Origin of the sequence: Mycobacterium yunnanensis (genome assembly GCF_025823185.1) — a bacterium.
GTDB lineage: Bacteria > Actinomycetota > Actinomycetes > Mycobacteriales > Mycobacteriaceae > Mycobacterium > Mycobacterium yunnanensis.
This window is the reverse complement of the sequence record NZ_JACKVK010000008.1, coordinates 514,612-572,282: the sequence shown is the minus strand read 5'-3', so window position 1 is coordinate 572,282 and position 57,671 is coordinate 514,612. Positions and strand designations below refer to the sequence as shown.

General features: G+C 61.8%; 27 protein-coding genes (2 of these 27 only partly in view). 16 read left to right on the top strand and 11 right to left on the bottom strand.

The genetic code is table 11. From position 1 onward, the window contains the following. Both H7K45_RS12755 and H7K45_RS12750 read right to left on the bottom strand, forming a co-directional pair. On the bottom strand, positions 1-1,358 hold the 5' portion of the coding sequence (locus H7K45_RS12755) for an NERD domain-containing protein (protein ID WP_263996175.1). Its footprint begins 304 nt before the window's first position; the window shows 1,358 of its 1,662 coding nt (coding positions 1-1,358); its start codon is at positions 1,356-1,358; the stop codon falls past the left edge of the window. Beyond that, positions 1,355-2,266: an EcsC family protein gene (locus H7K45_RS12750; RefSeq protein ID WP_263996174.1), complete on the bottom strand. Its 912-nt coding sequence runs from the start codon at positions 2,264-2,266 to the stop codon at positions 1,355-1,357. The genes H7K45_RS12755 and H7K45_RS12750 overlap by 4 nt, the downstream gene beginning before the upstream one ends. A 425-nt stretch (positions 2,267-2,691) precedes the next feature. Here H7K45_RS12750 and H7K45_RS12745 point away from each other — a divergent pair, with 425 nt between their 5' ends. Together H7K45_RS12745 and H7K45_RS12740 are read left to right on the top strand one after the other, a co-directional pair. Beyond that, entirely contained in the window at positions 2,692-2,937 is a 246-nt protein-coding gene (locus tag H7K45_RS12745) for a hypothetical protein (protein ID WP_263996173.1), read from the top strand. A gap of 60 nt (positions 2,938-2,997) precedes the next feature. Further along, positions 2,998-3,660, top strand: coding sequence for a DUF6308 family protein (locus H7K45_RS12740; protein ID WP_263996172.1), 663 nt, complete (start codon positions 2,998-3,000; stop codon positions 3,658-3,660). Here the strand turns inward: H7K45_RS12740 and H7K45_RS12735 are convergent. The 3 genes from H7K45_RS12735 to H7K45_RS12725 all read right to left on the bottom strand — a co-directional run bounded on the left by H7K45_RS12735 (position 3,657) and on the right by H7K45_RS12725 (position 7,855). Continuing rightward, complete coding sequence (locus H7K45_RS12735; protein WP_263996170.1) at positions 3,657-4,043, bottom strand: VOC family protein; 387 nt, start codon at positions 4,041-4,043, stop codon at positions 3,657-3,659. The two genes, H7K45_RS12740 and H7K45_RS12735, sit on opposite strands and share 4 nt — an antisense overlap. A gap of 221 nt (positions 4,044-4,264) precedes the next feature. Continuing rightward, positions 4,265-7,018 (bottom strand): AAA family ATPase, encoded by a 2,754-nt coding sequence (locus H7K45_RS12730; protein ID WP_263996169.1) that lies wholly within the window; start codon positions 7,016-7,018, stop codon positions 4,265-4,267. A 3-nt stretch (positions 7,019-7,021) separates the two neighbouring features. After that, positions 7,022-7,855 (bottom strand): metallophosphoesterase family protein, encoded by an 834-nt coding sequence (locus H7K45_RS12725; RefSeq protein WP_263996168.1) that lies wholly within the window; start codon positions 7,853-7,855, stop codon positions 7,022-7,024. A 125-nt stretch (positions 7,856-7,980) separates the two neighbouring features. On the opposite strand from H7K45_RS12725, the gene H7K45_RS12720 reads away from it, so the two are divergent. Beyond that, positions 7,981-10,911 (top strand): DEAD/DEAH box helicase, encoded by a 2,931-nt coding sequence (locus H7K45_RS12720; RefSeq protein ID WP_263996167.1) that lies wholly within the window; start codon positions 7,981-7,983, stop codon positions 10,909-10,911. A gap of 152 nt (positions 10,912-11,063) precedes the next feature. On the opposite strand, the gene H7K45_RS12715 is transcribed toward H7K45_RS12720, so the two are convergent. Both H7K45_RS12715 and H7K45_RS12710 read right to left on the bottom strand, forming a co-directional pair. Then, positions 11,064-11,693 (bottom strand): hypothetical protein, encoded by a 630-nt coding sequence (locus H7K45_RS12715; protein WP_263996166.1) that lies wholly within the window; start codon positions 11,691-11,693, stop codon positions 11,064-11,066. A 97-nt stretch (positions 11,694-11,790) separates the two neighbouring features. Further along, positions 11,791-12,543, bottom strand: coding sequence for a PDDEXK family nuclease (locus H7K45_RS12710; RefSeq protein ID WP_263996165.1), 753 nt, complete (start codon positions 12,541-12,543; stop codon positions 11,791-11,793). A 181-nt stretch (positions 12,544-12,724) separates the two neighbouring features. On the opposite strand from H7K45_RS12710, the gene H7K45_RS12705 reads away from it, so the two are divergent. The 10 genes from H7K45_RS12705 to brxL all read left to right on the top strand — a co-directional run bounded on the left by H7K45_RS12705 (position 12,725) and on the right by brxL (position 34,525). Next, on the top strand, positions 12,725-15,796 hold the full coding sequence (locus H7K45_RS12705; RefSeq protein ID WP_263996164.1) for a PD-(D/E)XK nuclease family protein: 3,072 nt from the start codon (positions 12,725-12,727) through the stop codon (positions 15,794-15,796). Next, positions 15,783-19,088: a UvrD-helicase domain-containing protein gene (locus H7K45_RS12700; protein WP_263996163.1), complete on the top strand. Its 3,306-nt coding sequence runs from the start codon at positions 15,783-15,785 to the stop codon at positions 19,086-19,088. The genes H7K45_RS12705 and H7K45_RS12700 overlap by 14 nt, the downstream gene beginning before the upstream one ends. Next, complete coding sequence (locus H7K45_RS31495) at positions 19,003-20,616, top strand: SIR2 family NAD-dependent protein deacylase (protein WP_263996162.1); 1,614 nt, start codon at positions 19,003-19,005, stop codon at positions 20,614-20,616. The genes H7K45_RS12700 and H7K45_RS31495 overlap by 86 nt, the downstream gene beginning before the upstream one ends. 219 nt (positions 20,617-20,835) lie before the next feature. Further along, positions 20,836-21,375, top strand: a complete 540-nt coding sequence (locus H7K45_RS31675) for a BrxE family protein (RefSeq protein WP_372512560.1) — start codon at positions 20,836-20,838, stop codon at positions 21,373-21,375. Further along, positions 21,372-22,145 carry a BrxA family protein gene (locus tag H7K45_RS12690; RefSeq protein WP_263996160.1) on the top strand — a complete coding sequence of 258 codons (774 nt, stop codon included), beginning with the start codon at positions 21,372-21,374 and terminating at the stop codon, positions 22,143-22,145. Before H7K45_RS31675 ends, H7K45_RS12690 begins: the two co-directional genes overlap by 4 nt. Further along, the gene (locus H7K45_RS12685) at positions 22,129-22,719 is read left to right on the top strand and encodes a BREX protein BrxB domain-containing protein (RefSeq protein ID WP_263996159.1); all 591 of its coding nucleotides are present in this window, start codon (positions 22,129-22,131) and stop codon (positions 22,717-22,719) included. The genes H7K45_RS12690 and H7K45_RS12685 overlap by 17 nt, the downstream gene beginning before the upstream one ends. Further along, positions 22,716-26,210 (top strand): BREX system P-loop protein BrxC, encoded by a 3,495-nt coding sequence (gene brxC / locus H7K45_RS12680; RefSeq protein ID WP_263996158.1) that lies wholly within the window; start codon positions 22,716-22,718, stop codon positions 26,208-26,210. Before H7K45_RS12685 ends, brxC begins: the two co-directional genes overlap by 4 nt. After that, positions 26,207-30,046 carry a BREX-1 system adenine-specific DNA-methyltransferase PglX gene (gene pglX, locus H7K45_RS12675; protein WP_263996157.1) on the top strand — a complete coding sequence of 1,280 codons (3,840 nt, stop codon included), beginning with the start codon at positions 26,207-26,209 and terminating at the stop codon, positions 30,044-30,046. The genes brxC and pglX overlap by 4 nt, the downstream gene beginning before the upstream one ends. Continuing rightward, positions 30,043-32,511, top strand: a complete 2,469-nt coding sequence (locus H7K45_RS12670) for a PglZ domain-containing protein (protein WP_263996156.1) — start codon at positions 30,043-30,045, stop codon at positions 32,509-32,511. The genes pglX and H7K45_RS12670 overlap by 4 nt, the downstream gene beginning before the upstream one ends. Then, the gene (gene brxL, locus H7K45_RS12665; protein WP_263996155.1) at positions 32,498-34,525 is read left to right on the top strand and encodes a protease Lon-related BREX system protein BrxL; all 2,028 of its coding nucleotides are present in this window, start codon (positions 32,498-32,500) and stop codon (positions 34,523-34,525) included. The genes H7K45_RS12670 and brxL overlap by 14 nt, the downstream gene beginning before the upstream one ends. A 352-nt stretch (positions 34,526-34,877) precedes the next feature. On the opposite strand, the gene H7K45_RS12660 is transcribed toward brxL, so the two are convergent. From H7K45_RS12660 to H7K45_RS12650, 3 genes are all read right to left on the bottom strand, one after another. Then, on the bottom strand, positions 34,878-38,651 hold the full coding sequence (locus tag H7K45_RS12660; protein WP_263996154.1) for an AAA family ATPase: 3,774 nt from the start codon (positions 38,649-38,651) through the stop codon (positions 34,878-34,880). 454 nt (positions 38,652-39,105) lie between these two features. Continuing rightward, entirely contained in the window at positions 39,106-39,882 is a 777-nt protein-coding gene (locus H7K45_RS12655) for a DUF429 domain-containing protein (protein WP_263996153.1), read from the bottom strand. A 320-nt stretch (positions 39,883-40,202) separates the two neighbouring features. Continuing rightward, complete coding sequence (locus H7K45_RS12650) at positions 40,203-44,177, bottom strand: DUF3427 domain-containing protein (RefSeq protein WP_263996152.1); 3,975 nt, start codon at positions 44,175-44,177, stop codon at positions 40,203-40,205. A gap of 377 nt (positions 44,178-44,554) precedes the next feature. Here H7K45_RS12650 and H7K45_RS12645 point away from each other — a divergent pair, with 377 nt between their 5' ends. The 3 genes from H7K45_RS12645 to H7K45_RS12635 all read left to right on the top strand — a co-directional run bounded on the left by H7K45_RS12645 (position 44,555) and on the right by H7K45_RS12635 (position 57,263). Further along, entirely contained in the window at positions 44,555-49,804 is a 5,250-nt protein-coding gene (locus H7K45_RS12645; RefSeq protein ID WP_263996982.1) for a RecQ family ATP-dependent DNA helicase, read from the top strand. Continuing rightward, positions 49,797-56,252: a helicase-related protein gene (locus H7K45_RS12640; RefSeq protein WP_263996151.1), complete on the top strand. Its 6,456-nt coding sequence runs from the start codon at positions 49,797-49,799 to the stop codon at positions 56,250-56,252. Before H7K45_RS12645 ends, H7K45_RS12640 begins: the two co-directional genes overlap by 8 nt. Positions 56,253-56,387: 135 nt before the next feature. Beyond that, positions 56,388-57,263, top strand: coding sequence for a hypothetical protein (locus tag H7K45_RS12635; RefSeq protein WP_263996150.1), 876 nt, complete (start codon positions 56,388-56,390; stop codon positions 57,261-57,263). A gap of 42 nt (positions 57,264-57,305) precedes the next feature. Here H7K45_RS12635 and H7K45_RS12630 read toward each other — a convergent pair whose 3' ends face one another. Next, positions 57,306-57,671: the 3' portion of a hypothetical protein gene (locus H7K45_RS12630; protein ID WP_263996149.1), read on the bottom strand. The gene runs 267 nt beyond the window's last position; 366 of the gene's 633 nt are visible here — the last part of the coding sequence; the start codon falls outside the window, past its right edge; it ends in the stop codon at positions 57,306-57,308.

Genomic DNA, 57,671 nt, shown 5'->3' with positions numbered 1-57,671 from the left:
GCGATGTCCTCCGGTCGCCACCCTTGGTCGAGCAGCACATCGACCTGATCGTCGCCGACACCCATCGCCTCGTCCCGAGCACACGGCACGAACGTGACCGCAGGCCCCTCGCCACCGAGGAACTTCATCGGGCTGTCCACCAGCGGCTGGAAGGCGTTCGCGATCTGGCGCGTGTTGCGCAGATTGTGGTCGAGGATCAGCGGGACCAGTGGCACCGGCGGCGACCCGAACCGGTTGAAGACGCGTTGACCTTCGTCGCTGAAGACGTAGATGCCGCCCTCGACAGGGTCCTTGAGGGCAGCCAGCAGCGGGTCCCACCATGCGTCGGCGAAGTCTTGGGCCTCGTCGACGACGACGGCGTCGAAGCGGTGGCCGGGCTCGAGTTCGGCTGCGAGAGCGGCCATTTGCAGCGGCAGGTCGTGTTCCCAGAATTGCACCGTCTGGTCGTTGCGAAGTGCCTCGTCCGGGCCGACGGATGCGCCCCACTGTTTGCCCAGGTCGTGGAACTCGCCGACGTAGGCGGGCTGCTGGCGGCGCGGCCAGGTGGCGGCGATGCGTTCCAGGTAGGAGGCCAGGCCGTGCGAGTAGCAGACCAACGCCACCCGCTGCCCCTGCTGCGCCAAGCGGCGGGCCTGCTCCATGGCGAGGAACGTCTTGCCGCTACCGGCGCCGCCGCGGACCTCCACACGGTGGAGCAGACGGATGGCGTCGAGGATGACTGCCTGGTGCTCGGTCAGCGCGTCGGCGGCATCCGCATTGGCAAGAGCCCTCGCGACGACGTCGCGCTGTGGCAGCCCCCTGCCGCTCAGAGCCGTCGCGAGTTGGCGTACACCGTGGTCACTGAGCAGCGGCCGGTCGAGTTCCTGGCGGACGAGTATCTCCCGCAGCTTGTCGACGAGCGTGGGAAGGTCGTTGCGATCGATGATCTTCCAGCGCGGACACTCGGGGAGGTCGAAGTCGGCGAGCACTTCGGTGTTGGGTAGGACGACGACGTGATCCCAGCGCAGTCGGCCTTGCGTCCAGCGCGGGTCCTTCTCGACGAAGTCCCTTAGCGCGTAACAGGCTTCGCGTGCTTGGCGGACGGGCTCGATTTCCTTGTCTGTGCCGTTCTTGCCGCCCCGCTTCTGCCACCAACCCGTGCCGTCGTGCCAGACCTCGCCGCCCTTGACCTCGAGGCAGACGATGCCCGCGCCCTCGATCGCGACGACGAAGTCGACCTCGTGATCTTTGAGGTGGTCGGTGACGCGCTGGCCGGGGACGAGCAGGTCGTCAGGCTCGAGTTGCTCGACGAGTGCCTGCCAGACCTTGCGTTCGGCGCCATTGGCGAGACGCGGTGTTTCGGTGACGGTGACTTTCACTGGCTCGGCTGGCGGTCGACGTCACTTTCTTCCGATGCAATCTCGGCATCGAGGATCTCGTCTACCAACGGAATGTCAATGACCTCTGCGTCGATGGTGCTGGGCGCCCACGACTTTGGATCGAGTCCGTACTTCTCGGTAAGGAATCGCAACTGATAGGCGTCTTGTGCTCGTTTGAAGGTGTTCTGCGCCAGGCGCGCATTGAGACCGCCATTTACTAGTACACCCGCGACCGGCACAATCTGCGCCAGTTTCTTCTTCGTCAGATTGAACCCGAGTGATGTGACAACCGTCTGAATCACGTTGACCATTTGGTGCCGTTGTAGTTGTTTCCACGTCGCCTGGCGCATCATTTCCTGGGTCAGGCGGGAGAGCGCAGCCAGCGACGCGGCCTTCTCAGCAGCGCTGCTTGCCGATGAGTAGCTCAGAACGCCCGAGGCGAAGATCTGCTCCTCCGGCTCGCGGACGTCGTATCCGTAATGAGCTGCAACCAACGCCACAATGCGGCCCATCCCCACCATGACCGAGGTGATGTCAACGACGACCGCACCCAGCGCAACGCCGAGTGTCGTCCCGCCACTTACGGTCGACGCTACGGTGGCACCGGTGACGGCGAGAGACGTTGCGGCGCCCTGCCCCGCCGCCATTGCGACGTACTTCTCCTTGCGTCGGGGCACCGACCGATCGCAAATCCTCAGATCAAGTTGCCGAACCTGACCGTAGGAGGTGACGCTCACACCCTCGTCAGCGAACGTCTTGAAAATCGCGCCAGGATTGACCGAGTTCAGACCTCGTTCAACAAATGCACCGTGCAGACCCGAAAGCGCCTCTTGCATCGTCGCATCGAGCGCCAACACGGCACGCTCGGCGCCGGGTACGTGCTCAGCGATGCCGTCCTTCGCCTTCACGGCGACATCCTTGACCTGAGTGCGAGCTGACTGCGTCCATCGTCCTAAGCGATTCGCCTCAGCGGGTTTCCCCGCCGCCTCGGCGACAAGTCTCCCCCATACCTTTCGCTCGTAGTCGGACATTCCCGCGTGAGAGCTTGCAGCCATTATCAGGACGTTACCCAGGGATACCGACATCTGCGTGCGACTTGACAGTGATCGATCTTGAATCGCTTGAGGGACTTCCGCATCCGCGCCTTTCATCGCGTCATCAGTGATCTCATATTGCTGCAGGTCGGATCAGGTTGTCGCGGCTTGAGCAGACTCCTCTGCGTGGCCGCTGAGCTTTGTGGCGGCTTTTGTCGGTGCCTGTTCTTACGCTGCCGCCATGCGTCGGAGAAGTGGAACGCCTCCCAATGAACTTGCGACGTCCATTGGGGTGCCGGGTGACTAACGAAGCGCTCTTCTTAGCGGCGCGGCGTTTGACGTCAGCCTTCTGCTCCGGGCATGGGGACACCTTTATCGAGGTTGTTGAAAAGATCGACGATGTCGATGGCTGGAAGGCGGTGGCCATTGCGTTGACCGGCGACGTCACGTCGCTCGCGCTGCAGGTTCATGGCGAACAGGCCCAGGATTGGTTGGATGGCAGGATTGCGGCGCAACTCGATCGGAGCGCAGCGCCTCATGATTAACCGCAGTAGGTGTCGCGGCGTCGCGTCCGTTCGCGTGCGATTCAGCGAGGGAGCAGCATCATGAAGTCAGATCAGACCGACACCCACTGGCGTGCGCGCTGGCCTAAGGTGATCGTCGAGCAACGGTCGGACGAGGCCGTCGATCTGATCCAGCGATACTTCGCCTTCGACGCGGAGGGCAAGCCCAACTACACGGGCGCCCAGTTCGAACGAATCGCGGGCTTGAACAATGACCCGAACGCATTCGGGCCGGCCGACTTCGTCGCGGTCTCGATGTTGAGCGTCACCGTGCCCGCCGATTCCGCAATCCGATTGCTTGGCCGTGACGCAGCCAGAGCCACCAGCATGCTGAGGCAGATCCCCGTCGACCTCGACATCCTCGATGCCGATGACGACGTTCTCACTTCGAGTTCGGCCGCAGGACAACTCTGGTCGCTGCTCCGAGATCCCCGAGACGGTCTCGGTAGGACGAAGACCAGCAAGCTCCTCGCGGTCAAACGACCCAGACTGATCCCCATCTGGGATCAATTCGTCGAACAAGCAACCGGTGTTGGTACGCAGAACCATTGGCGAAACTTTCGGTCCGTCTTGACGGCAGATGACCGCGCCGTCTGGACATGGCTCGCCGGGCTACGTTCTCAGGTTCCAGACCTGCCTCCGTCCGTGTCGCATCTCCGGCTTTTGGACGTCCTTTTGTGGATGTCCGTTAGCACTGTGCGCTAGGCGTCGCACGTCATGCGCCCCGCGGTCGCCTGATCTTGTGACGTCGTCATCCTGACCTCCGTGAGATGTACGCGATTGTCATCGGGGTCGCGAGTCCGAAGAAAGTTTGGCCACGGTCGCTCATGCGACATTTCGAGCGCATCCAGCCGAGCAGCAGCCTCCTCGATCGCGAAGACTCGAAGACCGAGCTGGATCCTAGTGACGTGCCCGCCCGAAGCGGGCCAGAGTTGAAGCACCGTTGTGTCGATGCCTCCCTCGAAATGATGCGGCTGCCCGGGTTCATCGACAGCGTAGAGCTGCATACCGATCGCACTGTAGAACGCGGCGGAGGCGTCGACGTCGGAGACCAACAACGTGATCTGCAGAAGGCTATGGACGGTCATGGCGGGAATGGTCGCATCGTCTACCGACAACAGATCGCGATGAGTCCTGGTCTCAGCTTGCGTTGAAATAATAATGGCCAGTTTGGCACTGAGCATCGAGTGCGGACGACGAGCGATGCAACGTTGGTGAGGTGGAGATCCGCCCGGACGCTCAGGGGCAGCGGTGCGAACTTAGCTGCGAACTGTTAACCGTGCGCAGGCGTTGATGCCAGCAACCTCCTTCAGGGTGCCGCTAGCGGGATGACCTTGTCGCGCCGGGGGTGAACGTTCTGTTGCGCCCATTCGACGACCTCGTCCTCCTGCGTGAAGACGATGACCTGGTGCTTGGTGCTGAGCTCATGGAGCAGTTTCATGATCGCGACAGTGCGGACGGCATCCGATTGAGTGGTCACGTCGTCGAAGATCAAAGGAGCGGTCTCCGCGCCGCCTGAGAGCACCTGCGACAGGGTCACACGAAGCAACAGGTAAATCTGCTCGGTCGTACCCAATGAGAGTCGATCCGCTTGGCGCACTTGGCCGGTGCCCTCGGTCACCTGCATTGTGAGATCACTTGGATCGACGGAGACATCGCGGTAGCGGCCGTTCGTCACCTTTGGTAGCCAAGGACGCATCCGATTCGCCAGAGCCGGCGCGATGGAAGCGTTGGCTCGCTCCTTCGCAGTCTTGAGTTCATCTGTTGCCGCGTCCATACAAGCCGCCAACATCTCGACCCTGGTCACTGTCCGCCGGGCGTCGGCCTCCGCTTCGACAGCCTCGGCGACAGACCCGAGATCGCCCTCAAGTGTTTGGATCTGCCCCTTGAGCTGTCCGTCCCGGTTGATCGTGTTGTCGAGGCGTTCTTTCGCATTCGCGGTGAAAGCATTGAGATCGGGCGGCATTGGTGCGTCCGGCTCGGGCCCGGCGCTCGTCGTCAGGGCGGCAAGGTCGGATGTCAGATCGACGAGCTCACGGCCACCGAGCAACTGTGCGAGCAGCGCGGCATCGGTTTTCCGCGCGGCCGCCGCCTCTTGCTTTAACTCTTGCTCGAGCGTCCACCGGCGCAGCCCTTCCACGGCCGCTTCGATGGACTCGGCGTTGAGGCCAAGGGGCTCGGCGAGCACGATGACACCGCGTTTCTGAGTTTCGCGTGCGGCTAGCGCCTCGCAGTGGCCCGCTTCGAGCTGTTGTCGCTGCGTGTACGCACTCAGCAGATCGTCACGGCGAGCGGCCTTCTGTGCGACCTCGGCACACGCCTTGCATGCGTCCACATACTCGGCGAAGGCTTGAAGGGTGAGCGCCACATGGTCGTCAGTAATTTCGGCGTGAGCAGCCTGCCCGAGCAGTCGGCCGAGGGTCCGGGCACGGTTCTCGCGCAAACCGCGGAACTCTGCGGCGCGCTCCGTGTGCTGAGCCGACAGCTTTTCAGCGGCAAAGGCATTGTCGATCGCGCGGGCAACCGTCCTCAGAGCGCCGGGATCCGGCTCAAGCCCTTCGTCGAGTATCCGCCGGCGCGCAGAGCCGACAAGCTCCCGATGTTGGCGTAGAGCAATTTCCTGTGCCATCACCGCTGCCTGCGACTGCTGCTCTCCGAGCGACCCCAGGAGGAACTCGGACTGCTCGCGGGTGGCGGCGATGAGCTCCTCAGCGGCAGCGCGTTCGGCGGTGTGGAATGCAGCGAGTTCCTGAGCTTGCGCGCCATCGGTCACAGCAGCGTCGTAGGCAGTTTTGGCCCGCTGGTAGGCGAGATCCTTCTGTTCGACCACTCCCCGAAGGGCGGCGATTTGATCCCTCTGCTCAGCTCGGGACTGCTCGAACTCCGATACGGCAACTGTGTCCACCTCAGGCGGCGACGCCGCGAGAACCTCGGCAAGACTGCGTAACTCGTCTGCATCGAGTGCAACCGAAGGCGCAGCGACGACGAGCGGCGCGGTCTGCATGTGAGTGTCCATAACCGTCTGCGCATTGACCAGTTCGTTCCGCGCCTCGACAATGTCCGCACGCGGTTCGAGATCCCCCTCGGGGATTGCAGGCAATGCATCTAGCTGGACCTGCAGGTCGGACGCCGTGGGCCCATCGGCGAGCGGCGCAACATCGGTTCCGCCGTCGAATACTGCGAGGGCTTTGGTTGCCGCCGCCAGCTTGTCACCATCGACCGCCAGGTCGGCCTCGCTCGTCTCCTCGAGAGCTGTCGATAGCTCGACGGCCTTTTCAACGCGCCGGCGCATCTCGTAGACGCGCCGCCACTTCGAGAGACGTTCGGCCAGTTCGACTCTGGTGCGGGCGTCAACGAGGGCGGCGGCGAGCTTCTTCCGGTTGCCGATCGCTTCGAGGAGCTCGCCGAGGTCATCTCGTCGTGTCTCCGCCAGCGCCTGAGCGCCCGCCCATGCCATGCGACTGGTTGCAAGCGGCTTCTTGCCGTTTGGCACTCCGACCCACTCGCTGCGCTGGGCTTTGAGCCAGGCGAGCGCGGCGTCGGCGAACGCATCCGCCGATTCACTAGCGGCGGCCTTCTCCAACAGCGCCTGCAGCTCGCCTGCATCGTCGAGAACCCGAAGGATGTCGGCCTGCCCGGTGAAGATCGTTGCCCGCGCCGAGTAACGGTTGAGGCCTAGTAATCGGGTGGCGTCGAGGCTGTTGTCCGTCAGCAAGTCGGCATCAGGTATTGCCCGCGCGGTCGCGGCGTCGATGACCCGCCATTCGCCCTTTTCGAGGTCCTGCTCGATCGCCAGCACGCGGTCATCGTCGAGCGTAACGGCCAGCCCGACAGCCCATTTGGAGCCCGACCACGGCTTGTGTCGACGCTTGAACTCTAGCTCGTCGGCGAAGCCCTTGCCCTTGTACTTGCGCCGCCCGGCCAGAGCAGCGTACGTCGCGGTGAACCAACTGGACTTGCCCGCCTCGTTGGGCCCGTGTACGACGTTGAGGCCCGGTGCGAAATCGAGACTCTCGGCGCGCAACGGTCCGAACGCTGTCCCGATCACCTTGTCGATGCGCACGGCTTAGGCACCCTGAGTCGAGGCGTCGAGGGCGGCGAGCCCGAGCGCTATCGTCTGGTGCCGTTGCAGCTCAGGGGTGTTGGCGTACGACATAGCGAGGAGGAACTCCGCTCGGGCACTGTGGTCCGCGGGATCGACGGATGGCATCGCGTAGTCCAGAGAGTCGAGGTCGAGCACCACCTCCGACGAGAAATTCCGTTCTGGCACGCCGAAGCCCGGGAGCAGCACCCCGGTGGCGAGCGTCCCGTGCAGTCGCAGCAGCAGCGGATCGCCCGAGGCCACAACGGCGTCAAGGGTGTTGTCAAGCTCATCGGTGCTCGCCGCATCTGTAACGTCAACGTCGACGAGCGATCCGGGTTGGCCGAGCAGCTCGAATCGCTGAGCGGGCCGTTGCGGCTCCACACTGTCGATCAGTAGGGCACATCCCCCGGCCTCGCGGGGATCGTGCACCAGATCGGGAACTACGAGCACCCCGTGAGTCGCACGGGCGCGAATGAGCACGCGCGACTCGGACGCGTCCGGAAGCCGAGGGGCCGGACCGCCCGGTGACGTCCACGCGCTAACCCACACCGTCGTCGCGACCGTGCAAGGTTCGAAGTCGGACGACGAACAGATCGACGTGTTCGAGGCCCATGTGTGGGTTTTATAGAGACTCATGCCGTCGACCCAGTCGGATTGGCCCGGAACGATGACGACATCACCACTGAACCCGCCGAGGACTTGGGAGGCGTAGTCGACGGTGGCGCGTGATGCGTAAGAGCGGTCGAAGAGGTCGCCCGCGATCAGCAGCATTCCCGCGCCCCGCTGATTCGCCTCCTGCACGACGCGCGCCAGCACGTCCCGCGACCACGCGCGCAAGGCGGACCCGAACCGGACACCCAGACTGGTCCACGCGTGGTCGAGGTGCACCCCGCTCACGATCATGACTTCCACAGCCCAAACCCTCCCCTTTGCTGTCTATCATGCGGATAGCCATCTCGGAAGAATTGGGGACCGCGGTGCCGAAAGGGTTCGTTCACCTGACGCGCGGAGCCGAGGTCGAGGGATTGGTCCCCGACGCGGCCGTCGAGATTGTCGAGATCACGCCGGCCGGCTCGGGTGCATTCGTCCGCTATCGCGACGAGTACGGCATCGAGGAGTCGCGACTCTTCTCCGAGGTGGAACTTGAGGGCGTTCGGCAGGTCGGCGGCGGCCCGACGCTGGCGGCCGACCCCGATAAATTCTGGCTTGCGGTCGAGGCGCTAAGGTTGCGGCATGCGTCGCTGCTGAACCCGCTGCTCGCGGTATCGTCGTCCAACGTCGAGGCCTTGCCACATCAGGTGCAGGCTGTCTATGACTGCATGCTCAGCGGGCATCCGAAACGATTTCTGCTCGCCGACGACCCCGGCGCTGGAAAGACGATCATGGCTGGTCTTTTCATCAAGGAGGCGCTTGCGCAGGGCTGGATTCGGCGGTGTCTCATCGTGGTGCCGGGCAGTCTCGTCGAGCAGTGGCAGAACGAGTTGCGGGAGAAGTTCGCACTCCATTTTCAAATCTTCGACAGGACACTCCTGGCCGATTCGCCGGACGGATCACTCGAGGGTTTGCCCTTTCTGGTCGTCCGCCTCGATCAGTTCAGCCGCAGCAGGGACCTGACCGCGCTGGCGGTTGACGGGAAGTACGATCTGGCGATCTTCGACGAGGCGCACAAACTCGCGGTGAGTGCGTGGGGTGCCACCATCACGAAGACGAAGCGGTTCATGCTCGCCGAGGCGATACGGGACGCAGTGCCGAGCACGTTGTTGATGACGGCAACCCCACACAACGGCAAGGACGCGGATTATCGCGCGTTCCTCACCCTTCTCCGGTCGGATGAACAGCCCACCGTCGATGATCCGGCGAGCGATGGACTGATGCGCCGTCTGGTCAAGGAACAGCTCGTCCACCTGGACGGTTCGCCGCTGTTCCCTGAGCGCCGCGCCAGCACCGTTCCGTACCGGCTCAGCCCGATCGAACACGATCTGTACGAGGACGTCAGCGAGTACGTCCGAGTGGAGATGAACAAGGTATCCGACGACGACACTAGGCGCAGTGTGGGTTTCGCACTGGTTGTTTTGCAGCGACGGCTGGCATCTTCTCCTCGCGCAATCCTGCGATCGCTCACTCGTCGACGCGACCGGCTGCGCGCGCAGGCAGACCGAACGCACGATGGCGACGCGAAACTCGCCGCTGATCTGGCCGCCTCCCTGGGGATCATCACCGAGGATCCCGATGAGATGACCAGCGCGCGGGCCGAGACATATCAGGACGAGGTGGTCAACGTCGCCACTAACGCACGCACGCTCGCCGAACTCGAGGCGGAGATCTTGGTGCTCGGGCGGCTCGTCGAGAAAGCCGAGGCGGTTCATGGCGCGCACGTGGATGCGAAGTGGGAGGCGCTCGCCGAGTTGCTCACCAGCGACGCCATGTACGACGAGGACGGGCTGCGCCGCAAGATCATCATCTTTTCCGAGAATCGGGACACCCTCGACTATCTCGAAGACCGACTCGCCGAACTCCTGGCCAAGACCATCGACGTCCAAGTCATCCACGGTGCGATGTCATGGGGGGATCGGCGCCAGTCGCAGGCCAAGTTCATCGCGGAACCGAGCAGCTCCGTCCTAATCGCGACGGATGCGGCGGGCGAGGGCGTCAACCTGCAGGTGGCTCACCTGATGGTCAATTACGACGTTCCGTGGAACCCGAATCGGCTCGAGCAGAGATTCGGCCGAATCCATCGCATCGGCCAGCGGCACACCTGCCACCTGTGGAACTTGGTCGCGGCCGATACGCGGGAAGGTGACGTCTTCCTGAAACTGCTCGAGAAGGTAGAGGTGCAACGCCAGGCACTCGGCGATCAGGTATTCGACGTACTTGGTGAGGTGCTCACCGACATGAGCCTCAGCCAGTTGCTCACACAGGCCGTCCAACGGGAGGCGGACCATAGCCACATCGAATCCGAACTCGACTCGGTGGCCGATCGTCTGCAATCCGCCCTGTCGAAGCGTGCGGCTTCGGTCAGCACGCTGACGCCCGAAGAGCTCGTGATACTGCGTCGCGAGATGGAGATCGCGAAGGCGATGAGTTTCCAGCCCGACGTGGCACGCGACTTCATGTTGCGCGCCGCGCCGCTGTTCCATGTCGACATTGCGACGCAAGGCGACGCGTGGCGGGTTCCGTACGTGCCGACGAGGTTGCGCGAACTGTTCGGTTCATCGCTGATGACTCGCTACGACCGAGTGGCTTTCGAGCACAACGACAGCCAAATCTTCCGGGCAGATCCGCCCGAGTTGATCGCGCCCGGCCATCCCCTGGTGTCTTCTCTGGTCGAAGTCGTGAGCGCCGAGTTCGGCTCGGCGCTGAACCAAGGAATCATCCTGTCGGACAACCGGTCCGAAGAGGACTACGTACTCATGAGCGTGGCCGGCCTCATCGACGGGACAATTGCGTCTTTGGACACCTACGCGATGTATGCCGGTGGCGATCGACGGAAGGTGAGCCCCGACCTCTACACCGGTCTAGTAGTCGAGTCCGCGCCTACGGTAGATGAAATCGAGGTCGCTGCGGCGGCAGTCGCTGTGGCCGCTGAGAGCGGTGCTGAAATCGTCGCCGTGGCATTCGTGCGTGGAACGGCCAGCCCTGCGGCAGCCGCTTCCTGGCGGGCTGCGCGCGAAGAGATGCGTGACGAGTTAATCGAGAAAGGATTGGATCCGGTGCCGGCACTGCCGGGTCAGGGCTGGGACTTCACGACTGGGCGCGGCGCGATTACCTTCTGGTCGGCCGCTCCCCCGGGCGCGACTGAGCGCCGGCGCGCGGAGAAGCAGGTGTCGGCGAATCTTCGCGGCCAGTATCAGGTGCGACGCGGACAGAGCTGAGAGACAGCCAATTCAAGCTCCCCACCCGTCACAGCCACCGCGGGAAACTTCCCCTACCAATGGGGCTCCAAGGCGGCGCAACGCGAAATCGACATTGCAGCAAATGCGGAAACGGAGGCATCTGGACTCGGCGATGCGGCCCGTAAGTTGTCTCAGCTTGGGCTCTCGAGTCGAATGAGTCGGCGCACGTCGTCTACTAAGCCCTCGCGGTCGCCGTTGTAGGTGTAGCTCAATACAGTGCGTAGACTGACGGTTACGCGGCGGTTGGCGGCGTCGTAGCCGTCTCCGTAATCCCGCAGCGTGACAACTACTTCGACTTCGTTGACGCCCGCCTCGTCTACGCGGCACATGATGTTGCCATGGTCATTTCGACGGGTTAGCGGAACACCGTCGTCGTCCTCCGAGCCATCGAGAATTTCATCCAAGAATTGCTCTGCCTCGCGATAACGGGAGGCATAGTTCGCCTCGGCAGCGGCCCGCGCCTCTGGCAGCGTCAACTCGCCTCTCCTGCCATCGAGAACCAATGAGCCGATCTCGTCATTCGAATCGTTGTCCCCACCCGAAACGTGGTAACCAACGGTCTCGCCCTCACGCCCCGGCACTGGGTAAATCGTGTATCGCCAATCGTCGCCCTGGGCTTCCAAGGAGTCGTCGGCGTCCAGGTAGTCCGCGTCGCGGTCCCACGTCAGTTGGTGCGCAACGCTTGAGGTCGGCGGCGAGTGCCCCGCTGGTGTCTCGCCCGTTTCGCGTGCAGCTATCCGTTCATCGTCCTTGGCTGTCACATGCTCCCCTCGCATTTCGCACAAGTCTTACATCGGTCGCCGACGATCCCGCTATTTCGGCCTCCGTCAGTACTCCGGTGGCCGAACACACCTGCGCTCACTCATGCGCGACTAGCTCGATCGACACGTTGTAGAGCAACCACTCGGTCTTGACCCCGTAACGCATGGCGAGATCTTGCACGCTGGACGCGAGGCCTGGGTCGGGCTGACCGGTGATGACGATCAGCCGCGCCCCGGATCTGCCTTCTTTCTTGGCCTGATTCACCAGGCATGGCATGTATCTCGCCACCTGACCCAACATGCGGTCACTGCCCTCGGCCACTTTCAGCTCGAAGCCGACAAGCTCATCAGTCTTCTTGTCGAAGGCAAGCAGGTCGATGACTGCGCTCCCATCGAGCCGAAACTCCCTTCCCCGGAATCGCAATCCTGCCTTCTTGATGTAGGGCAGTGCCGCCCAGTTCAGAGCCACGAAGCGCGAGAGTTCCTTCTCCTCTGCAAACCGCTGCCGAGGCTGCTGAAACTTTGGTATTGGACGCCTCAGATCGAAGAAGAAGATTCGGGTATCGGGCCCAATGCTCGGATCCTTCAGATTGGGGTGAGTACCGATACCTGCGGCGTCCAAGCGCTCGTCGAGTTCCTCGAGAAGTTTGTCGGACTTCCGTGCGTATCCCGCCTGTTGCACCAAGGTGCGGAGGTAGCTGTTTGGGCTCTGCTTGAGGTTCGGAGTCGCGTCTCCTTCACGGTCGACCCGCTTTCGCGTCTCCTCAACCAACCGCTGGAGCTTGCCTTCTCTCGTCAAACGCGCCGGCACGGGCTTGCCCTCCCCCACTGTTGGAATGTCGTCCAGCAACGACGTCCTCCTTCTGTCCTATCACGCGGAATCGCGGGGCGGTGGGCAAAGGAGCTGCATCGACGTCCAGGACCTGAACGTCTGCTGGGCCTATGGTCGTAGCGCTCTTGAGCAACTAGGGGGCATGCTGCCAACTGATTCGCTTTAATCGATATGAGCGGGCGGCACGCGATGGCTACCGATGGGAATCAAGATCTATACGACGACAACGGCTTACGGACGGTCCGCGATCGACCACTTGGGTGTTCAGCTTGCGGCGCTGAAGGGCGAGGACCCACTCGCACCGGTCACCGTGGTGGTCAGATCGAACTTCGTCTCCGTTGCGACCCGTCGGGCCCTGGCAGCGCGTCCCGGCGGCATTGCCAATGTCAATTTCCTGACCTTACGTCGCCTCGCAGAACAGATCGCAGGTCCAAGTCTTGCCGAGGGCGGTCGACGGCCGACATCCGCTTCTTTGATCGCCTCCGCGATTCGCGCAGTCCTGACTGACGAGCCCGGGATATTTGCTCCAGCCGCCGCCCACCCCGCGACCGAGCAAGCACTCGCCAGCGCCTATCGGGAACTCAGGACAGCACCCGATTCAAGCCTCGACGCAGTAGCGGCGTGTTCGCCCCGCGCCGCTGACGTCGTACGCATACAACGGACGGCTCGCGAACGCCTCATGGCTGACTGGTACGACGAAGAAGACCTTCTCAGCACGGCGTCCACCCTCATCACATCTCGCGAACTAACTCAGAACGATCCCGTCGTCATCCATCTGCTGTCATCATTCACAGTCGGCGAGGCGGCCTTGGTGAAAGCGCTCGCAGATCGCCGCCAGCTCACGGTCAACGTCGGAATCACCGGCGTGCCCGACGTCGACGCAGCCACTGCCGCAACGTGCGAACTCGCGGGAATCATACTCCCACAACATGACCCGATCACTCCGCCAGTGAGCACCCACATCATCAGCGCCAGCGACCCGGACGACGAGGTCCGGGCGGTCATCCAAGCAATCGCAGGCTGGATACAGGAGGGAGTCCGGCTCGGGAGCATCGCGGTCCTCTACCCGACAGCGGATCCATACGCCCGACTGCTGCAGGAACAGCTTGATGCGGCAGGCATTGCGTTCAACGGCACGCCGGTGCGCAACATCGGCGACATGCTCTATGGACGCACTATCCGCAATCTCCTGAAGTTGTCCGAGCGCGATTTCCGCCGAGCCGACGTGCTCGGGCTTCTGTCGGACGCGCCGATCCTGAGCGACGGCGACCGCGTCCCCAGCCGCGCGTGGGAGCGGGTGTCGCGCGCTGCGGGTGTCGTTCACGGAAGCGATTGGGACGCTCGACTCCCGCGGTGGGCCGTTGCACAGCGCGAGCTCGCAGACGCCGATTTCGCTGCCGGATTGGAGTGGCGCGCAAAGCACCGCCGAAGCGATGCCGACCGCGCGGATACACTGTCCGCCTTCATTGTTCAACTCCGACGCGATCTCGAGGGCGACGGTCCAGCGCAATCATGGACGGCGATGGTCGCCTGGCTCACGGTCCTCGCCGAGAAGTACCTCGGCAGCGATCAACGCCGTTCGGCCTGGCCCGACGATGAAGTTGACGCTGCGCACCGTGTCGAGGAAGCGATTGACCGGCTTGCCGGATTGGACGCCCTGGGCAGCACCGCCCCAAGCATCGACATGTTCCGACGGACGCTCGACAGTGAACTGTCAGTGGCCCTGCGCCGAGTGGGTCGGCCGGGCGACGGCGTTCTCATCGGCCATGTGTCAGTGGCCGCAGGGATGGCGCTCGACCGTGTGGCAATACTTGGCCTCTCGGAAGGCCGCTTCCCCGCCCGAAGGCTAGAGGATTCGCTGTTGCCCGATGCCGAGCGTGAGGCATCAGGAGGGCATCTACAGTTGCGTGCGCACCGCGTGCTGGATGATCACCGCGACCTGATTGCCGCGATCGCAAGCGCCGACCGGGCACTGCTCTCGTATCCCCGGGGCGACCTACGGCGATCGACGGATCGACCTGCGTCGCGGTGGCTACTGGCCGACGCCGCACGGCTAGCCGATGTCGACACCATCGAGTCTGGCCACCTCATCGACCACTCCGGAGAACCGTGGTTCACTCACGTCGCATCCTTCGCAGGTGGGCTATCGCGTACGCGACTGTATTCGAGCACTCAGCAGCTTCGGCTCGCCGCGATCGCACGGCACGCCAGCGAGCATCCGCTCCTGCGCGGCGACGCGCGCACCCAAGTCGCACTACAGGTAATACTGGCTCGACGAAGCAGCGAATTCACCCGCTTCGACGGAAATCTTGACGGTGTCGCAGCCGAAATCGCTCTGCCAGAAAGTATTTCGACGTCGAGGTTGGAGGCATGGGCGAAATGTCCACGGTCATATTTGTTCGGTCATGTCCTCGGGGTCGAACGCGTCGAAGAACCCGAACGGCGCTTCGAAATCGATCCACTCACCCGAGGTTCGATCGTCCACAAGATCCTCGAGGAGTTCATTCTCCTCGCCATCGATTCAGGTCATGCGCTCAATACGTGGACCCAGAACGACCACAATCGTCTACATGAGATCGCTGCCCTGCACTTCGATCGCGCGGAGCAAGAGGGCAACACCGGCCGCGCGATCCTTTGGCGCGCCGAACGAATCCGCCTAGGGAATGACCTCGACAGACTGCTCGACTCCGACGCGAAGCGGCTCGCCGAAGGACTCCGCCCCATAGAGGCTGAGATGGCGTTCGACGATGTGGCAATTGACCTTCCCGGCGGCCACACCATCTGGATGCGAGGTTCGATCGACCGCGTCGACCGCGGCGCTGACGGATCACTAGCTGTCATTGATTACAAGACGGGAAGCGTGGGCTCGTACAACAACCTGAGTGAATCAAACCCGCATCACCACGGTCGACGACTTCAACTCTTCGTGTATTCGCAAGCAGCACAGGCTCAATACCCCGGGGCACCCGAAGTGCGCGCCGACTACTGGTTTACGCGAGACGACAAGCACAAGGGCTACCCGATCACCAACCACGTCCGTGAGCTCGTGACGGGGGCCATCGACACGATCGCAACTGGTATCGGTTCCGGCGTCTTTCCTGCACATCCGTCGGATCAGCCGACCTGGGGTTGGGTCGACTGTTGGTTCTGCACCCCCGACGGCCAGAGCGATCAACACGTGCGACGCGAATGGAACAGGAAGCAGAACGACCCCGCGCTCGCCGGCTACCTCGCACTCATCGACGAGGAAGACAGCGATGACATCGACTGAACTCGAAATAGACAAGACGGCGCGTGATGCGGTCGTCAACGAACTGGAAAGGACGCTCTTTCTCGAGGCCGGCGCCGGCTCGGGCAAGACCTCCTGTCTGGTCGGCCGATTCGTCGCGCTTGTCGAATCCGGCATCCCCGCAGACCACATTGCCGCGATCACGTTCACCGAAAAGGCCGCGGCTGAATTGGTCGATCGCATCCGTACGGAGCTTCGCCGCCGAGCTCCGGACAACGAGGCGTGCCGCGATGCGCTACTGGTTCTCGACAGCGCTGCGATCGGCACCCTGCACGCCTTTGCACAGCGGATACTCACCGAACACGCGATCGAGGCGGGGCTACCTCCGCGGTTCGCGGTCCACGACGAGATCGCTTCGCAGGTGGCATTTGAAACCCGATGGGAGCTGTTCGCCGACGGACTTCTCGACGATGAAAGTCTCGAGATGCCACTCCGGCTCCTCTTCGCGAGTGGCGGCAAGCCCAAGCATCTTCGTGACGTCGCCGTGGCCTTCAACGCAAATTGGGATCTCGTCGTCGACCGCATAGATCTCGCGCCACCACCCGTCCCCTCGGTCGACGTGCGCGACATCTTGACGGATCTCAAAGCCGTCATCGATCTCGCGCAGCGTTGCACCGACGAAGATGATCTGCTGTTTCGTCACCTCACCGATATGGTCACGGACTTCGAGGCGCGGCTGCGCGCAGCCGTCGATGATGACAGTCGCGTGAAACTGCTCGACGCGCCAAAGCTCAAATCAAAACGCGGCCAAACGAAGAACTGGACGAGCATCGGCGTGGGAGTTGTTCGCGACCGACTCAGTGACCTTCAAGATGCTTGCGCGGCGTTGCGCTCTGCCGTTCTCGAAAGCGTGCTTCAGCGACTCGCGACGTCGCTCGCTCAGTTCACCGCCGAAAGTGCGACGGCCCGACGAGAGGCTGGCGAACTCGAGTTTCACGACCTCCTGGTGCTTGCTCGAAACATGCTCCGGAGCGACGTCGCGGGGCCGGACGTGCGACGCGCGCTCGCACAGCGGTATGACCGACTCCTGCTCGACGAATTTCAAGACACCGACCCGATACAAATCGAGATCGCGGTGCTCATCGCATCGGACGATCAGGAAGCGGGTCAGAAGCACTGGTCTGCGATCCGGACGGAGCCCGGGCGCATCTTCTTCGTTGGAGATCCCAAACAGTCGATCTATCGGTTCCGGCGAGCGGACATTGGCATGTTCATGACCGCTCGGGACGAACTGGTGGGTGCGTCTCTACAACTCAGCCGGAACTTCCGTACTGGGGAGCCCATCATCGCCTGGGTCAATGCAACATTCGCCAAGCTCATTGTCGGCGAGGGGACTTCACAGCCTGAGTATCAAGCGCTCCTGGCCGAGCGCGGGCGCCCCGAGATTGGGCCACCGGTTGCGTTCATAGGCCGCGAACACGATCGTCGACTGCCAGCCGACGAGCTCCGAAGTCAAGAGGCGGCCGACGTATCTGCGTCCATTCAGCGGGCAATTCGAGAGGCTTGGTCCGTCGCGGATCGGACACCCTCGCACGTCGAATCTTGGCGCCCGGCGCGCTGGAGCGACATCGCTGTCCTCCTGCCAGCACGCACGTCGCTGCCCTTCCTGGAACGCGCGCTCGACGAGGCGAACATCCCCTTCCGCGCCGAAACTTCCTCGTTGGTGTACGGAAGTCGCGAAGTTCGCGAGCTCATGCTGGTCGTACGCGCCGTCGACGATCCCACGGACTCACTCGCCGCCGTGAGCGCCTTGCGTACAACCGCTTTTGGATGCGGAGACGACGACCTATTCGTGTGGAAGAAGCGCTATCGCGGCGGCTGGGACCACCAGGCAGCTGTACCCGAAGACGCACCCGTTGATCACCCTGTTGCGCAGGGCATCGCATGGCTGGCCGCCATTCATCTCGAACGCCAGTGGTTGTCGCCCAGCCAGGTACTCGACCGAATACTGCGCGAAAGGCGGTTCTACGAATTAGCTGCCGCTGACCGGCGGCCGCGAGACCTTTGGCGCAGGCTCCGATTCGTCGTCGACCAGTGCCGCGCGTGGGAGGAGGCTGGCGGCAGCACGTTGCGCGAATACCTCCAATGGGTCGAGGGTCAATCCGGTGAGGGAACGAGAGTCGTCGAGACCGTACTTCCCGAGACCGACGACGACGCAGTCCGCATTCTGACCATTCACGGCGTGAAGGGCCTCGAGTTCCCCATCGTGATTCTCTCGGGCCTGACCACACAGATGAATCCCCAACCGCGGGGCGTAGAGGTCAGGTTCCTTGAGTCAGCAGGCTGGGCCATCAAGCTTTCGAAACGGCTGTCCACCACGGATTTCGAAGACACGCAACCGGTAGAAGAGCAAATGGGCCACCATGAGCGCCTCCGGCTGCTGTACGTCGCGTCCACTCGTGCTCGCGACCACCTAGTGATATCTGCCCATCGCAAGGAACGAGGTACCCGCACTACCCTGACTTCAGCCGAAGTCCTGTACGACGCGGGATGGAATCTTGCGCTGGCCGACGAGCTCGACTTAGCTGACCAGCCGCTGCGGCCACAGCGAGAATTCCAAGTCGTTTCCGATCCGCCGGATCTGCCGACTCTCGAGGAATGGCAAGCAGCACACGATGCCGCCTTAAAAGATGCATCGCGTCCATTGACGACGTCCGCCATCGGGCTCGCGAGAGCGAGGGCGGCAGAGAAGGAGCTTGACCCTGCCTTGAGCCGGGCCGCGGCAGCCGATCCAGGTCTGACTAAGGGGGCGCGGGACATCGACCTGCCGCCCTGGCAGAAGGGCCGGTACGGCAGCGCGATCGGTCGCGCCGTTCACGGTGCGCTGCAGACTGTTGATCTTGCAACTGCCAACGGTCTCACGGCGGTCTGTGCAGCGCAAGCTGCCGCTGAAGGTGTCCTAGGCAAACAAGATGTCATCAGGGCACTCGCGCAGGCGGCACTGGATTCGGAAGTTCTAAAGTTAGCTGCCGCACAACGTCATTGGCGCGAGGTCTACGTCGGAGTGCCCTGGGAGAACGGCATTCTCGAGGGCTATATCGACCTGCTGTACGAGAGCGACGAGGGACTCGTCATCGTGGACTACAAGACCGACGCCTGGCGCACCGAGACCGAACTTGATGCAAAGGTGTCGCTTTACAGCGTGCAGTTGCAGGCCTACGCCGATGCCGTTCGCACAGCCGTCGACCGTGAAGTCGTCGGCGCGCTGCTGCTGTTTCTACGACCCGAAGGGGCCGTTGCCCGACCAGTCAGCATCGCAGCAAGTCTTTCCTGAGAACGGCAACGAATCGTGTGGGGACAATATGAGTGGACACTTATTCATCATCAACGGTGACCTGAACCAGGTCGCATGTGACGCCGTCTTGATACCTACCGACGGGACCCTCCACATCACCGATTCGTGGAGAGTACTCATGCACGGGAAGCGGCTGCCTAAATCGTTTGGAACAAAGCCCGCTGTCCACATCCGTGCTGAGAGCGGACAACCACAGATCTGGCTGGGCAACATCGGCAAAGCAGGTAATGTATCGGACTTCGAGGTCTTCAAGCCTGCCGTCCGTGAGTTCGTGAGGCAGGCAGTTGAGCAGCTAGAGACCGTCAGCGAGGACGCCCGCATCTATCCTTGGCCCAAGCGCCGGCTTGCCGTCAACATGGTGGGCTCCGGCGACGGGGGCGGGTCAGACCGGAAGGGCGAACTTGTCGAGGGGCTCGTTAAGATGCTGGACGGTCTTGTCGTCGAGTACGACGTGGATATCGTTCTTGTGGCCTTTGGCGAAAAACCCTATGCCGCAGCGCAAAGGGCGCGGCGCCGGTTGGTCGGAGATGACACTCGGATCACCTACTACTGGAATTTCGATGAGCTGTCGTCGAACGACTTAGTCGCTCAAGCACAACGCTTGGCGAAGGCGGCAATCGACAGCCAACTCGTACTGTTCATCGGCGCCGGCGTGAGCGCTGGCGCGGGACTTCCCACGTGGAGTAAGTTGCTTAACGACCTCGCGGTCACCGCTGGAATGGGCCCAGACGTCATCGCAGCTCTGGCCAAGAAGGACTTTCGGGATCAGGCCACTGTCATCGAACGGCGTTTGCAACAAGCCAAATGCGGACTACGGGAGGCCGTAGCCGCTCAACTAAACAAGCCCAATCGTTACGCACTGCAACACGGCCTTCTTGCCTCCTTGCCCAGCAAGGAGGCGGTGACGACCAACTTTGACAACATGTTCGAATCTGCAGCGCGGATCTGTGGTCGGGGGTTGGCGGTCTTGCCGGACAGCCCGCTCAATGCCGACGGTCGATGGTTGCTTAAGCTACATGGGTCCGTCGACGGGCCCGAGAAGATTGTGTTGACGAGGTCAGACTTTCTCGACATGCCTCGTCAATATGGTGCGCTAATGGGCCTTGTACAGGGCCTTCTTCTCATGCGGCACATGATGTTCGTCGGTTATTCATTGCAGGACGAAGACTTTCACGAAGTCATTCACGAAGTACGAGCGGCTCGGGGCGGCCTAGCAGTTGATGGTGGCAGGGGCACCGTGTTGACGCTGTTTCACGACGAGTTGGAGCAGGAGCTGTGGGTGGAAGACTTGGAGGTCGTACCAATGCTCGCGGTGGCGTTCAAAGACGATCTGCAATCCGTGGCGGCCCGCCAACTCGAAATATTTCTCGATCTCGTCGGATATCTTTCAACGACTTCGGCGCCCTTTTTCCTGGATCTGACTTATCAAAGCCTCTCCCATAATGAGGCAAAATTACGCAAAGCCCTTGGCGCTCTCATCAAGCAGGCAAGATTCGCCGTACGATAGCGTCGGCTATATTGTCAAGCGCTTCTTGCAGGATCTCGGGTCGGGCGCGTGACAACGCCATCGCGCTACCGCGCGCCGTCTGCAGACGCCGCGAACCGACGGAGCGAACCAAATCCGACGCAGACTCCCACACGTCCCCACGGTCAGATCACACACTCAAGCACGGAGGATCCGGTAGCGTGCCAAGAAAGCTGAACAAACAGTAGCGGGGTGGGTTAACTGAGCGCGGAGGACGACGTCCGCATCCTTCTGGGCATCGCTCGCCTTGGCGAATCGGACCTGGCCGGCTGGTGGAACACGCGACTCTATTCGCGGGCAGGCCGCTTCGTGTTGTCACGAAGTTTCCCGCGCACATGGAAACCAGCCGCCGGCCAGCTCTTGATGCTGTCCTGCGCTCGATGGCACGGCCACGCGTTCAGTGGCCGGCCTAGTGCCATCCACTTGTACTCGCCTCACCTCCCCGCGCTGGGTTGGGCAAACGCCTGGCTAGCCGAACAGAAGACGACCGTCCCGGTAGACCCGCTGTTCGATGAACTCGCCAACTGGACCGACAAAGGCAGTGCGGCGTCTTCCATCGACCGTTGGCTGCCCGAAGGCACTCCCGAAGTAGAGCCAGTCGCCGGCAACCTACGCTTGGGTTTCGTTGATGTCCGTTCCCTACAGGACCCCGCCGAAGCGTCAGCTCTCGTCCAGCAACTAGCGAAGTGCTATGTGGCCACACCGAGCCCACTCCAGATCCCCTACTTTGACGCCGTATGACCTCGGCGACAACAGGTTTGACTGGCAATATTCAAAAGGGCGGAGCACTACTCGATGATTGTCGCCGCGTGGTGGAAGTTTGGGATCCGTCCATTAGCGAGGGCGACAATCTCACACGCATCGTTGATCAAGGCCTGCTCGCGAAACGATCCCGAACCCGGGCGGAAGACGTCATACGCCGGATCATCCGCCCACGGCTGATCGAGCCCGGGCCGCAGATAATTCCTGCCCTCAAGAACTTGCTGAGCGACAGTCAGGCCTTCCGCGAGGCGTGCTATTACGAGACGTCGCGAGACGAGAAGCTGCTTGCGCTATTTGCAGAGGAACCGTTGTACGCGATGTGGAACGGTGGCCGCCTAGGCGTCACTGTTCAAGAGGTCATTGCGTGGCAGGTACAGATGACTGCCCTGGGCCATTTGCCGGCGTGGACTGACACAGTACGACTCAAAGTCGCCCGCGGACTCCTCGCTGCCCTGCGGGACTTTGGCGTCCTTGCGGGCGACAACACCAAGACGATCGTGCCGCCGAATCTCAGCCCGCGCGGTTTCAGCTACGTAGCTTGGCGCCTTCATGAGGCTGGAGGATCGTCACGGTCGCTCTCCAATAGTCATGTGTGGCGCCGATGGTTACTCGATCCGACGCGCGTCTCAGATCTTTTTCGTCAAGCCACACGCCTTGGCGTGTTGTCGATGTCTACGGCCGGGTCGGCGGTGCGCATCGATTGGCATGCCAACAATTTGCAGGAGGTTACGAGTGCCGGTGCGGGCTGAACTACAGGCGGTTGGGCAAAAAATCGTCTCGTACTTCGACGAACAAAAATCGCAACCGCCATTTACCGTCTACCAGTACGCTCCAGAGCAAGAGTGGAATGTTCGGCATGATCTTCGCCAATTGAATCGATGGCTTCAACTTCCTAATCAAAACATCAACTGCGCATCAATTTCACTCGCCCAGCTCTTCTGGTCAGCTCTCGACGATTCCGGGTTTCTTGAAGAGTTGATTGCGCAGGAACGCGGCGCATCAAGCACAACTGCACTCAATGAGATTTTCGAATCGGTCGGCGAAATACTTCGCCACTCGCCTACCCTGCCTGATCGAGTCATCGCCGCGGTCGACCAGTATCAACATTCGCGGACGGCCGTGTTTCTATACCAAGCAGGAGTGTTATACCCGGCGTATCGCACATCGACATTGTTAGATGACCTTCAGGGGCGCCTTCTACGCCCGGTGACACTCCTCTACCCGGGCCGGCTGATTGGTGACTACGGCTTGAGCTTTTTGGGCAAATCAGAACCAGCTTATGGATACCGCGCAGCCATCGTTACACGGGAGCAAGTTCTATGAAAATCGAAGACATTTTTCGTCGCGACATCTTCCGTCGAATCGAGGAAGTAGTCAAGGTCGACATGACCGACCCGGCTGTCGTCGCGTCCGAGTTGGATGAATACGTTGCTACGGATCACATCGTGTCTGAAATGAAGTACGTACTCAATGAATACCAAGAATCGATCCTCACTCCAAACGAATCTTGCACGGTTTGGGTGTCGGGCTTCTTCGGATCTGGCAAGTCCAGCTGGGCGAAGATGATCGGTTTCCTCCTTGAGAACAATGTCATCGACGACGTCACCGCCGTAGACCGGTTCTTCGCCCGAACGCACGCCCCTGAAGTCAAAGCGATTTTGTCAACGATTCACGCCCAAGCACCGACACTGACTGTCTTGTTGAACCTCGCCACCGGTTCGGATGTCGTTGGACGACAGGACGATAGCGTTGTACTCCCGGTGTACCGGGCATTACTCAAGAAGCTGGGGTACGCAAGCAATATCTTGCTTGCCGAGCTCGAACTAACACTTGAAAACGATGGGTTACTGTCAACTTTCGTCGACAAGTTCGCTGAGCTCCACGGTCGATCATGGACTGATCGCAGATTCACGGCACTTGCTCGCAACGAGGCCAGCCGAGTACTGCATGAACTGGACCCGCAGACGTACTCCAGCGCGGACTCATGGGCCCGGGGTGCAACGCAACCCGACATAGACGCCGATTGGTTCGCCGCTCGGGCGATCGAGTTGTTGGAGCGGCGAGGTGACGGCGCCAAACGACTGTGCTTCGTCGTCGACGAAGCCGGCCAATATGTCGCCCGGTCGATCCAAAGAATGTTGGATCTGCAGGGTCTTGCCGAGTCTTTCCAGAAGAAGCTGGGCAAGCTATGGCTTGTTGTTACGTCGCAGGAGCGACTCAACGACGTAGTCGACAGTCTGGAAGCTCGGCAAGTCGAGCTAGCACGCGCTCAAGCCCGGTTTCCTCTCCGAGTTGACCTGCTACCTGAAGACATCGAGGAAGTTACAAGCAAGCGCGTCCTAGACAAGACCGAGACTGGGCGGTCAGAAGTTGAGCACCGCGTCGAGCAGTTTTGGAATCAGTTGTCTGCCAACACTCAGTTGAATTCACCGACTCGAGCCAAGTCACCATCGCGCGATGAAGTGGTGCGGCTCTACCCGATGGTTCCGTACCAAATTCAGCTGCTCATTGACGCCGTGTCCGCACGGAGAGCCCAAGGAGGGGCATCGCCAACGATCGGCGGCGCAGCCCGAACCATCATTCGCCACGCTCAGCAGCTGGTGATCGATCCTCGGTCCGGTCTGGGCCCTGCCGAGGTCGGCGGGCTTGTGACTCTCGATCGAAGTTACGACCTACTTACCGAGCTCATTCCCACGGCTTGGCGATCCGAAATAGAGCAGGTGGCCGCCACTTACGGTCAAGACAGCTTCGACACCAAGGTGCTGAAGGTGATCGCGCTGTGCTCTGAGGTTCCAGCGCTTCCGCTGCAGGCGGAAAACATTGCCGTCCTCTTGCATCCGAGCGTGGGCGCCGAAAGTGTGCGTGTCGCAGTAGAATCCGCCGTTGCCAATCAGTTGGCCGACGACCGAATTCGCGAGAGCAACGACGGTTATCGGCTCCAGTCTTCTGAACAAAAGGATTGGGAACAGACCCGCCGCGGCATCGATCTGTCACCGGGCGGAGCCACTCGGCTGCGCCGCGAAATAATCAGAGGAGCCCTCAGCGGGCTCAGCGTGACCGACACGCGAACCTTCCGAGTCAGAGTGGACGTGGATGGCGAGACGGTGAGCCCCGGCGATTTGATTCTGTCATTCGAAGACCATCGCGAGCAGGACTACGACGAGGTCCGGGCACGATCTCGGCGAGAAGAACAGAACACCCGCATCACGTGGGCTTATCAAGTGTCGGAGGCGACGTTCGAGATTCTGCTCGAAGTTCACCGGAGTAGAGAAATCATCCAGCGAAGAGATACGCCGACAAAAGCGCCTGCCGAGCTTGAGCTTCTCGGCGAGGAGAGAGAGCGTCAACGACGCAACGAGGCAAAGGCTTTGGGGAGACTCGCCGCGGACTTGATAGGCGGGCGCATTTTCTTCCGAGGCACAGTTGAGGAACCGACAGGTGCCGACCTGAGATCGGCCGCGCAGCTATCAGTGGCGAGCCGAGTTCCCGATATATACCCGCAGATCCGCGAGTTCACGGCACCCGTACGTCGCGAAGATATTCTGACGGTGCTCCGAACAAGCGATCTACGAGCGCTTCCAACCTATCTCGGGCCGGACGGCATCGGATTAACACATGAAACGCCGCAAGGGCCTCAATTCACTACTGACACTGGGCCATTGGCGGAGTTGGTCCAGGAGGCGCGCAAGCGGGCAAACTACGGCCAGGATGCGAACGGTGACGCCCTCGAGCGGCACTTCAGCAGTCCCCCATGGGGGGCATCCGTTGAAGTGATCCAGGTTCTGGCCGCCGCGGCGTTGCGAACCGGTCTACTGGAAGTGGTGCATCAAGGCCAAGTGATGCGGAATCCCACGGACGGTCGTCTCGACGCCGTGCTCACGACGTTGCCGCGTTTCCGCACAGCGCTGTTGCGCCCACAGTCATCGGGATCGGGCGTCACGACCGACGATCGAGCCGAGCTGGCTCAATGGCTGGAAGATCACGGCGTCCAGGTTCCCGGCCTCGGCGTCGACGTGCTGGCTGGAGTAGTTCGCGGCTATGCGACGCCGTATCAACCGATCGCTCAAGAAGTCGATTCCCAACTCAAAGGACTTGGCTTGGCGACACCGCCAGCCGTGAGCCGCACACTTGACCTCCTCAAACAGTTGGCGACGGCAGACGACGACGGAGTTGTCATTACCGCCCTCGCGAGCAGAGCCGACCTGGCGAGCGATTTGCCCGCGATCGAGCGAGCTCACTCGACGATATCGGCCCAATTGGAGGACTTCCGTGCGGCGGTGGACGAGACCCGCCATCACGGGTCCGAGGTCTCCGATGAGCAGCAGCCCAATTACCGCGAGCTTTGCGAGCTTTTGTCGGGTAGCGACCTCTTGGAGCATGTCGCACGCGTATCGAGCCTGACGGAAGCGATCCGCAGTGCTCGTCAAGACGCGAACCGGCACGCCGCGCACAAGCTGAAAGATGAGATACACGACTTGCGACAACGGATCGATATTGCCTATCCAGATACGGATCCGAACGTCGTCGAAGAAGCCGCGCGAGTGCTTGAACAGGTGGCGCCTCCCGCTGAGGCGGACGATTTTCCCGCAGCCACATCAATCGCACGTATCGACAGTGCGCGCGCTCGGGCTCGCGCTGCGACCGCCCAGTTGGAGGAGCTCCGAGCACAGGGCCAGCTAGCTCGGCTCGAGGTTGCATCCTTGGTACCTGAACCGATCGCCGATGAGGCTTCGCTCAACGCAGCCCTGAATCTGATACGCGAAGGCGTGGAGGGTTGGTGGGCTGAGGGTAAGAGTCAGGTGAGGTTGTTGTGACGTCGTTGACGGTTGATCAGCGTGCCCGCTTGGAGGATGTGGTGTTGGCGGCGCGGGGGTTGCTTGAGGCTGATCTGGTGTCGGTGGCTGCGGGTAGGTACGGCATCGATGCCGACGGTCGTGTCGTCGACGAGCGCCAGCTGCAGTTGGATCCGAACGAGTTGGCCGATCGCCGTGAATTGTTGACGGTCCTGGAGTATCTGCGGCTGCAGGAAACTGGTGATGATCTGGCAGTGACGGCTATGATCCGCGAGGCCGTGTTCACGCACCTGAATCGGCTGTTGTCGATCCGCATCGCCGAGCAGTCGGGGTTGTTCCCCCAGTCGTTAGCCGCGGGCCGCGGATCCCACGGGTTCACCGATCTTCTCGAACTTGCCCCTGCGTTGGTCGATGACGACACCCGCGGCTACGCAACGTATCTGGCGTTGTGTGGTGACGAGTTGGCCGGCGACGTTCCGCAACTGTTCGATCCGCGCAACCCGCTGTTGAAGCTGATGCCGTCACCATCAGCGTTGGACGAACTAGTGGACGTGCTCGCCGACCCGACCTTGGCAGACCTGTGGGCTGCTGATGACACGTTGGGCTGGGCGTATCAGTTCTTCAACCGCAAAGAGGAACGCGACGCGATGCGCGAAGCATCGGCCACCCCACGCACATCGCGGGAACTGGCGGTACGAAACCAGTTCTTCACCCCCGGCTACGTCGTCGACTACCTCATACAGAACACCCTCGGCCGGCACCTCGCCGCCCACGATCCGACCGGCCAGCTGGCATCGCAGCTGTCGTTGTTGGTCGACCCGCCCGGATATTGCGGCACACCTTGGGATTTAGAGGATATCCGGGTGCTGGATCCTGCGGTGGGTAGTGGCCACTTCCTGCTCGGTGCCTACGACCTGCTAGAGACGGCATGGGAGCTCGCCGGTGTCAAGCCGGCCGATGCCGCCCCCCACATCGTGAACAGTTTATGGGGCATCGACATCGATCTACGGCCCGCTCAGGTCGCTGCCACGGCGGTGACCTTGCGGGCACGGGGCAGCGCGAAACATCTTGCGCTGCCCAGTCCGCACATCATCACCGCCCGCGGCCTGCCTGATCTAGATCCGACCATCCTCGATCACCTTGGTCTGTCGACCTATCACGTCGACGTGCTGACCGACGTAGCCGAAGCACTCAAAGAGGCCCCGCTGTTGGGGTCGGCGCTCAAAGCCGAACTCGCGCTGCAGGACCGTCTTGGCCGCGCCGGCCTTCCGGGCGTCGCCGCCAACGCCGCGCAACCCACACTGACCGCCGAGCATGGCGCCTTCGCCGACGACGAGGCCATCCTGCGTGATGCGCTATCGCACCTGGCGGATGCGACGACTTCGACTGCAGCCGAACGACTATTCGCTGCCGGCGGTGAAGATGCGTTGCGGTTCGTAGAGGCGTTGACTCAACGCTACGACGTGGTCTTGATGAACCCCCCGTTCGGGGATCCAATCACCGAAACCCGCGACTACCTGCGCGCCGCCTACCCCTGGGCACCCACCCGCCTGGACCTGCTGGCCATCTTCGTCGGACGCGGCTTGGAGCTGTGCAAACCCGGCGGATACCTCGGCGCCATCACAGGCCGCGCTGGCTTGTTCACCAGCACCTTCCGTCCGTGGCGCGAGCAGATCATCCTGGGCCACCAACTCATCACCCTCGCCGACCTCGGCTACCGCGTCATGTCACAAGCCAAAGTGGAAGCCGCCGCGTACGTCATCCGCAACCAAACACCCGAACCCGAGGCCACCGCCACCTTCATCCGCATGCTGCGCGACGCCGACAAAGCGAACGGTCTCAGCGAAGCGATCTACAACGCGCAGACCAACGCACCGGACCGCCGGATCTACCGCATCCCCCAAAGCACCTTCGCCACCCTGCCCGGCTCCCCCATCGCCTACTCCGCCAGCCACGCCATCCTGCGCCTATTCGCCGAACTCCCATCGATCGGCGAACACGCCGATGCCGTCGTCGGGCTACAAACCAGCGACGACGGCCGCTTCGTTCGCGCCTTCTGGGAAGTCGACCCCCGCCAAATCGCCCGCACCCGCGAGGAAACCGCCACCCGCCGCTGGGCCCCCTTCGCCAAAGGCGGCACCTACGCCCCCTACTGGTCCGACATCCACCTCGTCGTCGACTACGAAAACAACGGCCAAAGACTTAAAGCATTCGATAAGGCTTACATCCGCAACGAACGCTTCTACTTCCGAACGGGTGTGACCTGGCCTCGTCGTACGAATAGTGCATTCTCTGTTCGCGCATTACCGATGGGCTGCATCTTCGCAGACAAGGGGCCTTGCCTATTCAGTGCCGATTCCTCGATGCACTATCTCGGTTTTTTGAACTCACGGTTCGCGCGGCTCATGATCGAGACCACTGCCACCGGAGCAGATGAAAACCAGAGCGACATGTCTCGGAGCTATGAAGTGGGAACGATCCGCTCATTCCCAGATGCGGTCTGTAGCGACACTGCATTGTCGACGCTAGTCGGCGGTTATACGAGCGATGCGTTAGCCCCGTTGGCCGTATCTGGTGAGTTTGACGAGTCTGCGCGGCGGTTCGTGAAACCAGCCGTGCTGGGTATCGAGGCGGCAACGATTCGGCAGCGCGCTGCAGCGGCGTACCGCAATCAACTCGAGGTCGCGCTGGCGGTCATCGAAGCTCACGACGAGATCGACCGCGCCCTCTCGGCCGCACTGGACCCGGACGGAGAAGCTGAAGCTGCGTTGTATGACGCGGACGGACCGTTGGTCACCGATCTGCCACATAGCACTTCAGTGAATTCCTCGCTGCTGAGCAAGCCAGTTCGCGAGATCGTCGATCTGGCTGCCGAGAAGCTGGGCATTGCTCGCTGGATCGGCTTGCAGCACCAAGTCGTCGATCGCCGTTTGGAATTGGCGGCCACGCTAGAAGGAGTTCATCCGCGTTCGTTGGTCGATCGGCTGCCGGCGGGTGCTTTGCCCGACGGCGAGCCGGCAGGTAGCGCTCACGATTTATTGTCCTATCTGGTTGGTGCCGCGTTCGGCCGCTGGGACATCCGCATCGGTATCAACCCCGCGTTGGCGCCACCGCGACCCGATCCACTTGATCCGGTGCCGCTATGTCCCCCAGGCATGCTCGTCGGAACCGACGGATTCCCAGCCACATCGGCGCCCGAGAACTATCCACTGGAACTTCCCCCGGACGGGTTGCTCCTCGATGAACCCGGCCACCCCCACGACATCGTCAACGCCATAACCCGCGCCGCCACAACGCTGTTCCCCGACACCGACGCCGTCCTCGACGAACTCACCACCATCCTCGACGCCACCGACCTACGTGCTCTGCTGCGCCGAGGATTCTTCCGCCACCACCGCACCCGCTACTCCAAGAGCAAACGCACCGCCCCCCTGTACTGGCCACTAACCGTCCCCAGCCGACGATGGGGACTCTGGCTCTACGCCCCAACACTGCGCCGCGACACCCTCTTCGCCATCGCCGGTGCAGCTGCATCCCGCATGGCCCGCGCCGAAAGCGAACTCCTGCGGCTGCAAGGCGAACGCGACGCTGGCGGCGCCGGCCGCTCTACCCAACAAGTCATGACCGCACTGACCGCCGAACAAGAACTCGCCGAAGAACTCAGCACCTTCCGCCGCGAAGCCGAACGCCTCGCCAACAGCGGCTGGATCCCCGACCTCAACGACGGATTCCCCCTCACCGCAGCACCATTGAACACACTCATCCCCGACTGGCCAGAGCTCGCCAAAACCCTCACCGACACCAAAGCCGGCAAAAACCCCTGGGCCACCACCCACACCTGGAGAAACCAACTATGACCAACCTCCGATCCGGCCTAACGGAGCAGCTCGCTCGAAAGGTCGACGCGCACGGCCTCGTGATTTGGAACGACGACGCCCGGGAGTACGACGACGTCGCCGAGACAATGTGCCCCGCGGATACCAGGTTCGAAAAGTTCAGTGGCAGTTGGTATGAGCTGCGTCGTCGCATTGATGACGCGATCGGCGGAGACCAGCCGCCAAGACTTGTTGTGTACATCGCGGCAAAGGCACCATCCGAGGATCCTTTAGCGGAAGTCCGCTCAATGGGGATCCGTTTCACGTTGCGGCTCGCGACGCTCATTAGCCAGTCGCTGACCGGAGAGCTGACGCAAACTCGAATCGACGATCTAGCACGGACCGCTTTCACACTCACGGGCGCGGAACAGGCCTTGAGCGCCGACGAATCGGCAGACGCACGATTGATCTCGGCATTGGGCACCACTGATTCCACGACAATGCTTGTGTCACTGCTGCTCGGCAACCGCGACGACGAGATTACAAAGGCTGCCGCGGACGAGATCGCACGAGACTTCGTCGATCAGATGGTCGGAGTCCAAATTCCGGCAGCGTCAAAGAGACAGGAGGCCCTCTTCGCGGGTCTGTTGCTGAACGATTTCGCTATTGCGCTCGGCGGCCCGCCCCACGGCGACCTGGCGACGGCAACACCGCAGGCGTCCGCAAAGCAGCGTGAACGATCGCGTCTGGTACTACGTCAGGTCTTGTCGACGCCGGACGGTCGGGAGGGTTACAGGTCGCTGGCGACAAAGACCGATCTAACGCTGAAGATCGCGCAGACCCTGAACTGGGACGATCGGCTCGCTGCAGTGCCGGGCACGGAGAGCGTCGAGCAACTAGCTCTCGACACGGCAATTGAGCAATTTCGTGCGGGCAACCGAGCCCCGGCGCGCACGATTGCCGAAACACGGCTCAACATAAGCCCGTTCGTCGATGAGGCGAGAGAGTGGGCGCCACGCTGGCGGGTATTCGAAGCGATGGCAACGCTCGAGGACTCGATTGATACGAATCCCGTCGCTCCGGGCTCAGTCTCTTCCCAGCTGGCGTGGTACGCCGATCGCGGCTATACGGTTGATCGCGCCCATCGGACATTGGAATTGGTGCGAACAACCGTCGGCGCATTGGGAGACCTCGACGGTCTGCTCAACCACGCCCGCGACCAATACGACGGATGGCTTAACGAGCTCCTGAACACTTTCGTTGACGCCGCGCTCAGCGAAGGTGTCGATCCAGGAGACATGATGCGCCAAGGCGAGATACACGATCGCCTAGTCACCGGACACGATCGCGTCGCATACATCTGGGTCGACGCGCTGCGTTACGAACTCGCGCAGGACCTCGTAGGCGCTCTGAAGAATCTGCCCGGCAAGATACAACTCCTGCCCGCAGTCGCGGCAGCGCCGACCATTACTCCCGTAGGGATGGCATCACTACTGCCGGGCGCGGCCGAGACCTTGCAGGTGAAGATCGACAACGACTCGATCGTGGTGTCGGTCGGGGGTCAGGCGGTGAAGACCGTGGCGGACCGGATCTCACACCTACGGCTGAGGCATGGCGCCGTCGTCGATCTCGACCTAAACGACGCAACCAACAAGTCAGAGCAGTCGCTACATCGGTCGATACAGGACGCTTCGCTTGTGGTCGTCCGGTCTCAAGAAGTCGACGCGGCCGGCGAAAGTGGGATGTTGGCCGCAGCATGGACGACGTTCTCGGCAGTCAACCAGCTGCTCGCCACCGTCATCACACGGCTTGCCAGCGCAGGTATTCGACGTTTCGTACTGAGCGCGGATCACGGCTTTATCGCGCTCAGTCAGGGCATTGGCGCCCACCGCATCGTCGACCCTCCGAGTGGAGCCGTGGGTGTTCTCAAGCGGAGGTGCTTTGTGGGTCATGGTGGTGTTCCCCAGACAGCTACTGCCAAGCTGCCACTTTCAGCCTGCGGAGTGACCAGCGATTCCGAGATCACCGTTCCGCGAGGTCTTGCGGTGTTCAGGGCCGGCGGCGCAACACAATTCTTTCACGGCGGCCTCTCTCCGCAAGAGCTCATCGTTCCGGTGGTCATCATCGACCTGGACGAGCCCCCGCGGCCCACCGGGGAAACCGTACGACTGGGGCTGGCCGGCGAACGTATTGTGACGGGCGTCTTCGCGATCACCTTGGAATTTGACCCATCTCTTTTCGCGGACGACCTCACCGTTAGGCCAGTCGCGAGTCGGCACGGTCAGCCGGTCGCCCGTCCGGTTTCAGGTGACGGCGTTGACGCACAAAGCGGAACCGTCACGCTGTCGGGAGCGCGCACTAGCGTGGTGACGTTCCAGGTAACTGCCAATCTCGCAAAGGGAGACACGATCGATTTGCAGGCACTTGACGCCTCCACCGGCCGAACGGTTGCGAAACAGACGGTCTCGGTAGCTGCGCCCGTAATCGTGGAGGATGACCTTGACTAGCACCTCGGATGCTCTCGACAAGCTCGCAAACGAGACGTTTGCAGGGCGAGTCGTTCGCAAGGATCTCGTACGTCAAGTCAAAGTCGGCTCCAACGTGCCTGTCTACGTGCTGGAGTTTCTGATCGGTAAGTACGCCGCCACAGACGATCCGGCCGCCATCGAGGCGGGACTTGAGGTCGTGAACCAGACGCTTCGGGAGAACTTCATCCGCCCCGACGAGGCCGAACTGACCAAGGCGCGCGTAAAACAACGCGGCCAAGTACGCCTGATTGACAAGGTGGACGTTCGCCTGGTCGCTAGCGAGGACAAGTTCTGGGCGCACTTGCAGAACTTCAACGACAAGTACGTACACATCGGCGAAGATCTCGTCTACCGCTACGACCGCCTGCTCCAGGGCGGCGCCTGGTCACAACTCGACCTCATCTACGACGCCGAGGACGACGAAGACAAGAAGCGTCCTTTTTACATCAAGTCACTCAAGCCGATCCAAGTGGCTGCGTTCGACCGTGAGGCTTACCTCGACGGACGGCGACAATTCAGCCGAGACAGTTGGCTAAACCTCGTTATGCGCACGATTGGTTTGGAGCCGAACGAGTACAGCAATCGAGGCAAGCTACTCGCCTTGACGCGACTCATCCCAATGGCTGAGCGCAACTACAACTTGATCGAATTGGGCCCCTGGGGCACCGGCAAGAGCTTCGTCTATCGAGAATCGAATCCCAACGCCATACTAATCTCTGGCGGAAAGGTCACCGTTGCACAGCTTTTCATCAATATGTCCACCGGGCGTGTCGGTCTGCTAGGTACGTGGGACGTCGTCACGTTTGACGAAGTCGCGGGCCTACAAATGTCTGACACTTCCGTCGTCAACATGTTGAAGGACTACATGGAGTCCGGGTCCTTCGCCCGCGGCAAGGAAGAGGTCCCCGCAGAGGCCTCGGTCGTTCTGATCGGCAATACAAGCAAGCCTCACACAGATCTAGTCCGCACCGCCCACCTCTTCGCTGATCTTCCCCCAGCCATGATCGACCCTGCATTCCTCGACCGGATTCACTTCTACCTTCCTGGCTGGGAGACACCAAAACTCGAATCGCGCTTGTTCACCAACCACTTTGGATTCGTATCCGATTACTTCGCGGAGGCGTTGCGGCAGCTTCGCAAGGACAGTTTCGTACGTGCAATCGACGAGGAGTTTGCCCTTGGGGCCAGCCTTTCGGCCCGAGACGAGAAGAGTGTGCGGAAGACCGTCTCAGGCCTTCTGAAAATTCTTCACCCACACGGCGAGTGGACGCGGGCCGAGCTGCGTGAGTATTTGGAGTTCGCGCTGGAGGGCCGGCGTCGCGTCAAGGAGCAACTCAAAAAACTAGCGGCTCACGACTACGCAAAAACGGCGTTCAGCTACATCGAACGCGACACCGGTCACGAATATTGGGTGGAGGTACCCGAGCAGCCGGACAGTACCGAAGACGAACTGGATTCAGTCCCGCAAGCCGCAACAGTCGCAGACGTCGAGTCCGTTGAGCGAGAAGCGGTACCCGTTCTCATCGAGCGAGGCGAGGGACGTCATATCGAGTTCAAACAAACTGGACGGTTGAATCGCCATACAGGACAGAAGGACCCAGTACTCGAGCAGATGGTCGTGAAGGCCGTGGCAGGCTTCCTCAACGCAGCAGGAGGAACCCTGCTGATAGGTGTCAAGGATGACGGCGAAATCACCGGTATTGAGGCAGATCTGCCAACACTGGGACAGAAGGCGAACCTTGATGGGTACACCCTTTGGTTGAGTAACTTGCTCGACAACAAGATGGGCCCTGCCGCGGTGGCCAAGGCTGGCGTCTCCTTCGAGAGCTCGGCTGACGCGACAGTCTGTCGGGTCGACGTCAAAGCCTCGCCTGCACCTGTTTTCGTCAAGGGCGCCAAGGGGGAGACAGAACTGTTCGTTCGGCTCAACAACGCGACGCGAGCGCTCAACGTGGCGGAAGCGTTGGACTACGTTCGGACGCACTGGGGTTGAAAGTGGGTCAAGAAACTGCTTGTCTTCGAAGCATTGACCGCGGCCAGACTCGTTGGCTGCTGCTCCGGCGCACAAGTCCCAGTCTCGGACATCTCGAGCGGCGACAAGCGGGGTAGCGCCGGGCAGCTACATCCTCGATCAGAATAGGGCCGGCATGGCTGATGTAGTGAGCACCAGCAAGGACGAGGCGGTTCAGCTGACGAATGCTGCCGACCTCCGTCACACCGTGGTGGCCTCGATTTTGAGATGAGTTCAACTCGCGGCGGCAGCAACCGGCAGATCCGACAGCATGTCGGAGTCGATGGCAAACTGTCGCGTCGACGGTGGACAACTCGACAACACAATCAAATAGCTACTTCACCATCTTCGGCGCCGCCTTTTTCACGACACGCCGCTTGGCCGGGGCATCGCTAACCGCCTCATCGGTTGCGGTTACGCCGAGGACCTTCGACGCGAACGCAAGCCAGGCCTGCGCATCCGCACCCTTCAAGTCATCCGTCCAAATCAACACGTCGCCGACGGCATCTTCATCGTCGTGCGGGAGCACGCCGTTCTCGCGGTACCACGCCTTCTTGAAGTCCCATTTGCGCGCGTAGTCCGACACATCGAGCATGCCCGCGTGCTCCCAATAGATTTTGCGCCCATCGGGAGCGTGAATTGTGAAGTCCGGAAGAACCTCTCGACCATCATCACCCTTAAATGGCTCTTCGTAACTCCACTTGTCCGGCACTAGCCGGTCGAGGAGCCCCGCGATGATGACTTCGTTCTTGCTCGCCATTGGAGTGCCGTTCGCAGAGACGTGGATCAGTCGTCGCTCATATCGACGCCGCTCACCGCGCAGGTCCAGTGAGACCGGATTGGGAGCAGCGAACAAATCCGTCAGCCGACGTGCTGTCTCCGAGCGCCAGGGCGCGGCGAGCTCACGCAACTCAGAAAGCGTGCCCTCATGGAGGATCACCACCTTGCCCTTCTGCCGAGTCAGAGCGGTGTACATCAACTCACGGGACACGTTGGCCCTGGCCGGTAGTACCAGGAAAGTCTTCTCGAACTCTGAGCCCTGGGACTTGTGCACGGTCACTGCCCAGGCAAGTTCGAGAAGCACATCCTCGTTCTTCGTTGGCCAATATCCATACTGAAACCCGCGTTGCGACGAGAACTCGACGTTCAGCCACAGCGAGTTCTTCTTACGTGTCTTGCTCGGCGTAATGCGGCCTATCGCTACGCCGATCTCGCCGTTGGCGACATAGTTCATGCCGCCGTCCTTTGGAAAGGCTTTGAGCTTCTTGTTGACCGTTTGCATGACCTTGTCGCCGCGGACAATCTGCTCTGGTCCGATCGGACTCGGGATATTCGACCTTGCATTTCGCTGGGCGAACTCGGTGTCCTTCATGCGATAAGTGCGCTTGATGTGACGATTCAGTTCGACCGTCCCGAATGCCCTTGACCGGGTCGGAGAAAGTATCTGCCAGTCTTCAGCGTGCTGGCCCGCGCCCGGTTCCCAGTTGAGGTACGCGCCGTTTACGGTGGCGCCGTACGTCATGGCGAAGGACCAATCGGCATTGTCATTGGCCTCTAGGGGCAATTCGTCCTTCAAGGCGTCTATAAGCACTTCAACGACTGGTGTGTCGCCCCACGAAATGTAGCGGACCGTCGGCCGACTGGGAGTTGCAGCGAGCTCGGACCAAATCGCATCGTCTCCAGCGCCCCTCGTCTCGCCGCCGAAGCACGCCGCCAAATCGAGATCATGCCGGGCGCCGTGGCCGCCCTCGGGAAGCTGACGACGTGGCACTTGAAGCTCTACGTACCCGGGCGCCACCCGGACTGGACCGTCGAACGCGACGGGCCTCTTCGTGTCGATGAAATCAACGAACGGCCGTCCCGGCCCGATTGGAGGCAGCTGCCGGGGATCTCCGACGAGGACCAGCCGTCGGACACCAGTAAAGGAATCGAGCGTTGCCGCCAGCATCTCTTCGGTCAGCATGGAAGCCTCGTCGATCACCACCAGCCCATAGCTGTGTCGCGGTTGTTGGTCGCCCCATGTCAGGTAACGACCACTCGCACCCTCGTACCGTCTTGATGCGCTAAGGAAGCTAGCGAGCGTCTTGGCGGGGAGCCCGACTTTCGTCTCCAGTTGAACCCGTGCCTTACCGGTGGGCGCGAGCAGCAGCACGCCGCCATCCGCTACACCGGGATACTCGACTAGGGCGCGAAGGAGCGTCGTCTTGCCCGTACCTGCGGGACCGATAAGCACGGACAGCGGAGAATCATGCAGCTCGGAGAGCCCCACCGACTTCTCCTCACGCGCGAGTTCTTCGAGTTCGTCGATCCCCACCCCATCCGACCGAACGTTCTCGTTGCTCGCGAGAGCGATGTCGAGCACTTTTCGTGCGTCACTTAGACGGCCCAGGTTGGTCTTATTCTCCTGTTCTGCAACCCAGTCACGGATGGTTCGGGCAGTGTCCTCGAATCGAGTGAGCTTGAATGCCGACGTCCCGTCGGCGAGCAACACGCTCGTCACTGGCGACCAATCGTCATAATCCTTGAGCGACTCATGATCCAGATCTAGTCCGGCTAAGACTACGGTGGCGAGGTTTGGAGGCCGACTGAGGACTACGGCGTTCGCAAGATCGATCGCTTCGCCTACGGGCAGAAGCGTATCCCCCTGTCCACCTTGCCTTTCGAGCACGTCCGCCAAGAGTGCCTCTACCCGCCGGCGGTCAAGGCGGTCATCGAATTGGCATTGACCGGGAATCGAGGGCTCCCAAGTGACGTGGGTCGGTGGAAATAGTGCCCGATCGATCGTGGTGAACGGAATGTGCAGATCCATCCCGTAGGTACACGTACTTGCGAAGTACGGATTCTCAAGCAGATCGACGGGCGAGCATTCCACTTCGGTCCCGCCGGTCATCAACATCTCGGCCTGAGCCGGCGAAATATCGAGAGCAGCGAGTAGCTGAAGGACTTCATGCCGATCGGATCCCAGCTTCGACCAGATCCGAGAGACGGTCGAGGTTAGATGCGTCTTCAACGACGGTGGAGTGGAGCTGTGATCGTCGAGGATGCCGCGAACGAAGCTCCAGGGACTAGCGTCGCCGGCTGCGTCGAGAACTACCCGCCCGGCGACGTAGGGCTGCTCGACGCGAATGAACGCGAGCACTGCCGCCAGGCCAGGAACCGGGCCGCGCAATTGCCACAGGCGCTCAGTTTGATCCTTCAGCCACTCAACGGCGGAATCCGTCACTTCTAAGCCAAGTGCCCGCGCTCCCAATGCGGCACCTTCTAGCGATGCCAATGCCTCGATGGCTGCGTCATCACTGAGATGTTCTGTGACATAGCTGAATTCAGTGTCACGCCCCTCGGGTGCCCACGCAAGTGCAGAATCGATATCCACCCCGTCGTCGAGCAACGGGACGAGCCCTTGGTACGGCAGTAGCACGCCGTCCTTCATGTCCGGCCTGAGACTGTGCTCGACGATCGTCTCCCACATACACGAATCAAACGGCGGGGCTCCAATCTGATTCCACATTGGCGGAGACTGCACGCCTGTCACGTAGGCAGCTCCAACCAGTAGGCGATCGGTACGTTGCTCTTGCAGTGGAGAGTGCTTGAGGTACACGAACACCAAGGACTGACGTGGCTGTACGGGATCGAAGAAGGTGTTCATCACAGCGCGTTGATTGCCGCCGTCCATAACCCACGCAGCACCCGTATAGCCGAGCACGTCGTCGACGTGATCCTCTGCAGTCGGGTTGTACGCCGGCACCCGGCCGATACCTACGTGGTCGGTGAGCGTTACCCTGTTTAACCACCGGAACGGGACCGCCTCGAACGCGTATCCGGGTATCGATACTGCAGTGGGTTGAAGGGATCCCTTCAACGCGTTGCTCCAGGCATACGGGTGGGTCTTTGTGACCGTATATCCGATGGGCGACATGAAGGTTCCGCGCTCGCTCAAACATGGCAAACGACTGGCGTCGAGAGTGTCGATGCTGGCAGAGGAGTTTTTGGCCTCGTACTCGTCGTCCCGGTTTGGGCCGATGTTGGCGAGAAGGGTGCAGGACGAGTTGCCAAGCGGATCGTCGCAGATGGCCGCGTCCCACGCCCTGTCGCGCCACGGGACACGCATCGACAAATGCTGGATGCTACCCATAATTATTTCCAATCACTTTGTCCACATAAGCATCTGGGCTTTGACATCCTTGGGACATCGTCGGGTTACCACCTTCGCCATGACGGCGTGTCAGCGGCCGAGACCGGGCGAGCGAACGATGGTTGGCGCCGCGCTGGTGACGGCACCTCTAGCTGGCTGCCGATCCGTTTGTTCCAATCCGTCTCTCCCCGCATCGTTAGCAACGTTACGGAAAAAATCGGCAGACGGCGCGGGAATCAAACCCCGATCTCGTTAACTGGAGTTCTCACGGACTGGTAAACGAGACCGTGCACTGTCCGCGACAGCTAAGACACGGAGCGCTCAGCCAAGAGCCGCGGGCCTTGGATTCGGTCAGGCCAGGCCGTGCTAGATGGACGTGGGTCGAACGCAAAGGCCTGCGACTGCCTGATGCCCGCGCCAGAACACACAGCTAGCGTGGCTCGGTGTTGAGCTGAGACAGCGACTGTTCGTTGGGGACCCAGATCCAGCCCTCGCTGGCCGCAGCGTGATGTTCGGGAGGGGTGTGCGGGCTGATGGCGCGCTCGAGAGCGACCGCTCGGGCCGTCAGAGCGCAGATCACCGCCTCGAAGGCGCCGACTTCGGTCTGGCAAGTATCTAGCCACCGATCTAGCTTGAGCCAGGGTCCCGCAAAAGCTGTGAACGTCACTAGCTTGGTCACCATCGAGACCAACAACTTCTGCCCGCTCGCCGACTTGTAACCCGTGTACGGCAAGCCCCACTGACTGAGCGAAGCAGGCGGATACACCTCGACGAACTTGGTCGGATAGCTGTTATGACCGATGGATGCAGGAGTCTGACCGCACTCCGCCAGAATGGTCGCGCATCGCAGTGTTGCGACCGCGGCGCTGCCTGACAATGCGCTCGGCGGGTTGATACCTGGTGCAAGCTGCTTGACCAAGTGGGCGGTGAAGCGGTACCGCATTCCCGAGTCACTTGGCACCGATCCCACTAGCGACCCGCCATGCTGGTCCGCGGAGTAACGCGTCACGAAGTCTGTGAAGGGCTTAGGCCAACCGAACGGGCAACTTATCCCGACAATGTCCGAGGAACTCGTCACCTGACCGACTTCGAAGTTGTTCACGCCGTGCTGCAGAACCTGCAGTTCGGCCTTGCCGTCCTCCCAGCTGACCAGCGCCATCCAAGTTTTGGACGGCTGGGCCGTGAGGCTGATTCCTATCGTGTCCATAGACTCATTCTGGGGCGCTGACTGCTAACGTATCGAGATTCCCACAACTATGCCGAACGACTCCTGTTTGCTGGTTCGTGAACCGTCGTGAGCCGGCCGTCCTGAGGGCGGGAGGCGGGTGTCCTCGACAGAGTGAAAGTCGAATCCAACGTGTCGCACCGGGCTTGATCAGTCCTACGCCCCGCTATTCGAACCGGAAGAGCCGATTCGATCTTTTCCGTCAGACAGACCGCCGAACCCGGTCAGCGGCGGCTGCGACGCCAACTTGGTTGGCATATACACCAGTGATCTATCGTGCGTCGAGCGCGTCGGCGGCCCAATCACAGCGAAAGCCCAAGCTGCGACTGAAGATCACTCGTCAGCGGGGTCAGCAGCCGGTAGGTCACCAGCATCGGCTGGGACCCCTCGTAGCTCATCGGTACGACCCGTCCCAGGTAGGTGAACGCCGTGTCGGCCCCGCGTCGTCGCATCCACAGCTCAATCGACTTGCCAGTTGACAGAGACTCGAGGATCTCCCGGCCCTTCTTGCCCGTCGGCTTGGTCGACGTCTGCGAGCTCCATACGAACAGGTCCGGGCCCTCGAAGTGCTCGGCGTACTGCGTGCGGTCTGCGCGCTTGAGCAATGAGACGAAGAGAATCGTGTGCTGCGCGAGCGAGACGTGACCGGAACGCCAATTGCCCGGGTTGTACACCTCGCCGTAGAGCGGTGGCACGTCCATACTTTTGAATTGCTCGCCGATGTGCGACGCCAGTGGGTTGATCTCCTGCTGATCGAGCTTCGACACAAGCCGCGCTACGGGACGCATGTCAGACGAAGCCTCGATGGGAGGGATCTCAGTGTTCCTGGATTCCAGAACGTAGGCTTCGCCCTCTCGTCGGAGGATCTTCAATGTGCCTACAGCACCTGACCTGTCGGTGGTTTCCACCAGCACGGGTTGACCCACGTAGTCGCGCGCCGATCCGCCGGTGATCCATTCGAAGAGCAGCGTATCGCCGTGCCGAATCGGATCTGCTCCGCCGTCCATCGAATTGCCATGAGCGAAGCACACGAAGTTCGATGCGGGCGTAAGTTCAGTACCTGCAACCCTTTTGATAGGAATCTCAGTCGAAGCATGATGGGTCCAGGAGGTGCGGGCATGCGGTCCGCACGCCACGGTGTAGTCGCCGAAGAGGGGTACGTAGTCCATCTGCACGTCCGTGTCAGACGAACGATCCGGCTGGACCAGTAGCGCACCATCGACCTGGTCGATCGACACGCGGTGTGACGTTCCCGGGTGACCCGCGGACGGTCCGAACCAACCGCGAAGCAGGCCCGGTAGGGCGTTGCCAGTCGAATCCTCGCGAGTAGCCGTGGCGACGGCACCCTTCGCGAACGACGCCTCGAACTCGACGCCGTCGGCTTTGAACGGCACCTTCCCTTCGGGCAGATCAGGATGAAGTCGTCGGTCGAGCCGTATCGCGGGATGGCCGTCGGCGAACGTCAACCGGCACGACCATGTCCGCGTCGTCGACGTCTCCTTATTCAAAACGTAACTAGCCAAACGGTGTTCGATGATCTCCGCGACCATCGCGTCGAAGACGTCGCCGACCTCGTCGTCGATGACGAACGTCGGTTCGATCCGATCGCCGGCGAACCGAAACAGTGCATTGGTCCGGCGCGCCGAATCACCCACGCCCGACAGATGCGAGAGCGGCCACTTCCGCCAGTAGTGCGCCCACTTCTCGCCGGCTGCAGCATCGAGGTTGGGAAACTCCCGCGTCGGGACGTCCTGGGCGAGGCGGGGGTCGGCGAGCATCAGCTGCCGTGAAACCTCGGCGTTGTTCGCCACGTCGCCTCCGGCGCGGAGCTCACCCTCATGGAGCAGGGCCCGGATCGCAATGAGCTTGTAGGACTTGTTAATGCTCTCGGTTTGGAATCCCTTGAGCACCTCACCGTGGGAATCCGTGACGGCGGCCTCCCGCTCCCCAAGCAGATCGATCACGCGCAAGAATCCAAACCAGCTGCCGTACTTTGGTGTGACGATCGCAGGGTCGTAGCCAGCCCGGAAGGTCTGCGCAGCAGTCGGTCTCAGACCTTCCTCTTCCATGTACGAGCGGCAGTACTCCTCGATGGCGTCCCGGGCGCTGATCTGCGTGAGTCGTTTCAACATCTCGACGACCTCAAGGTCGTAGTCCACCGAACAGCCCTCGGGCAGCCCGAACTCCTGGCTCTCCAACGCTGCCAAAACTTGAAGCGTGGTAGGGGCTTCGCGCCGTCCGAGGCTCAGCAAGGTGCGTGGCTTCAGCAGAAATGATCGATGGTTGCCGATGAAGTCGACGATGGTGAGCGCATCCTTGCCCTCCTTGATCCGGAGACCGCGGCCCAACTGTTGCAGGAAGATGATCGGCGATTCGGTCGGCCGCAGCATCAGCACGGTGTCGATCTCGGGTACGTCGAGACCCTCGTTGAACAGGTCGACGGTGAAGATCACTTCGAGATCGCCGCTGCGGAGGTCGTCGAGCGATTGATGGCGAGGCGCGCTCGTCGGCCCACTGTGCACCGATGCACAGCGCACACCACTTTCGAGGAAGAACGCTCTCATGAAGTCGGAGTGGTGCTTCGACGCACAGAACGCCAACGTGCGAGTGCCCCGGCGTAACTGCCACTCGTCGAACGCGGACTGCGCCCGCTCCTGCGTCTCGATGGCGGCCTCGAGTAATTCGGGGTCGAAGCGGCCGTTGCGCCACGGAATGGGCTCGAAGTCAACGGGGTCCGACACACCCCAGTAGTGGAACGGGACAAGTTCTTGTCGTCGAATGCCCTCGACGAGATCGCAGCTGAATACCAAGTTGTCGGCACACAGAGCCAACAGGTTGGCGCCGTCCATTCGGTCAGGCGTTGCTGTGAGGCCCAGCAGAAATCGCGGCGTGAAATGGTCGATCACCTTGCGGTACGTGTCCGCGGCGGCGTGATGAAACTCGTCGATGACGAGGTAGTCAAACGAGTCTGCGGGGAACTGATCTAGATAGCGCGACGTAGTCTGGACCGTCGCAAAGACGAAGTCGGCATCGGGTTGCTTGTCGTCACCGGTGTACAGGCCCATGGTCGCGATCGGCATCACTTGCCGGAAGACGTCTCGGCTTTGCCTGAGGATCTCTTCGCGGTGGGCAATGAACAGCACGCGAACAACTCGCATCTGCGCGACATCGAAGGCTGCCAGCCACGTCTTGCCCAATCCCGTTGCCATCGTGACCATTCCGGCCCGGAAGCCCGCGTCGCGAGTTGCGATGAGCGCCTTCAGTGCTTCCTGCTGAATGGGTCGTGGCTCCGGCAGAGCCTCGGGAGGCTCAACGACCTCGACTGCCTGAGGGACGTACGCGGGCGCCGGATCGTACTCGGCGATCAGCTGATCGGTCAGCGCATGACTGCGTAGGTCGTTCCACAACACGAGGAAACGCTGTCGTAGCTCGTCGATCGATCCGACTAGGAGATTCCATTCGATGCCGCCGCCGAGGGCGGACTTACTCAAATTGCTGCTGCCCACGAACGCGGCTTCAGCCTGACCATCTACCGAGTAGAACAGATATGCCTTCGGATGGAAGCTGACCTCGGGGTCCTGGAACACCCGCACGCTAACGGACTGCGAATGGTCGTCCATGAGGTCTCGCAGGCGGGTGAGGGCTTCGGCCTCGGTGAGGCCTAGGTAGTCGGTGGTGAGGATCCGCAGGTGTGCGCCACGGGCAAGGGCATCCTCGAGCGCGTCGGTGAGCAGGCGGAGACCCGACATCTTGATGAAGCTGACCGCAATGTCGATCCGGTCGAATTGAGCGCGCCGCAGGTGCTGAACCAACTCGGTGAGCAAGAGCCGGACTTGACCGTCGACGAGTACCGGCGTCATGGGGCTGGGAACCGCATGTGACAGCGGCACTGGGGCTTCGGCGAGGTAGTTGCCGCGGGCGGCGATGACATTGCGGATGCCCCCGCGCGGATCAGGAACGTCGCCGGCAAACCTCGGGATTATGTGAAGGTGGAGGTGGTCGACTGTCTGCCCGGCGACGGGCCCTGCATTGAAGCCGACATTGAACCCGTCGGGTCCGTTCAGCTCGGTGATCTTGTCCCGCACGATGTCGACCAAGTCGAAGATGTCGGCCCGTTCGCCGGGCGTTGCCTCCCACCAGTCGGTGATGAGGCGCCGCGACACCACCAGCGCGTGGCCTGGCGACACCGGGAAGCCGTCCCAGATCGCGAACGCCGATCGGTTGGCAGCGATCCAGTCCGCCTGGGGGATGTCGAAGAAGGGTGACTCGGATTCCACCGATATCCAATCTGTTGTACTCGTTGACGATCTTTTCGCAACACATCCCGCGAGCACCTCAACTTTGCCGTTCGCGCAGTACGCACATACAGCGACAGGAAGGGCTGCACAGCTTTGCATTGCCATAACGCGAACCAACATTTGACATCTAGCTCACGTGCCTGCGGTCGAACCCGCAATCGACCGCCACGGTAAGCGCCCATTTCAGGCTATGGTGCCGTTGCTCAGCGAACAATCTCTACATCGACTAACTTCAATCTGTTGGCATCGTATGCTTGGCCGTCAATAGACGCCATGGCGAGTGACGGAACACGTAGTTCACGGGGGTGAATGTTTGAACTTGCACTGCCGTGGCGCAGAACGACCGGATTCCGCTGATGACCGGAGTTAGCACTCCGCTCCCACCCGCCATCGAAGCTGCGCACCGGCTCCTGGCTGAGAACGAACCAATGTCTGCCGCTGACCTCAGCGGACAGCTCCGCGCGAATGGGTTCCACAAATCCATCGAGTCGCTCGTCCAGCTACCCGACCGATACCCGGAGCGCTTTCGCATGACGGGAGATGGACGCATAGGAATCGGTTCGTCTGTCCATGCAACCGACGACGCGATCCAGCTCGACGAACCAGTGGACGCCGAGTGGTACCGGCCCCCTGTTCGGCCCCGGGTGCCGCTCGACCGAGTCGCGGTGCTCGACATCGAGACAACGGGACTAGACCCAGCGAAAGACTTCATTTGGGATATCGCCGTGGTGGGTCTGAACGGCGATCCGATAGCCCACCTGCCTGTGAAACTGCCCGACGGTATGACGCGGCCGACTCTTGAGGACGCCGACGCGGCGACCTCGCTGGGAGAGGCGCTGCAGGCCCTCGGCGCGAGCTTGAACGACATCGACCTCGTCCTAGGCCACAACGCACTGGCCTTTGACTTTCCGTTCCTCGACAAGGCGGCCAAACGAGCAGGAATAAAACCGTTACAGCTCCCGTCGTGCACTGACAGCCTGTATCTCTCGACCCTCGTCGACGTCGCGATGCCCAATCGGTCACTCGCCGATCTGACCGAGCGCTCCGGTGTCACCCACGTCGAGAATCACCGGGCACTCCCCGACGCCACTGCCACGGCGGCCGTCGTTCGCGCCCTCCTCGCCGAGATCAAGATGGGGGATCCGAGTTGGCCGCTCGCCATCGCGGCTCTCGAGACCTTCGACGATCCGCTCGCGCAGATGATGCCCGAGCTGGTGACGCCGCCTGACATTCAGACGCTGATCCGTGCGCCCGACCCCCTACTCGAGCGATCGGGCGCGACGGCCGCGGACGCCTGGTCGTCGACTCGCGATGCATTCGAATATTTGGAGAACGAGCGCGGCCTGCGCAGCCGCGCGTCGCAAAAGGAGATGGCTCACGCCGTTGCCGAAGTCTTCGATCACGGTGGTCGACTTGCCGTCGAAGCGCCGACGGGTACCGGTAAGTCCCTCGCCTACCTCCTGCCAGCGCTCGGCCGCGCCTCACGGCCCAAGAAACCGGTCGTCGTGGCTACCGCGACCAAGGCACTGCAGAGCCAGCTGCGCGACGAAGCAGCCCGCGTGCAGCAAGAGGGTCTGCTGCGGGCGCCCTTCCGCCAGATCCAGGGCGTCAGCAACTACGTGTGCGCTCGCGAACTCGAGGATGCGCTCGCTGATCGCGAGTCATCGGGCTTCGCCCTAGCCGTCGCCATTCGAGCGATCGCCTCATCCGCAACGGGAACTTGGGATGACGTCACCGACGACGTCATCCGTCGCAGGGATGGTCGATACGCCAGGACCCGTGCACGCCTCCGCACCAACTCAGCCGGCTGCGATCGAACGATGTGTCGTTGGGCAGGGGTGTGTCCACTCATGCAACAAGTGCGCGACCTCGACAGCGCGCCCGGAGTCGTCTCCGTCAACCATGCGCTGATTGCCAGTTGGGTCAAGATCAAGCAGAACGGTGGGCGCGTCCCTGGCGACGTGCTTGCCGACGACACTGCAGACCTAGTGTTCGACGAGGCACATGCGCTCGAGGACAGTCTGACGTCCGCTTGGACCGAGAGCATCGATGCGCTGGAACTCGACATCCTCGTCGGTGCGCTTTCACCCCGATCGCGACTGCTGAGAGCATTGCGCCTGCGCGCCAAGGCAAGTGATTCGTTCACGCAAGCGAGTCAATCAATCGGGATCGCGACGGCAGGGGTCTCGACGGCAGGGAAGACGCTCGCCCAGGCCGTGCACACGTACCTTCACGAGTACTCCGGCAAGGCGGACGCCGTCGTACTGAGCGCCGGCATCGTGACCAGCCGCCCAGAGTTTCGCGCCCTCAGACAAGCCGCGTTGGACGCCCGCTACGCCTTGATCCAGCTGGCGAAGTCGGTGTCAGCGCTGCGCTCGTCGCTGTCGGAGATCAGCGGAACCGCCTCAGAGCAACGGCGCCTCCACGGCTATGCCGAGAGGCTAGACACCGCAATCGACTTGCTCGTAACGCTGAACGATCTCCCTGACAATCACCTCTGGGTCTACCGACTCGCCACCGAGGAAGACGACTCCGCGGCGTGGCTCTATGAGCGCATCCCGATTCACGTCTTCCCAGAGTTCCAACAATTGGTCGTCGACCGCACCCACTCGGTGGTGCTCTGCTCGGCGACCCTCACCGTGCAACATCGGTACGATTACCTGGCGTCACGATTGGGCATCTCCATCGATCCCACTCCGATAGACGGTCAGTTCCGAGCGCTTACGCTGCGCTCCCCCTTCGACTATGCGCAGCAATCAATGGTCGTGCTGACCAATCACCTGCCCGTGCCCATTCCCGAGAACGAACGTGAGTTCTGCGAAGAAATGGCCGCAGACCAAGCGGGCTTCCTGTCGCTCTCCGGCGGGAAGACGCTCTCGCTGTTCGCGGCCAGGAAGAGGATGGAAGCGGTCGTCGCCGGGGTTCGGACTCGAACAGTCGAGCTGGCGCAACGAGGAGTCGAGATCCTCGTTCAGGGTGAGCAGGGCCGCTCTCAAATTCAGCACCGCTTCCGCGCCGAACCCGGCACCGCCCTGTACGGATTGAAGTCCTATTGGGAGGGCTTCGACGCTCCCGGAGAGACCCTTTCCTACCTCTTCATCGAGAAACCGCCCTATCCTCATCCGAACGACCCCCTGGTGTCCGCGCGGCAGCGCGCCATTGCCGAGCGAGGCGGCGACCCGTTCCTCGACTACGTGCTTCCGATGACGGCCATGCAGTTCACCCAGGGCTTCGGCAGGCTCATCCGCTCGGAGACGGACCGCGGAGCGGCATTCGTCTGCGACCGTCGACTGCACTCCCCCACCCAGGCCCAGCGCGTCATGCTTGGGTCACTACCAAGTCCGGCGATTCACGAAGCCGTCGACCGCGATGACGCGTGGACTCGCGCAATCGAATTCGTGACCGGTGAGCCACCCGATCTGACCACGGCGATCTCGTTCGGACGCGACGACGTTACGCAGATCCTCGACCGCCTACGCCTGCTGCCCGGCGAGGACCCGACTGCCAAACTGCGCGAAGCCGCCGAGATGCTCTTCGGAATAGCCGACCTTCACCCCAAACAGCTCGAGGTCATGCGTTCCTTCATCGACGGAAAGGACGTCCTCGCAGTTCTTCCCACCGGGTTCGGCAAGTCACTCTGCTTCCAGCTCCCTGCATTGCTCATGCCAGAAGCCAGAGCGACTGTCGTGGTGTCTCCGCTGATTGCGCTCATTAAGGACCAGGTGAACGACCTGCGTGGCAGGCGCGGCATTCGCCCCGTCCAAGGCATCACCGGAACCACGTCCAAAGTCGTTCAAACGGAAATTCTTCGCGACACCGCGGACGGTCGAGTCCGTCTGCTGTACGTCTCGCCAGAGCGGCTAGCCCGTGACCCAGTCCTCCGCGGAGCTCTGGGGCGCCAGCAGCTCAACCGCGTCGTCGTCGACGAAGCGCACTGCATCTCAGTGTGGGGTCACGATTTTCGCCCCGAGTTCCGTCAGATTCCCGCATCCGTCGACAGCTTCTCGACGCGAGCTCCGCGTGCAGGACTCACCGCGACTGCCACACCCGAGGTCGAGACCGACATTGGCCAGTCCTTGCAGATGCTGGATCCGGTCGTGGTGCGCGAGCCGAGCGATCGACCAAACCTGCAGTTCCGCGTTACCGAATGCGCCAACGAGAGAGACCGCGTTCGCGAATTGCTTCGGTTCGTCACGTGGGCTGACGGGACACCGGGGATCGTCTACATCACGCGCCGCGCCCTTGCCGAAGAGATCGCGTCTCTCTTGCGTCGCGCCGGTCACGCTGCGCGCCCGTATCATGCCGGAATGGTGCCCGAGCAGCGGGATGCCGTCCAAGAGGACTTCGACGCAGACACCACTCGAATCATTGTTGCCACGAAGGCCTTTGGCATGGGCATCAACAAACCAAACATTGGCTGGGTGGTGCACTTCGACCTGCCTGATTCCCTCGACGGCTATGCGCAGGAAGCGGGCCGAGGTGCGCGTCAGCGCAACATGATCGGCAATTGCGTGTTGCTGTACACGAAGGGCGATCTCACACGGCGTCGGCGCCTAGTCGAGTCTGGCGATGCTGCCGCCGATGCAGCCACCGCGCAGAGAATTCTCACCGCGCTGTGGACGTGCCGTGAACGCGGCGACAGCAGGGTCTTCGACGTCGACGAGTTGGCAGACTCACTCGAACTCGAAACCGACGAGCTGAACGTGCAATTGGCGCAGCTCGAGCGCGTAGGCACTCTTACCCAGGGTTTGGACTGCTCAGCTCGGGGCATGGTCGACGTCGGGTTCCGTGAACCTGAGGACGAAGCAGAGCGCCGGTTCTTTCGCGAAATCTTCTACAAGGTTCACCGAGCACGGCCGAACGTTCGGATTCAGATTGACTTTCAGCAGCTGAAGGACCAGCACGGCTACGATCCCGACACGCTGGAGCTCAAGTTCATCGAGTGGTCCCTAGACAGGCTGATCACGTTCTCCAGCTCCCGCCGCCTCCGTCGAGTCAAGCTGGTCAAGCGGACGGCTCCAGCCGAGGCCATCGCCCGAGAATCGGCACGATGGCGGCAGTGGCAATTGCGACGACTCCAAGCCATGATCGACTACGCCACGAACCGATCGAGCTGCCGTCGGGTGATGGTCGGCAACCACTTTGGCGACTTCGTCCAAGACTGCCTCAGCCGCGGCATAGTGAGGTGCGACGTCTGCGATGGTGCGTCGGCGCCCTGGACGTCGCTCCCCGATCACCTCGTAGCCGACCCCGAGACACTCATCAACGCCGAGCTGACTCTCATGCAAGCCGTCGCATGGTCGTCCTCCTATCGGCGTGGCGCCTACGGCGAAACCAGCCTTCGCGCAGCAGTTCTCGGGATGGAGTCACTAGGTCCTGGGCGTCCCCTCGGACAGGGCGTACTCAACTGCCCCCAGTTCGGAGCGCTCAAGCACGTCCGAAACGGAGAGAAGCGCTGGAACGACGCACTCTTGCAGCTCATGAGCAAGGGCATGGTTGATCGACGCGCAGTTGCGCGCGATGGTTCCGGCGCCACTTATCAGACCCTCGTCCTGACAGCCGTCGGGGCACAGACACTCGGAGTACCCGTAAGCCACGATGATTGAGAAGCGCATCACCCAGCAGCTGCTTGAGGCAGGCGAGCTGGCCTTGACCGGGCGCGAGCAGGCCGCACTCGGCCTGCCGGAGCACAGCACGACGGTCTCGCTGGACCTTGAAGGGGAGTCCTTCCAGGCTCAGTGGAGTGGTCGTAGCCGCAAGCTGAGCGGTGAAGTCCTCTCAGAGCGCCTTCAGGACTACGGGCAGTCCGGTGGACTGCTCCGCTTGCGGCTCGTCGAGTCGGTATACCGGCTGCTTCTGTTGCCGCCGGGAGCGGTCATGGAGGCCCGCCAGACATACGTGCCGCCGCCGCCCGTCAAAAGTCAATCCGTACGCACGGCAATGCAACGTCGTGCGACGGTCGATCGCCAGTTCCACTACGACGACGAGTACCGATGGAATGAAGGAACACCGCGCACTATCGGCTTCCTCTCGGATTCGAGACGAATGCTCGGAGAGCAGCTCAAGGCCGCAGGATTTGATGCGTTGGAGCTCGTCGAACTACGCCTTCAAGGCGAGGAACTGGCAACGCTCGATGACTTCGAGGAGTTGCTCGCAGTCGACGTCGCCAACGTCGACCGCATGCCGCACCAGGAGGCCGTGGCTCGTCACGCTCTCTCTCGTCTGCGCGGTCGAGCCGTGCTCGCCGACGAAGTTGGCCTCGGCAAGACCATCGAAGCCGGACTCGCCGTCAAAGAACTGACACTTCGTGGTCTCGCCAAACGAGTCCTCATTCTGTGCCCCGCACCTCTGCGCGACCAGTGGCGCGAAGAAATGAACCTCAAGTTCGACCTGCCCTTCGACGTGGCATACAGCGGCGCGGACATTCGCGACCAAGACAAATTGATTCTCAGCCTGACGCTGGCGCGAAACCGGATGAAGGAGATCATCAAACAGCCGTGGGACATCGTCATCATCGACGAAGCACATCGTGCCGCGGGCGCGGGCGCGAAGAAGACGCGTGAGCTGATCACTGAGCTCACTACGGCATGTCGCTACGCACTCTTCCTGACGGCCACGCCGGTGCAGAACGACCTGCTCGAGCTCTACCGCCTAGTCGAACTGCTGCGCCCCGGCACGTTCACCTCGGTCGCCGAATTCAAGCGCAAATACATGACACGGTTCGATCCGCGCACACCCAACGACCCTGCGGCGCTTCGCCGTCTGATCAGCAGTGTGATGATCCGGACGACGCGAGCCCAAGCCGGCGTCGACCGAGTCACCCGGCGGGCAGTCGACGTTCCGGTGACGCTGGGACCGCGCGAGCAGGAGCTCTACGCACTGAGCACCGACCTCCTGCGGAACGTCATGCGGGATTCGGGCGACACCATGCGCCGTCGCAGCCTCGCCCTGCGACTGACTGCAAGTCCGTTTTCGATGGGAACCACCGCGCTCCGGATGGCCGAACGTCACCCAAGTGAGCGAGTTCGTCGCGTGTTGAGCGAAGTCGGCCATCTCGCGATGGACATCCAAGGCTCTGCGCGGGAGAACAAGGCCATGGAGATCACCTCGAAGTGGGTTCGCGAGCATGGGCGAGTCCTCGTCTTCACGCAACACACCGACACCGTGACCGGCTTGCTGCGCCGCATGGAATCCGAGGGATTGCGCGCCCGCTCCTTTCACGGCTCGATGTCCGCCGCCGAGCGCGCTCGCACCATCGCCGCCTTCCGATCGGGTGAGGTACCCGTCATGATCTCGACGGATGCCGGCGCCGAGGGGCAGAACCTTCAATTCTGTAACTGCGTACTGAATTACGACCTGCCGTGGAATCCAATGCGTATCGAACAGCGCATCGGCCGCGTCGACAGACTCACGCAGCCACGCGACGAGGTCTTCATCGCCAACCTGTACGCACGAAGCACGATTGACGAGCGTGTGTACCAGCTGCTCGCACAAAAGCTCCGAATGTTCGAGCTGCTGTTCGGGCAGGTGACCACCATCCTCGGCGAGCTGGATGATTCGAAGTCAGCAACCTTCGAAACTCGAGTCATGGAGGCCTTGTTCGCTGACACGGACTTGAAGATGGGCCGACTGCTCGAAGAACTGGGAACCGAGCTCGTCGTCGCACGCGAAAGTGCATCGACGCTCATCGCGGCCGACAGCGGCTTCAGCAATTGGATGGCGACTAGCTTCGACCATCGAGAGGGCCTCACCAAGGAGGGCGCGGCCGAGCTTCGACCGGAAGTCACTGAGCGCGCACGCATGAGGCAGCGGCGGGTACAAGGCTGGGTGCGACAGGTCCTGACCGCCCTCGACGCCCGGATACTGCACGACACGGGCGAGGGCGACGGCGCCTTCCTGACAGTGCAATTCGACGAGGAGATGGCTGACGAACTGGGCGGTCGCGCAGTCATGCATCTCGCATTCGACCGCATCGGCATGGAACATCACCCCGATGCGGAGCTATGCGCAGTCGGTTCACCGGTCTTCGACGAGCTTCTGGGACTGCTACGCATGCGGGGAGACCTGCATGCCACCGTCCCCGTCATTCCCGACGACATCGGGCCAAGCCCATACCGACACGCCGAATCAACACAGCTCATCAGCCGCCATCTCGTCCCTTCGAACTCATGGAGCGGACAGGCGACGTTCCGCGCGACCGTGGGCGAAGCGGAGACGACCGAGCACATCGTCACCGCCGATCTGAACGGCCACCACCCTGTTTCCCTTGCTCGTCGCCCGCTCGGCGATGGTGAATCCCTTCCCCCGGCAATCGGCTTGCCACACGAGATCGTATCGGAATTTGAGAAGCAGGCGTCCAGCCAGCTCGAGAGGCTCCGCAGAGATCGTGTCAAAAGCGTTGAGCGGGAACAACGAAGCGAACTCAAGCGCATCCAAGAGGGGTATAAGTCACAGATTGACGAGGTGTACGGCGAGGATCGGGCCCGGCTTCGGCGCGCGTTGGACTCAGAAGAGAAGCGTCTGGGCAGGTCGCCCGACATTCGGGCGCGAGCCAAGATGTTGGCGATAACTCTTGACGAAGACGACTGGCTGGTCGAGGAACGCTGGTCCGGACCTGGCGGTGTAGAGGGCAGCTTTACCTACGAATGGGGCTTCTCGCCGCCCGTCGTCGAAAGCGATGCCTCCGCAGCCGAAATTGGAACCCTTGCGCTGTGTTCTGATGGTCACTGGATTGACGAATCCGAGGTGGCTCCGTGCGATTCGTGCGATGACCACCTCTGTATCGCCTGTGGCGATGACGCGGTGTTTGCGGAGTGCCCGGTGTGCGGCGGATCTTGTTGCGGTCGTTGCCGTTCAGCGACGGGCGGTCTTTGCCGGCCGTGCGATGATCCAGTCCGCGCCCCCGCTTTGGACCGCGAACATGCGATCGCATGGCGCTTCAATCGTGGAACGATAATGTACGTCGGGGAGCGAGCCGCTGAGCTGCTTCGACCTGGCGACCCGTCGCCTCACGTCATTGTCCCCGATCGTGACGTCACCGATCCGGCCCGCGTCCGAATGCGCTCATACGCGATGCACAACGCATTACCCGCCGATAGCGGACTGATCCTGCGCGACCTCACGACGCGGCCCGAGTCGGGCGATGACCGGCAACTTCACCTCCGGGCCGTCGAACAGATCGACGTCGAGCTGTCAACGGCTGATGCGGCATCATCCAAGGTGACTCCTGCTGCCACCAACGATCTACCCAATCATCCGAGCGTCGCTGTTCATGGTGAAGGCGCCTTCGGTCTGGCTGCACTCCTGCCTAAGCTTCGACGGAAGGTGCCGCCGCCCCCACCGCCCAGTGTCATGGTGACGCGGCGCTCGACCTTCACCGATTTGGTTTTGAAGTCCGACCGGCTCGTCGAGTTGGTGTCGGTGGTGGCCGACGACGGCACGGCGTCCACGCAACGCGAACGGACCGAGTACCTCGAATGGGTGACTCCCGTTGTCTACGATTCGTTAGTCGCCGCTGGGGAACTCGCGGGAATGCGAGTCACCGTCGAGCGAAGAAATGACGCTCTGCTGCTGACCGCGAACGATGCAGCGTCGCGCACAGCCGCTCAGCGATGGGTTGCACTGCCGCCGGACGGATCTGTCGAGGACCAACTGGCGTGGTTTGCGGTGCTGGAATCCGCTGGGGCACCAGGCGGACGCGTCGGCCGTCGTATGGGCGAAGCGTCCGCGATGGTCGAGTCGTATCCCTCACCGAACGAGAGCTGGCTGGTCGATCGAACGATCATTCCGGTCGCGGAGCTCGCTGAAGTCGACGGTGTCGAGTCGCTACAGGCCGCGGATCACGCGTCGCTCGCCGCTCTCGAAGGCCGTGTGCAACCCAAGCCGACACCTCAGCTCGACGTTGCGCCGCCTGGGCTTGCGTCCGAGCTGCTCGACCGTAGCCAAAGAGGTTTCTCGTCAGTCGTGCGCAGCGGTTTTGAGATCAGTGAAACATGGCAAGGCCACGGCATCGGGCACCGTCAGTACCGCGCCTTCGACGGACTTCCGATCGCACCCACTTTGGATGACACCGGTCGACCTGCAAATGAATTCGGGATATGTCGTGACGGCCACTTCCACGAGGAGGGCACCTCAGCCCAATGTGAGTCGTGCCGGACAACGGCGTGTCGCGCGTGTGACGACCTAGGCCATCAAGCCTCACTCGGATGCCCACGTTGCTCGGCGCAGGTATGTCGACGGTGCGTCTCCGCGGACCACCATGTACCGGACGTCCAGTGCCGATCTTGCGGAGACGTGGCATGTCCGGAGTGCGGCCGCGATCCCGAAGTCACCCCATGCGTCATTTGCGAGCGGTCGATGTGCGCGACGTGCCGAACGGGGTCGTTGTGCGAAGCATGCACACGCCTCGCGCCGGCTAGCGATGACGTCCTTCGAGCCTTGCCCATTGAGCTCGCTTGGATGGGTGCAACAGTCGTCGCGGCCGAAGACGAAGACGCGACGATAGCGTTGATCTCGCGAGGTGACATCACCGAGCAGGCAACGGTCCGGGACGGTCACGTTGAGCGGTGGGTGTCCTACGGACTAACTCAGCTCGACGAGGCGTACCGGTTGCGACTTTCCGCTAGCCGACAACTCGGAACGCAGGTCGTTCCGGAACGGCGCCATCTCGAGGTGGACCTGCGAATCACTGTGCCCCACATGGTCGTTCGATCAGAGCAACGACACTTCGCTGAGTGGACCGTGGAATCGCTAGGCCAGTCAGGTCGCAGTACGCACGGCTTCGACACCCCGCGTGGCGAGCTAGTGGAGTTGATTGCTAAGAGGTTCCCAGTTCCTTCCCGGTTGCCGGAACCTGTCAGGTGGATGCCCAACGAGGTACGCAACGCCGTGCGGCAAGTAACTTCGCCTCGAGTAAGACCGCTAGTCATGCGATGGACTGCGGTAGGACGCCGGACTGCTGTCATCGGCGACGGACTCGTCGACCAGAGATATGACGGTTCAACCGTCGTCAATTCCGTTGTGCCATGGTCCGACCATGCCATAGGTCCGGGGTGGTTTGCTGACAGCTGGAACCCAGCACCGACAATACGTGCGAGCGCGGTGTGCGAGCCTGCCCACGCCGTCATCGGTGTAATGGCATCGATGCTCGTGCTCGGGGTCCGGGTGGGTCAAGATGCGAAGTGGTTCTCGATAGCAAACTCGCCGCAAACTCCCGGAGCAACGGCGCTGGCGCGGTCGATGGGCCTTCCTGACGCGGATGAGATCGTCGCCTTCACCGATCCGAGGAAGATCACCCGGTCGACCGTGCTCAACGCCACGAACGTCGCGCTTAACGTCATACCCGCCGGATTTGTCAACAACGTTGGCTTTCAGTCGAATAACGACGTGACGCCGGAGGCCCTGGCGGCCTGGTTACCGGGGGTTGACGTCAAGCACCCTGCTCTTGGGCACCTGGATCAGTACCTACGCCAGGCTCTCCTACGACGATTCCACAACGGCACTGGACGCTCAAAGGTAAAGATAGGAGCAGCCGTCGACGAGGTGGTCACGGTCGAGGGTGGTCACACGTGGCGCAACCACGTCACGCTCAGTCCTGGTGACGTGGATGCCCGGCGCCTCGAGACCAAGACGAGGACTCCGCTGGCTGTAGGGGTAATCGATCGGGAGGGGCACTTCAGTCCTGTTGTCCCACAGTGCAACTACTGCGGTGGCAAGATCTGCGGCCTGTGCGTCGATGGTTTCGTCGCCTGCGATTGCTGCGATGCACAGCTGTGCAAGCGCTGCATTCGGGAGCCACAGACAGGCCTGTGGCTCTGCCCGGCGTGCAGCACCATGCGTCGGCCTACCCGCAGCGAAGCTCGAGAACACGGCCGCTTGTTATCGACGCGCAAGATGCTGATCGGTGTCGATGATCTCCACGAGGTGGCGGTGGAATTCTCGAAGCAGCATTGGAGCAGAGAAAACCCCGACGGCGACAAGAAGCTGGTTGCAAACCCAGCTGTCTCCGCGTTTCTGAACGAGCGGCTTGCCGCATCGGCGGGTGATTCGATATGACGCTCTGCCGCAATGCATTTCATGCCCAGGAGATCTTTTACTCGACAACGGTGCCCAAACATCACCTCCGCGCAGCTGGCAGGGGCGCAACGTGGAGTCATTCAATTGACGGTTGAGCCCAACAGGCGGGGAGAAATGCGCAACACTCACTTCAATATCATCGGACCCACGGCAGGGAATGCCGTCGTCGAGGCTTGGGCCGACGACTACATCCGCTTCGAACGGCGCCCTCAGTGGCAAGAGTTGCTCCGAAGTGAGCTCCGTAGTCGCTGCCGGCAGCTCGAACCGTCGCAGGCACAGGTGCTGCACGCGACGTTCTCCGGAGCCAAGCTCGCCAACGCCGACGTCGAAAACCTGGCGATATACAACATCGACTCGTTTAGTACCGCAGGCCGTAACGGGATCCGCTTCGAACACGGAGGCCCTGTACAGGCACCCCACGACGGTGTGGACTACTCCTTTGGCTATCGCTACGCGCTCGCGACGCGTTCGAGCACCTTTAACCACTGGCAGAAGGGACGAACGCTCGCGTCCTTCGGCTGGACCGACCTTGGCGCATTCCGCGGTGACAAGAAGCTTGCCCAGGTGTGGCTGGCGTTGCGCCGCGGTGAGCCGGCGGTTTTCGAGCCTGCTGCGCCCGAAACGCGCTTTGCCGTTAGCCTTCAGGTGCGCCCGCCGCTGCGACGACAGCCGGTCTGGGGTGCGCTCGTAAAGGGCATCTTCGACGGAGTCATCTGCGCGTTTCATTCCCACACCGACACGTCGGTCTTACCTGAGGTGTCAACTCGGCTTGCCGAAGTGCTCTCTGAAGATGCTGCAGAGATCGAGCTGGCGCTGCTCAATCAGCACCGTGCCGTCCTCGGAGCGGTGCGACGTCTCGCGTCGCCCTACCGGCAGGGTGTCAAGTGGGATCCATCTGACCACCTCTGCGTCGCCGGTGAATTGATCGCCGCCGAACCAATCGATGATCGCTGGGCCATCAGCGGCGAACTAGCTGAGCTACATCGCTAGCGGTCTGTCCGCCGCCACCGGCGCTCACCTGGCGACCGGCTGTCAGCCAGGCAGCTCGGCTTGCCGAGTCCCGTCCTGGCGCCGGCGCCACATCTGTCGGCCAACCGCATACCCAACAGCATAAAGAACGGCCAACGTGCCCAGCGTCATTACCGACACGATCACGAACTGCAAGAACTGCTTTCGCGCGAAACCGAAATCCGCGCGGCCGTCGCCATAACCCAGGGTGAGCGCCACGACCACGATGACGGCGGCCATCGCGGCCGCGAGCCGCGGGTTCTCGCCGGCGACCACGAACTGCTCGACATTGAAAACGCATAGCGCCATCGCAGGCACCATGAGCCACCACAACTTACGCGCCGATGTAAGCGCTCCCGTTCGCTGCGCAGGACGACTTCGCGGCTCGGC

What these genes read in the sequence shown, in the direction of transcription:
- H7K45_RS12740 (WP_263996172.1), top strand. Translation starts at nt 2,998, where the DNA reads ATGAAGTCAGATCAGACCGACACCCACTGGCGTGCGCGCTGGCCTAAG.
- H7K45_RS12735 (WP_263996170.1), bottom strand. Translation starts at nt 4,043, where the DNA reads ATGACCGTCCATAGCCTTCTGCAGATCACGTTGTTGGTCTCCGACGTC.
- H7K45_RS12720 (WP_263996167.1), top strand. Translation starts at nt 7,981, where the DNA reads ATGCGGATAGCCATCTCGGAAGAATTGGGGACCGCGGTGCCGAAAGGG.
- H7K45_RS12705 (WP_263996164.1), top strand. Translation starts at nt 12,725, where the DNA reads ATGGGAATCAAGATCTATACGACGACAACGGCTTACGGACGGTCCGCG.
- H7K45_RS12700 (WP_263996163.1), top strand. Translation starts at nt 15,783, where the DNA reads ATGACATCGACTGAACTCGAAATAGACAAGACGGCGCGTGATGCGGTC.
- H7K45_RS12690 (WP_263996160.1), top strand. Translation starts at nt 21,372, where the DNA reads ATGACCTCGGCGACAACAGGTTTGACTGGCAATATTCAAAAGGGCGGA.
- brxC (WP_263996158.1), top strand. Translation starts at nt 22,716, where the DNA reads ATGAAAATCGAAGACATTTTTCGTCGCGACATCTTCCGTCGAATCGAG.
- H7K45_RS12670 (WP_263996156.1), top strand. Translation starts at nt 30,043, where the DNA reads ATGACCAACCTCCGATCCGGCCTAACGGAGCAGCTCGCTCGAAAGGTC.
- brxL (WP_263996155.1), top strand. Translation starts at nt 32,498, where the DNA reads ATGACCTTGACTAGCACCTCGGATGCTCTCGACAAGCTCGCAAACGAG.
- H7K45_RS12660 (WP_263996154.1), bottom strand. Translation starts at nt 38,651, where the DNA reads ATGCGTGTCCCGTGGCGCGACAGGGCGTGGGACGCGGCCATCTGCGAC.
- H7K45_RS12655 (WP_263996153.1), bottom strand. Translation starts at nt 39,882, where the DNA reads ATGGACACGATAGGAATCAGCCTCACGGCCCAGCCGTCCAAAACTTGG.
- H7K45_RS12645 (WP_263996982.1), top strand. Translation starts at nt 44,555, where the DNA reads ATGACCGGAGTTAGCACTCCGCTCCCACCCGCCATCGAAGCTGCGCAC.
- H7K45_RS12640 (WP_263996151.1), top strand. Translation starts at nt 49,797, where the DNA reads ATGATTGAGAAGCGCATCACCCAGCAGCTGCTTGAGGCAGGCGAGCTG.
- H7K45_RS12635 (WP_263996150.1), top strand. Translation starts at nt 56,388, where the DNA reads ATGCGCAACACTCACTTCAATATCATCGGACCCACGGCAGGGAATGCC.